General features: G+C 65.2%; 58 protein-coding genes, 1 pseudogene and 1 riboswitch (1 of these 60 only partly in view). Of the genes and pseudogenes, 34 read left to right on the forward strand and 25 right to left on the reverse strand.

The genetic code is table 11. From position 1 onward, the window contains the following. The 11 genes from A985_RS29265 to A985_RS25515 all read left to right on the forward strand — a co-directional run. On the forward strand, positions 1-425 hold a 425-nt coding region (locus tag A985_RS29265; protein ID WP_369751576.1), incomplete at its 5' end, for a PIG-L deacetylase family protein. Beyond that, positions 422-1,126 (forward strand): 4-carboxy-4-hydroxy-2-oxoadipate aldolase/oxaloacetate decarboxylase, encoded by a 705-nt coding sequence (locus tag A985_RS0113815; RefSeq protein WP_017233992.1) that lies wholly within the window; start codon positions 422-424, stop codon positions 1,124-1,126. The genes A985_RS29265 and A985_RS0113815, both read left to right, overlap by 4 nt. Positions 1,127-1,136: 10 nt before the next feature. Continuing rightward, on the forward strand, positions 1,137-2,255 hold the full coding sequence (locus A985_RS0113820) for a 4-oxalomesaconate tautomerase (protein ID WP_017233993.1): 1,119 nt from the start codon (positions 1,137-1,139) through the stop codon (positions 2,253-2,255). Continuing rightward, positions 2,252-3,007 (forward strand): alpha/beta fold hydrolase, encoded by a 756-nt coding sequence (locus tag A985_RS0113825; RefSeq protein WP_017233994.1) that lies wholly within the window; start codon positions 2,252-2,254, stop codon positions 3,005-3,007. Before A985_RS0113820 ends, A985_RS0113825 begins: the two co-directional genes overlap by 4 nt. Beyond that, positions 3,004-3,486, forward strand: a complete 483-nt coding sequence (locus tag A985_RS0113830) for a nuclear transport factor 2 family protein (protein WP_017233995.1) — start codon at positions 3,004-3,006, stop codon at positions 3,484-3,486. The genes A985_RS0113825 and A985_RS0113830 overlap by 4 nt, the downstream gene beginning before the upstream one ends. 195 nt (positions 3,487-3,681) lie before the next feature. Beyond that, positions 3,682-4,761 carry a porin gene (locus A985_RS0113835; RefSeq protein WP_369751577.1) on the forward strand — a complete coding sequence of 360 codons (1,080 nt, stop codon included), beginning with the start codon at positions 3,682-3,684 and terminating at the stop codon, positions 4,759-4,761. A 270-nt stretch (positions 4,762-5,031) separates the two neighbouring features. Continuing rightward, positions 5,032-5,835, forward strand: coding sequence for an HAD-IA family hydrolase (locus tag A985_RS0113840; protein ID WP_017233997.1), 804 nt, complete (start codon positions 5,032-5,034; stop codon positions 5,833-5,835). A 10-nt stretch (positions 5,836-5,845) separates the two neighbouring features. Further along, entirely contained in the window at positions 5,846-6,502 is a 657-nt protein-coding gene (slmA, locus tag A985_RS0113845; protein WP_017233998.1) for a nucleoid occlusion factor SlmA, read from the forward strand. A 311-nt stretch (positions 6,503-6,813) separates the two neighbouring features. Next, complete coding sequence (locus A985_RS0113850; protein WP_017233999.1) at positions 6,814-7,995, forward strand: homoserine O-acetyltransferase; 1,182 nt, start codon at positions 6,814-6,816, stop codon at positions 7,993-7,995. Next, on the forward strand, positions 7,992-8,654 hold the full coding sequence (metW, locus tag A985_RS0113855) for a methionine biosynthesis protein MetW (protein WP_017234000.1): 663 nt from the start codon (positions 7,992-7,994) through the stop codon (positions 8,652-8,654). Before A985_RS0113850 ends, metW begins: the two co-directional genes overlap by 4 nt. A gap of 106 nt (positions 8,655-8,760) precedes the next feature. Further along, positions 8,761-10,056, forward strand: a complete 1,296-nt coding sequence (locus A985_RS25515; protein ID WP_017234001.1) for an AmpG family muropeptide MFS transporter — start codon at positions 8,761-8,763, stop codon at positions 10,054-10,056. Between the two features lie 88 nt (positions 10,057-10,144). Here A985_RS25515 and A985_RS0113865 read toward each other — a convergent pair whose 3' ends face one another. Both A985_RS0113865 and A985_RS0113870 read right to left on the reverse strand, forming a co-directional pair. Then, positions 10,145-10,918, reverse strand: coding sequence for an exodeoxyribonuclease III (locus A985_RS0113865; RefSeq protein ID WP_039830358.1), 774 nt, complete (start codon positions 10,916-10,918; stop codon positions 10,145-10,147). 93 nt (positions 10,919-11,011) lie between these two features. Then, the gene (locus tag A985_RS0113870; protein WP_017234003.1) at positions 11,012-11,956 is read right to left on the reverse strand and encodes a LysR family transcriptional regulator; all 945 of its coding nucleotides are present in this window, start codon (positions 11,954-11,956) and stop codon (positions 11,012-11,014) included. 196 nt (positions 11,957-12,152) lie between these two features. Between A985_RS0113870 and A985_RS0113875 the strand changes: the two genes are divergently transcribed. The 14 genes from A985_RS0113875 (at position 12,153) to A985_RS29830 (ending at position 25,219) form a co-directional block, all read left to right on the forward strand. Further along, positions 12,153-12,596, forward strand: coding sequence for a CidA/LrgA family protein (locus A985_RS0113875; RefSeq protein WP_017234004.1), 444 nt, complete (start codon positions 12,153-12,155; stop codon positions 12,594-12,596). A 70-nt stretch (positions 12,597-12,666) separates the two neighbouring features. Further along, the gene (locus A985_RS0113880; protein ID WP_017234005.1) at positions 12,667-13,350 is read left to right on the forward strand and encodes an LrgB family protein; all 684 of its coding nucleotides are present in this window, start codon (positions 12,667-12,669) and stop codon (positions 13,348-13,350) included. A 108-nt stretch (positions 13,351-13,458) separates the two neighbouring features. Then, a riboswitch (S-adenosyl-L-homocysteine riboswitch) is annotated at positions 13,459-13,584 on the forward strand. Between the two features lie 32 nt (positions 13,585-13,616). Next, positions 13,617-15,032 (forward strand): adenosylhomocysteinase, encoded by a 1,416-nt coding sequence (ahcY, locus tag A985_RS0113885; protein ID WP_017234006.1) that lies wholly within the window; start codon positions 13,617-13,619, stop codon positions 15,030-15,032. Between the two features lie 173 nt (positions 15,033-15,205). After that, positions 15,206-15,565 carry a phage holin family protein gene (locus A985_RS0113890; RefSeq protein WP_017234007.1) on the forward strand — a complete coding sequence of 120 codons (360 nt, stop codon included), beginning with the start codon at positions 15,206-15,208 and terminating at the stop codon, positions 15,563-15,565. A 47-nt stretch (positions 15,566-15,612) separates the two neighbouring features. Continuing rightward, on the forward strand, positions 15,613-16,452 hold the full coding sequence (locus A985_RS0113895) for a TlyA family RNA methyltransferase (protein WP_017234008.1): 840 nt from the start codon (positions 15,613-15,615) through the stop codon (positions 16,450-16,452). 26 nt (positions 16,453-16,478) lie between these two features. After that, complete coding sequence (metF, locus tag A985_RS0113900) at positions 16,479-17,309, forward strand: methylenetetrahydrofolate reductase [NAD(P)H] (protein ID WP_017234009.1); 831 nt, start codon at positions 16,479-16,481, stop codon at positions 17,307-17,309. Between the two features lie 204 nt (positions 17,310-17,513). Then, complete coding sequence (locus A985_RS0113905) at positions 17,514-19,154, forward strand: ABC transporter substrate-binding protein (RefSeq protein ID WP_017234010.1); 1,641 nt, start codon at positions 17,514-17,516, stop codon at positions 19,152-19,154. A 229-nt stretch (positions 19,155-19,383) separates the two neighbouring features. Continuing rightward, complete coding sequence (locus A985_RS0113910) at positions 19,384-20,388, forward strand: ABC transporter permease subunit (protein WP_017234011.1); 1,005 nt, start codon at positions 19,384-19,386, stop codon at positions 20,386-20,388. Positions 20,389-20,400: 12 nt separating this feature from the next. Further along, positions 20,401-21,321, forward strand: coding sequence for an ABC transporter permease subunit (locus A985_RS0113915; RefSeq protein ID WP_017234012.1), 921 nt, complete (start codon positions 20,401-20,403; stop codon positions 21,319-21,321). Beyond that, positions 21,318-22,322 carry an ABC transporter ATP-binding protein gene (locus A985_RS0113920; protein WP_017234013.1) on the forward strand — a complete coding sequence of 335 codons (1,005 nt, stop codon included), beginning with the start codon at positions 21,318-21,320 and terminating at the stop codon, positions 22,320-22,322. The genes A985_RS0113915 and A985_RS0113920 overlap by 4 nt, the downstream gene beginning before the upstream one ends. Beyond that, positions 22,319-23,365, forward strand: a complete 1,047-nt coding sequence (locus A985_RS0113925; protein WP_083902301.1) for a peptide ABC transporter ATP-binding protein — start codon at positions 22,319-22,321, stop codon at positions 23,363-23,365. Before A985_RS0113920 ends, A985_RS0113925 begins: the two co-directional genes overlap by 4 nt. A 32-nt stretch (positions 23,366-23,397) precedes the next feature. Continuing rightward, positions 23,398-24,363, forward strand: a complete 966-nt coding sequence (locus A985_RS0113930; protein WP_017234015.1) for a TraB/GumN family protein — start codon at positions 23,398-23,400, stop codon at positions 24,361-24,363. 146 nt (positions 24,364-24,509) lie between these two features. After that, complete coding sequence (locus A985_RS0113935; protein ID WP_017234016.1) at positions 24,510-24,920, forward strand: hypothetical protein; 411 nt, start codon at positions 24,510-24,512, stop codon at positions 24,918-24,920. Next, positions 24,917-25,219 carry a type II toxin-antitoxin system RelE/ParE family toxin gene (locus A985_RS29830; protein WP_083902303.1) on the forward strand — a complete coding sequence of 101 codons (303 nt, stop codon included), beginning with the start codon at positions 24,917-24,919 and terminating at the stop codon, positions 25,217-25,219. The genes A985_RS0113935 and A985_RS29830 overlap by 4 nt, the downstream gene beginning before the upstream one ends. A gap of 32 nt (positions 25,220-25,251) precedes the next feature. Here the strand turns inward: A985_RS29830 and ureG are convergent, their stop codons facing one another. The 17 genes and pseudogenes from ureG to urtA all read right to left on the reverse strand — a co-directional run bounded on the left by ureG (position 25,252) and on the right by urtA (position 40,724). Next, positions 25,252-25,890, reverse strand: coding sequence for an urease accessory protein UreG (gene ureG / locus A985_RS0113940; protein ID WP_017234017.1), 639 nt, complete (start codon positions 25,888-25,890; stop codon positions 25,252-25,254). Positions 25,891-25,972: 82 nt separating this feature from the next. Next, complete coding sequence (locus A985_RS0113945; protein WP_017234018.1) at positions 25,973-26,698, reverse strand: urease accessory protein UreF; 726 nt, start codon at positions 26,696-26,698, stop codon at positions 25,973-25,975. 103 nt (positions 26,699-26,801) lie between these two features. Beyond that, a pseudogene (ureE, locus tag A985_RS25520) lies at positions 26,802-27,479 on the reverse strand (urease accessory protein UreE); the annotation flags it as partial. Between the two features lie 60 nt (positions 27,480-27,539). After that, positions 27,540-29,240, reverse strand: coding sequence for an urease subunit alpha (ureC, locus tag A985_RS0113955; protein ID WP_017234020.1), 1,701 nt, complete (start codon positions 29,238-29,240; stop codon positions 27,540-27,542). Next, the gene (locus tag A985_RS0113960; RefSeq protein ID WP_017234021.1) at positions 29,237-29,542 is read right to left on the reverse strand and encodes an urease subunit beta; all 306 of its coding nucleotides are present in this window, start codon (positions 29,540-29,542) and stop codon (positions 29,237-29,239) included. Before A985_RS0113960 ends, ureC begins: the two co-directional genes overlap by 4 nt. Positions 29,543-29,587: 45 nt before the next feature. After that, the gene (locus A985_RS0113965; RefSeq protein ID WP_017234022.1) at positions 29,588-30,163 is read right to left on the reverse strand and encodes a HupE/UreJ family protein; all 576 of its coding nucleotides are present in this window, start codon (positions 30,161-30,163) and stop codon (positions 29,588-29,590) included. 233 nt (positions 30,164-30,396) lie between these two features. After that, positions 30,397-30,699, reverse strand: a complete 303-nt coding sequence (locus A985_RS0113970; protein WP_017234023.1) for an urease subunit gamma — start codon at positions 30,697-30,699, stop codon at positions 30,397-30,399. A 164-nt stretch (positions 30,700-30,863) separates the two neighbouring features. Continuing rightward, complete coding sequence (locus A985_RS0113975; RefSeq protein ID WP_017234024.1) at positions 30,864-31,586, reverse strand: amino acid ABC transporter ATP-binding protein; 723 nt, start codon at positions 31,584-31,586, stop codon at positions 30,864-30,866. Beyond that, positions 31,573-32,223: an amino acid ABC transporter permease gene (locus tag A985_RS0113980; RefSeq protein WP_017234025.1), complete on the reverse strand. Its 651-nt coding sequence runs from the start codon at positions 32,221-32,223 to the stop codon at positions 31,573-31,575. The genes A985_RS0113975 and A985_RS0113980 overlap by 14 nt, the downstream gene beginning before the upstream one ends. Then, entirely contained in the window at positions 32,220-32,906 is a 687-nt protein-coding gene (locus A985_RS0113985; protein WP_017234026.1) for an amino acid ABC transporter permease, read from the reverse strand. Before A985_RS0113985 ends, A985_RS0113980 begins: the two co-directional genes overlap by 4 nt. A gap of 40 nt (positions 32,907-32,946) precedes the next feature. After that, positions 32,947-33,717: a transporter substrate-binding domain-containing protein gene (locus A985_RS0113990; protein WP_039830361.1), complete on the reverse strand. Its 771-nt coding sequence runs from the start codon at positions 33,715-33,717 to the stop codon at positions 32,947-32,949. 426 nt (positions 33,718-34,143) lie between these two features. Further along, positions 34,144-34,995 (reverse strand): urease accessory protein UreD, encoded by an 852-nt coding sequence (locus A985_RS0113995; RefSeq protein WP_017234028.1) that lies wholly within the window; start codon positions 34,993-34,995, stop codon positions 34,144-34,146. A 77-nt stretch (positions 34,996-35,072) separates the two neighbouring features. Next, on the reverse strand, positions 35,073-35,774 hold the full coding sequence (gene urtE / locus A985_RS0114000) for an urea ABC transporter ATP-binding subunit UrtE (RefSeq protein WP_017234029.1): 702 nt from the start codon (positions 35,772-35,774) through the stop codon (positions 35,073-35,075). A gap of 2 nt (positions 35,775-35,776) precedes the next feature. After that, positions 35,777-36,562, reverse strand: a complete 786-nt coding sequence (gene urtD, locus A985_RS0114005) for an urea ABC transporter ATP-binding protein UrtD (RefSeq protein ID WP_232424620.1) — start codon at positions 36,560-36,562, stop codon at positions 35,777-35,779. Positions 36,563-36,639: 77 nt separating this feature from the next. Further along, positions 36,640-37,842: an urea ABC transporter permease subunit UrtC gene (urtC, locus tag A985_RS0114010; RefSeq protein ID WP_017234031.1), complete on the reverse strand. Its 1,203-nt coding sequence runs from the start codon at positions 37,840-37,842 to the stop codon at positions 36,640-36,642. Beyond that, the gene (urtB, locus tag A985_RS0114015; RefSeq protein WP_017234032.1) at positions 37,843-39,465 is read right to left on the reverse strand and encodes an urea ABC transporter permease subunit UrtB; all 1,623 of its coding nucleotides are present in this window, start codon (positions 39,463-39,465) and stop codon (positions 37,843-37,845) included. It abuts the gene before it with no gap. A gap of 62 nt (positions 39,466-39,527) precedes the next feature. Next, complete coding sequence (gene urtA, locus A985_RS0114020) at positions 39,528-40,724, reverse strand: urea ABC transporter substrate-binding protein (RefSeq protein ID WP_369751579.1); 1,197 nt, start codon at positions 40,722-40,724, stop codon at positions 39,528-39,530. A gap of 255 nt (positions 40,725-40,979) precedes the next feature. On the opposite strand from urtA, the gene A985_RS0114025 reads away from it, so the two are divergent. The 3 genes from A985_RS0114025 (at position 40,980) to A985_RS0114035 (ending at position 43,560) form a co-directional block, all read left to right on the forward strand. Further along, a complete protein-coding gene (locus A985_RS0114025; RefSeq protein WP_017234034.1) occupies positions 40,980-41,180 on the forward strand; it encodes a hypothetical protein in 201 nt (66 codons plus the stop codon). A gap of 166 nt (positions 41,181-41,346) precedes the next feature. After that, positions 41,347-42,552 (forward strand): MFS transporter, encoded by a 1,206-nt coding sequence (locus tag A985_RS0114030; protein WP_157211469.1) that lies wholly within the window; start codon positions 41,347-41,349, stop codon positions 42,550-42,552. A 21-nt stretch (positions 42,553-42,573) separates the two neighbouring features. Beyond that, positions 42,574-43,560, forward strand: coding sequence for a GlxA family transcriptional regulator (locus A985_RS0114035; RefSeq protein ID WP_017234036.1), 987 nt, complete (start codon positions 42,574-42,576; stop codon positions 43,558-43,560). 22 nt (positions 43,561-43,582) lie between these two features. Here A985_RS0114035 and A985_RS0114040 read toward each other — a convergent pair whose 3' ends face one another. Continuing rightward, positions 43,583-45,031: a PLP-dependent aminotransferase family protein gene (locus A985_RS0114040; protein WP_017234037.1), complete on the reverse strand. Its 1,449-nt coding sequence runs from the start codon at positions 45,029-45,031 to the stop codon at positions 43,583-43,585. Positions 45,032-45,219: 188 nt separating this feature from the next. On the opposite strand from A985_RS0114040, the gene A985_RS0114045 reads away from it, so the two are divergent. Beyond that, the gene (locus A985_RS0114045; protein ID WP_017234038.1) at positions 45,220-46,548 is read left to right on the forward strand and encodes an aspartate aminotransferase family protein; all 1,329 of its coding nucleotides are present in this window, start codon (positions 45,220-45,222) and stop codon (positions 46,546-46,548) included. A gap of 122 nt (positions 46,549-46,670) precedes the next feature. Next, entirely contained in the window at positions 46,671-48,197 is a 1,527-nt protein-coding gene (locus A985_RS0114050) for a CoA-acylating methylmalonate-semialdehyde dehydrogenase (RefSeq protein WP_017234039.1), read from the forward strand. Between the two features lie 153 nt (positions 48,198-48,350). On the opposite strand, the gene pxpA is transcribed toward A985_RS0114050, so the two are convergent. From pxpA to A985_RS0114070, 4 genes are read right to left on the reverse strand one after another with little or no spacing between them, the layout of a single operon-like run. Beyond that, positions 48,351-49,097 (reverse strand): 5-oxoprolinase subunit PxpA, encoded by a 747-nt coding sequence (gene pxpA / locus A985_RS0114055; RefSeq protein ID WP_017234040.1) that lies wholly within the window; start codon positions 49,095-49,097, stop codon positions 48,351-48,353. A 42-nt stretch (positions 49,098-49,139) separates the two neighbouring features. Beyond that, a complete protein-coding gene (locus tag A985_RS0114060) occupies positions 49,140-50,150 on the reverse strand; it encodes a biotin-dependent carboxyltransferase family protein (RefSeq protein ID WP_017234041.1) in 1,011 nt (336 codons plus the stop codon). Continuing rightward, positions 50,147-50,800, reverse strand: a complete 654-nt coding sequence (gene pxpB, locus A985_RS0114065; protein WP_017234042.1) for a 5-oxoprolinase subunit PxpB — start codon at positions 50,798-50,800, stop codon at positions 50,147-50,149. Before pxpB ends, A985_RS0114060 begins: the two co-directional genes overlap by 4 nt. Continuing rightward, positions 50,797-51,381, reverse strand: coding sequence for a 5-formyltetrahydrofolate cyclo-ligase (locus A985_RS0114070; RefSeq protein WP_017234043.1), 585 nt, complete (start codon positions 51,379-51,381; stop codon positions 50,797-50,799). The genes pxpB and A985_RS0114070 overlap by 4 nt, the downstream gene beginning before the upstream one ends. A gap of 111 nt (positions 51,382-51,492) precedes the next feature. Here A985_RS0114070 and A985_RS0114075 point away from each other — a divergent pair, with 111 nt between their 5' ends. From A985_RS0114075 to A985_RS0114090, 4 genes are all read left to right on the forward strand, one after another. After that, positions 51,493-53,499: a lytic transglycosylase domain-containing protein gene (locus A985_RS0114075; RefSeq protein WP_017234044.1), complete on the forward strand. Its 2,007-nt coding sequence runs from the start codon at positions 51,493-51,495 to the stop codon at positions 53,497-53,499. A 51-nt stretch (positions 53,500-53,550) separates the two neighbouring features. Next, on the forward strand, positions 53,551-54,501 hold the full coding sequence (locus tag A985_RS0114080) for a complex I NDUFA9 subunit family protein (protein ID WP_017234045.1): 951 nt from the start codon (positions 53,551-53,553) through the stop codon (positions 54,499-54,501). A gap of 64 nt (positions 54,502-54,565) precedes the next feature. After that, positions 54,566-55,210 carry a glutathione S-transferase family protein gene (locus A985_RS0114085; RefSeq protein WP_017234046.1) on the forward strand — a complete coding sequence of 215 codons (645 nt, stop codon included), beginning with the start codon at positions 54,566-54,568 and terminating at the stop codon, positions 55,208-55,210. Then, complete coding sequence (locus A985_RS0114090) at positions 55,207-56,457, forward strand: multifunctional CCA addition/repair protein (protein ID WP_017234047.1); 1,251 nt, start codon at positions 55,207-55,209, stop codon at positions 56,455-56,457. The genes A985_RS0114085 and A985_RS0114090 overlap by 4 nt, the downstream gene beginning before the upstream one ends. 59 nt (positions 56,458-56,516) lie before the next feature. On the opposite strand, the gene A985_RS0114095 is transcribed toward A985_RS0114090, so the two are convergent. Continuing rightward, positions 56,517-56,662 carry the 3' end of a glutamate/aspartate ABC transporter substrate-binding protein gene (locus A985_RS0114095; RefSeq protein WP_026131969.1) on the reverse strand. Its footprint extends 748 nt past the window's final position, so 146 of the gene's 894 nt are visible here — the last part of the coding sequence; the start codon falls outside the window, past its right edge — the gene reads right to left on this strand; the stop codon is at positions 56,517-56,519.

Below are 56,662 nucleotides of genomic sequence, written 5' to 3' on the forward strand. Positions count from 1 at the left end.
ACATCTATCGCGAGCTGCAACCGTCGTTCGTGCTGAGCCACTCGGAGAAGGATCCGTATAACTTCGATCATCCGCTCGCGATGCACGTCACGCAGGAAGCCCGCGTCATTGCGCAGGCCGAGGGCCACAAGCCGGGCGCAAAGATTATCGGCGCTCCCGCCGTGCTCGCGTTCGAGCCGCATCAGACCGAGCAGTGCGAATGGATCCCGAACACCTTCGTCGACATCACGCCGGTGTGGGACACGAAGCGTGCCGCCATCGAGTGCATGGCGGGGCAGGAGCACTTGTGGGATTACTACACGCGCGTGGCGTTGCAACGCGGCGTGCAGGCCAAGCGCAACATCGGCATCGCCGCCGCGCGCGACATCAAGTACGCAGAGGGGCTCATGCGCCTCACGCCGGTCGTGACGGAGCAACTGTCATGATCCGCGGCGTCGTCGTTCGTCAAATTCCCCGTGTCGACGCCGCCACGCTCGACGTGCTGCGCAGCGCAGGCAGTGCCACGGTGCACGAAGCGCAGAGCCGGCTCGGCCTGATGGCCACCTATCTGCGCCCGATCTACGCCGGCGCTGCGGTGGCCGGCAGTGCGGTCACGGTGCTCGCGCCGCCCTCGGACAACTGGATGCTGCACGTTGCCGTGGAGCAGGCGCAGCCGGGCGACATCGTTGTGGTTGGCGTGACGTCGCCTTGCGACGACGGCTACTTCGGCGACCTGCTCGCCACGTCGATGAAGGCGCGCGGTGTCGCCGGCCTCGTTATCGATGCGGGCTGTCGCGACATCGGCACGCTCACCGACATGCGGTTTCCGGTGTGGTCGAAGGCCATCTCGTCACAGGGCACGGTCAAGGAGACGCTCGGCTCGGTGAACGTGCCGGTCGTGTGCGCCCATCAGATCGTGAACCCGGGCGACGTGATCGTCGCGGACGACGACGGCGTGGTCGTGGTGCCGTTCGCGAACGCCGAGGCCGTGGCCAAGGCGGCGGCCGCACGCGGTGCCGACGAAGCCTACAAGCGCGGTGTGCTCGCGGGCGGCACGCTGGGGCTCGACTATTACAAGATGCGCGAACGCCTTGCCGCGAAGGGCTTGCGCTACGTCGATTCGCTCGACGAGCTGCAAGGCGAATGAGGACCGCGACGTGACGCATTCGCAAACGCGTATCCGGGCGGCCGTCATGCGGGGCGGCACCTCGAAGGGGTTGTACTTCCTCGCCGAGGATTTGCCTGAGCAGGGCGCCGCGCGCGACGCCGTGCTGCTCGCGGCGATGGGCTCGCCCGATGCACGTCAGATCGACGGCATGGGCGGTGCGAATCCGCTCACGAGCAAGGTCGCCATCGTCTCGCGCGCCACGCGGCCCGACGCCGACGTGGACTATCTATTTGCCCAGGTCGTGGTCGATGAAGCGCGTGTCGACTACGGACAGAACTGCGGCAACCTGCTCGCCGGGGTGGGGCCGTTCGCGATCGAGCGGGGGCTCGTGAGCGCACCGGGTGACGTGACGGACGTCGGCATTCACATGCTCAATACGGGGCAGGTGGCGGTGGCCACCGTGCAGACCCCGCGCGGCGTGGTGAAGTACGACGGCGACGTGGCCATCGACGGTGTGCCGGGCACGGCTGCCCCGATTCCGTTGATGTTTCGCGATACGGCAGGTTCCTCCTGCGGTGCGCTGTTCCCGACGGGGCAGCGTCAGGACGTCGTGGACGGCATCACGGTGACATGCATCGACAACGGCATGCCGCTCGTGCTCCTGCGCGCGGCGGACCTGGGCATCACTGGCGCTGAGTCTTGCGAGCAGCTCGACTCGGCGCCAGCGTTTCAGACGATGCGCGACCGGATCGAGGCCATTCGACTGGCCGTCGGCCCGCGCATGCATCTTGGCGACGTGCGTTCGCGCACGGTGCCCAAGATGTGTCTCGTCGCGCCGCCGAAGGCCGGTGGCGCCCTCGCGACACGTTGTTTCATCCCACATCGTTGCCACTCGTCCATCGGCGTGTTGGCGGCAGTGAGCGTGGCGACGGCTGCCGCGCTGCCGGGCACCGTTTGCCACGCGATGGCCGTGGTGCCGGACGACGACGCGCCGCTGCTCGCCATCGAACACCCGACGGGCGAATTCACCGTGCGCCTCGCGCTCGGCGTCGATGCCGACGGCGCGCCGGACGTCGCCGGCGCCGGCCTGCTGCGCACGGCGCGCTGGCTCTTCGACGGCGAGGTGTGCATACCGAATCGTGCTTGGCCGCAGGGAGGAAAACCATGAGTGTCGAACGTTCCCCGTTGCTCCTGCTCCCCGGCTTGCTTTGCGATCACGTGGCCTGGGCGGCCACGGCGGCAGCGCTGCCGCAATACGATTGCCGCGTTCCCACGTGGGGCATGCTCGACACCATCGACGCGATGGCCGATCACGTGTTGGCAAGTACCGCCGCGCCATGCTTCGCCCTCGCAGGGCACTCGATGGGCGGACGCGTGGCGCTGGAGGTGGTGCGCCGCGCACCGCATCGCGTCACGCATCTTGCGCTGCTCGACACGGGTTATCAGGCGCTGCCCGACGGCGAGGCGGCCGAGAAGGAACGTGCCGGACGCGCCGCCTTGCTCGCTCGCGCGCGCGAAGCCGGCATGCGGGCGATGGGGCAGGTATGGGCGACCGGGATGGTGCATCCCGACCAGATCGGCACGCCGCTGTTCGGCGCGATTCTCGACATGATCGAGCGCAGCCACCCCGATCAGTTTGCCGCCCAGATTCATGCATTGCTCGGTCGACCGGATGCAACGTCGCTGCTGGGCGGCGTTCGCTGTCCGACGCTCGTGTTGTGCGCCCGGCAGGACACATGGAGCCCGCTCGCGCGCCACGAAGTGATGGCGGGGCTCATCCCGGGGAGCGTGCTGCACGTCATAGAACACAGTGGCCATATGAGTCCGATGGAGCGCCCGCAGGAAGTGGCGCAGGCCATGCGGACCTGGCTGGCACGGCCCGCGTTGGACATCGCACCCACCGAGGGGCGCGACGCATGACGAACGATGCCGCCGATCAGGACCTGACGCCCGGCGTCGACCCGCAATCGCTCGACGCCCTGCTGGCCAAACAGGCTTGCCACGACCTGGTGATGCGCTTCGTCGCCTGCAACGACCGGCGCGACGCGCAGGGACTCGCCGCGCTGTTTGCCGAGGCGGGGGTGCTCGTGCGCCCCAACGGCGACGCGCTCATTGGCCCCGTCGCCATTGCGGCTGCCTATGCGCAGCGTCCAGTGGATCGGCTCACGCGGCATCTCGTAGGCAACGTGCTGATCGATGTCACGTCGCCGACGCGCGCAATCGGCAGCAGCACGGTGTTGCTCTGGAGCGGCTCGGCACACGATGTGCCGGGGCCATTCGGACGTCCGGCACAGGGCCGGCAGGTCATGGGGGAGTTCGAAGACACGTTCGTGCGGACCGCGCAGGGTTGGCGCATTGCCCGCCGCGAAGCGCGTTTCGCTTTCGTACGCGAGGCGTGAGGAAAAAACAGCATCGCACGTCGCGCCATCCCTGCACTTGAACCCGGCCGAGGGCGCAGTCAGGGCGGTGGTTCCAAGGGCAGTACCCGAGGCGGCCAGCATGCCGTCTTGCAAAAGACTGGGCCGGCGAGGTTGCCAACGGTCCGGAGGTTGAAGTCTGTAGTTGCTGTGTATTTCAAAAACAAGGGGACAGAAGTGAAAGTGAAACATGCATTGGCCGCTGGCCTGCTGCTGGGGGCGGGCCTGGCGCACGCACAAAGCAACGTGACGCTGTACGGGATCGTCGATACCGGCATCGCCTACTACAACAACGCCGCCACGGGCGGTAGCTTCATCGGCGAGCCGACCCTCACGGGCAAGGTGCCGTCGCGCTTCGGCTTCAAGGGCGTGGAAGATCTGGGCGGCGGCCTGAAAGCCGTCTTCACGTTGGAAAGCGGCTTCCAGCCGGGCACCGGCAACCTGAACTACGGCGGACGTCTGTTCGGCCGTCAGGCGAACGTCGGTCTGTCGGGCGATTGGGGCACGGTGCTCCTCGGCCGTCAGAACAACATGACGTTCTACGTGACCGGCAACGCCGACGTGATCGGACCGTCGATCTTCTCGCTGGCCAGCGTCGATCCGTACATCGCCAGCGCACGTAGCGACAGCGCGGTCGGCTACATGGGTAAATTCTCCGGCGTGACGCTCGGCGCGACGTATAGCTTCGGGCGCGATGGCTCGTCCGCCGGCGGTCCGTCGGCCACGAACTGCGCGGGCAACGTCGCCGGCAACTACCAGGCCTGCAAGCAGTTCACGGGCCTGATCGGCTACGACTACCAGAACTTCGGCATTTCGGCATCGTACGACCAGATGCGCGGCAACACGGGCGCCGCGGCCCCGCTGACCAGCTCGCGTTACACCGACTCGCACTCGGTCATCAACGCGTACTACAAATGGTCGACGGGACGCGTGGGCGGTGGCTGGATTCACCGTAACGTGAGCGCCGATGCCGCCTCGCTGCGCTCGGACATCTACTTCATCGGCGTGAGCTATCTGCCGACGATCACGTGGGCGTTCGACGCGCAGGCCATTCGCTACCAGTTGAAGAGCCGTGCCAACGCGACGATGCTCATCGGCCGCGCCTCGTACTCGCTCTCGAAGCGCACGTCGCTGTATGGCCTGGTCGGCTGGGTGGCAAACAGCCAAAACGGCGCGGTGGCGATTGCCGCAGGCGGCTCGGTTGCCACGGGCGGTAATCAGTTCGGCACGATGCTGGGCATTCAGCACACGTTCTGATCGGTGGCGCTGGCGATGACGCGAAAGACGTCATCGAGGCGCCATGACAACGGCCAGATCGCGCAGCATCGCGTGTCGTTCAGGCGTGGGGATCGTCCGGGGGGGCGATCCCCACGTGATGCGGTGCTGCGCCCCGAGGTTTGTCAAAGCGGGATTCACGCGCTAGCATCGTGCCTAGCCATGGCGGCAATGTGTTCTGCGACAGGAAGGGTGGCTGTCGGGGCGCGGCAGCCATCTCCCCGTATCTCCTCGCATGAATCCGCTATCTTCGTGTCTTCTTCTCACGTTCTGAGCCGGCGACGCCGGGCGCCCCGCGCCCGCAGCGAACACGGCACGCGCGGTCCGGTCTGGCTGTTCGATCTGGACAACACGCTGCATCGCGCGTCGCACGCGATCTTTCCGCGCATCAATCGCGCGATGACGGCCTATATCGTCGAGAAGCTGGGGCTGCCGCCCGACGAAGCCAATCGTCTGCGTACCGACTACACGGCGAAGTATGGGGCCGTGCTGCTGGGCCTCATCAAGCATCACGCCATCGATCCACATGAGTTTCTGGCGCGCGTGCACGAGCTGCCGCCGCTGGTCGAGGTGCTGCGCGCCGAGCGCGGGATCGCCCGCCTGCTCGCCGGCCTGCCCGGGCGCAAAATTCTCCTGACCAATGCGCCCGCGCATTACGCCCTGCCGATTGTCGAGGCGCTGGGCATTCGCCGACATTTCGAGCGCTGCGTGAGCATCGAGGACATGGCGGACCGCCGGGCCTGGCGCGCCAAACCGGACGCGATCATGTTGCGTCGTCTGCTGGTGCGCGAGGGCCTCGCGCCGTATCGGACGTGGCTGGTCGAAGACACGCGCTCCCACCTCAAGCACCTCCGGCATTTCGGTATCAAGACGGTCTGGATCACGGGGCATCTGCCGGCCAGAAACAGTCTTGGCGATGCCATGCCGCGCAGTGGGCGCCCACACTACGTGGATATCAAAGTACAATCTCTGCGCGAGTTACGGGCGCGCCTTGCGACCGGGGCCGGTGCGAGACGCGCAGCCCGAGCCGCCCGACCCAAAAATACCTACCGATAACGACCAGACGATGCAGCAGGAAAACTCTTCGAGCGGTGCCGGTTACGGCGCCGCCGATGCGCTTGAGGCCGTGCCCGCGCCAGTGAAGACAACCCGCCCCAAGCCGGGTGAGCGCCGGGTGCAGGTGTTGCAGACCCTCGCCGCCATGCTCGAGACGCCCAAGGGCGAAAAGATCACCACGGCCGCGCTCGCCGCGCGTCTCGACGTTTCCGAAGCGGCGCTCTATCGCCACTTCGCGAGCAAGGCCCAGATGTTCGAGGGTCTGATCGAGTTCATCGAACAGACCATCTTCGGTTTGATCAACCAGATCTCCGCGCAGGATCAGGACGGCGTGACGCAAGCACGCGCCATCGTGCTGATGCTGCTCGGGTTCGCAGAGAAGAACCCCGGCATGACGCGCGTGCTGACCGGCGAAGCGCTGGTCGGCGAACACGAGCGCTTGCAGGAGCGCATGAACCAGTTGCTCGACCGCATCGAGGCCTCGCTGCGCCAGGTGTTGCGTCTGGCGTGTGCACAGGGCACGCTGCCGGAGACGTTCGATGCCAACTCGCGCGCCAACCTGCTCGTGTCTTACGTGCTCGGCCGCTGGCATCGCTTCGCCAAGAGCGGCTTCAAGCGCTCGCCGGTCGAGGGGGCCGAGCCCCAGATCGCCGCGCTCCTGCGCTAAGATCCCGGGTCTGCGCCGACGGCGCGGATTACGTTATACTTTTGCTTCCCGCGCCGAGGCCGACGTACGTTTGACAGGCTTTGACGCGATGATTGGCGCGCCGATTTGGTGACTCGCTTGCGGGCGCGCGAATGACTCTGACAGGGGGCTTCCCGGCAGAGGGCATTCATTAAAAATGCGGCTAAAGAGGTCGTGCGCGCACGCCGCCGTTTTTCCGTCGACCCCTTTTCCCGCACAGAACGCTTCAGGACGCCGTCCGTCGACCCTTGTCGACTGGGGCGCTGGCCCCGGCATGTTTCGGAAAGGGAGTTATGGAATCTTCAATCGGAATCGTCACACCGCAGCGGATGCACTTCGCTGAGCCGCTGGCACTGCAGAACGGCAGCATGCTCGCCGGCTACGACCTGATGGTCGAGACCTACGGTGAATTGAACGCCGATCGCAGCAATGCGGTGCTGGTGTGTCACGCGCTCAATGCGTCGCATCACGTGGCCGGTATCGCCGCTGACAATCCCAAGGACATCGGCTGGTGGGACAACATGGTCGGGCCCGGCAAGCCGCTCGACACGAATCGCTTCTTCGTCATCGGCGTGAACAACCTCGGCTCGTGCTTCGGCTCGACCGGGCCGATGAGTCTCGACCCAGCCACAGGCACACCGTACGGCGCCCGCTTCCCCGTCGTGACCGTCGAAGACTGGGTCAATGCGCAGGCGCGCGTCGCCGATGCGTTCGGCATCCACAAGTTCGCGGCGGTGATGGGCGGCAGTCTCGGCGGCATGCAGGCGTTGGCGTGGAGCATCATGTATCCGGAGCGCATTGGGCATTGTCTGGTGATCGCCTCCACACCGAAGCTCTCGGCGCAGAACATCGCCTTCAACGAAGTGGCGCGCTCGGCCATCCTTTCCGATCCGGACTTCTACGGTGGCAACTATTACGCGCATGGCGTGGTGCCGCGTCGCGGTCTGCGCGTGGCGCGCATGATCGGCCACATCACCTATCTGTCCGACGAGGACATGGCGACCAAGTTCGGCCGCGCGCTGCGCCGTGCCGAGGTGATGGCCGACGGCGTAAAGGGCGACGGCAACGCGCAGGACGAAGGCTATCGCTTCAGCTTCGACGTGGAGTTTGAGGTGGAGTCGTACCTGCGCTATCAGGGCGACAAATTCGCCGAGTACTTCGACGCCAACACCTATCTGCTGATCACGCGCGCGCTCGATTATTTCGACCCGGCCCGCACCGTGGGCGGCGATCTGGCGAAGGCGTTGTCGCACACCACGGCCAAGTACCTGATTGTGTCGTTCGCGACCGATTGGCGTTTCGCGCCCGCGCGCTCGCGCGAGATCGTCAAGGCGCTGCTCGACACGCGCCGTACCGTGAGCTACGCCGAGATCGACGCGCCGCACGGGCACGACGCCTTCCTGCTCACCGATGCGCGCTATCACAACCTGGTGCGCGCCTACTACGAACGTATCGCCCAGGAGGTCGGGGTATGAGTCAGTCCACGGTACCGGTGAACAGCGCCCAGGCGGCGGCGCTCGCGGCGTCGCGGGGCCGTATTGCGGCGTCGCTGGCCGAGCGGCCCGATTTCCGGGTGATCGCGCGATGGATCGAACCGTCGTCGCAGGTGCTCGACCTCGGGTGCAGCGACGGCTCGCTGCTGCGTTTGCTGATCGACGAACTCGACGTGAGCGGTTACGGCGTAGAGATCGACGACGCTGGCGTGCTGGCCTCGGCGCAGCGCGGCATCAACGTCATCCAGCAAAACATGGAAGACGGGCTGAAGCTCTTTGAGGATCAGAGCTTCGATACGGTCATTCTGTCGCAGACCTTGCAGACGCTTCACCGCACGGCGGACATTCTGCGCGAGACCGTGCGGGTCGGCCGCGAAGCGATCGTGTCGTTCCCGAATTTTGGTTATTGGCCGCACCGGCTGTCGGTGTTGCAGGGACGCATGCCGGTGTCGAAGAGCCTGCCGTTCCAGTGGCATAACACGCCGAACGTGCGCGTGCTGACCATCAAGGACTTCGAGGCGTTGGCCCCGGACGTCGGTGTGCAGATTCTCGATCGGGCCGTGCTGCATAACGGGCGACTCGTGTCCGTGGGCGCGAACTGGCGTGGTAGTCTTGCGGTCTATCGCGTCAAGCGTTCCTGAACCGACGGCAGCTAACGGGGCAGCGAAGCGCCGGGCCCCTGGCGGGTGAAGGCAAAGGGGGCCGGGTGCCGTGCACCGCGGGCGGCTGGCCCCAACTGTCCTTTCCATGACCGATTCGCTGCCGCCCGACGACGGGCGCGTCTTCCACCCCACGCGGATGCTCATCTGCGTGATTCTCGGTTTCACCTCCGGCTTGCCGCTGTTCATCCTGCTCAACCTGGTGCAGGCGTGGCTGCGCAGCGAGCACGTGGACCTCAAGGCCATCGGCCTGTTCGCCCTCATCCAGTTTCCGTACACGTGGAAGTTCCTGTGGGCGCCGCTCATGGATCGCTTCGCGCCCAACGTGTTCGGATGGAAGCCGGGACGGCGACGCGGCTGGATGTTCGTCACGCAACTGCTGGTGGCCGGTGTGGTGGCGCTCATGGGAACGTATTCGCCGCAGCGCGACCTGATGACGATTGCCGCGCTCGCGGCCGCGCTGGCGTTCTTCAGCGCCAGTCTGGACATTTCCCTGGATGCCTATCGGCGCGAGTTGCTGTCCGACCGCGAGCAGGGGCTCGGCACGGCGATGCACGTGAATGCCTACAAGGTGGCGGGACTCGTGCCGGGGTCCCTGGCCCTCATCATGGCCGATCATCTGCCGTGGTCGCAGGTGTTCTTCGCGACGGCGGCGTTCATGCTGCCGGGCATCGTGATGACGCTCGTCGTCAAGGAGCCGGCGATTCGCGGTACGCCGCCGAAGACGCTGCGCGAGGCGGTGGTCGAGCCGTTCCACGAGTTCGTCACGCGCGGCGGCTGGGCAAAGGCGCTGTTGGTGCTCGCGTTTATCTTTCTCTACAAGTTGGGCGATTCGATGGCGACGTCGCTGGCCACGTCGTTCTACCTGGATCTGGGATTCACGAAGACGCAGATCGGCGTGGTCGCCAAGGCGACGAGCCTGTGGGCGAGCGTGGCGGGGGGCATCATCGGCGGGGTTTGGCTGATCAAACTTGGCATCAACCGTGGGCTATGGGTGTTCGGCGTGCTGCAACTGGTGTCGGTGCTGGGCTTCGCGTGGCTGGCGAAGGCAGGGCCGGTCGTCACGGGGCTGGGCGCGGTGATCGCCTTCGAAGCGTTCACGGCCGGGTTGGGCACGGCGGCGTTTACCGCCTACATTGCCCGTACCACCGACCCGCGTTACACGGCGACGCAGTTCGCGCTGTTCACGAGTCTGGCGTCGGTGCCACGCACGTTCGCGAACGCGGGCACCGGGTATATCGTCGACGGCGTGGGCTGGGTGACGTTCTTCCTCATCTGCACGGTGCTGGCCGTGCCGGGCATGCTGCTCTTGCCGAAGGTCGCCCCCTGGGGAGCCGACGATGACGACGGCGATGGCGTGCCCGCGGCAAGCGGGTCGCGCTGACGCGAAGGGGCCGGCACCGTTCGTCGCCTTCGCTGTGATGCTATGGCTCGGGCGCGGCACGAGCGTGCCGGCCCCTTGGGCGTCTGGATTACAGCGCGTGATCGTAGTCGACCGTAAGCGGCGCGTGGTCGCTGAACTTGATGTCGCGAAACACGGAGGTCGTCTTGGCTTTGCCGGCGATGCCGGGCGTGGCGATCTGGTAGTCGATGCGCCAGCCGACGTTCTTCGCATAGGCTTGTCCGCGATTGCTCCACCACGTGTATTGATCGGCGCGCGGGTCGAGCGTGCGGAAGACGTCGACATAGCCGTGGTCGTCGAACAACTGGGTGAGCCAGGCGCGCTCTTCTGGCAGGAAGCCTGAGTTCTTCAGGTTGCCCTTCCAGTTCTTGATGTCGATTTCCTTGTGCGCGATGTTCACGTCGCCGCACAGGACGACCTCGCGTCCCGCCGCCTTGAGCGCGAGCAGATGCGGCATGAAGTCGGCCATGAAGCGGAACTTGGCGGTTTGTCGTTCCTCACCACTCGAGCCCGACGGGATGTACACCGAAATGACCGACAGGTTGCCGTAACGCACTTCGACATAGCGGCCCTCGGCATCGAACTCCGCATTGCCCCAGCCGACGACGACGTCGTCCGGCTCGCGTCGCACGTAGACGCCCGCGCCGCTGTAGCCCTTCTTCTGCGCGTAATGGAAGTGGCCCTGGTAGTCGTGGGGCGTGAGGAAGTCCGCTGTCATGTCCGGCAACTGCGCCTTGATTTCCTGCACGCACAGGATGTCGGCGTCCTGATTGCCGAACCACTCGAAAAAGCCCTTCTTGGCGGCCGATCGCACGCCGTTCAGATTCGCGGTAATGATGCGCATGAGTGTCGATGCGCCGCGCTGACGCGGCAAGGGGAAAATGTCAGCGGCAAGGATACCGCAATCGCCAGCCGGTCGCCGGTCGACGGCCAGATGTCACGTCCGCCGGGCGCCGCCGGCGATGGCCGCCTTGGCCTCGCCGTCGCCGCCCGGGCCGAGCAGGTCGCGCGCGAGCGCGAGCCAGCGTCGCGCCGCGTGCGACAGATACGAGTCGCGCCGCCACGCCATCGCCAGATCCCACGGAATCTCGGGGTCGCGCACGTTCGCGATCACGAAGCGTTTCGGGTCGAGCCGCGCGCAGAAGGGCTCGGGCAGCAAGGCGATGCCGACGCCGTTGTCCACCATCGACGCAATGAAGTCCCACTGGCTGGAGCGTCCCGCAATCTTGGGCGTGAAGCCCGCGCGACGACATGCGGTGATGACCAGTTCGGACAAGGCAAATCCCTCGCCGTAAAAGACAAACGGTTCGTCGCGCAACTCGCCCAGACCGATGGAAGCGCGGCCTTCCCAGCGTGAATCGCGCGGTGCAATCAACCGCAACGGGTAATGGCACACGGGCAGCACGTCGAGAATCGTGGGATCGACCGGCAGCAGCACGGCGCCCAATTCGATGTCGCCGGCCAGCAACGCCTGTTCGATGGCACGCGAGCCGGTTTCGAAGAGCTTCATCTCGATATCCGGGTAGTGCTGATGAAACGCGCCGATCACCGGGATGAACAAGTCGCCGCCGAGCGGCGGAATCCCGATCGACAATTCGCCGCGCGCGACCGTCTCGAGATCGGCCACCTCCTGCTGCAGGCGCGCGTAAGCGGCGAGCACATCCTGCCCGCGCTCGAAGACGACGCGTCCCGCATCGGTCAATTGGAGCCTGCGCCCCATGCCGCGCTCCTCGCGCAACATCAGCGGCGTACCCAACTCGTCTTCCAACGCCTTGACCATCTTGCTCACGGTCGGTTGCGTGACAAACAGCGCCTCGGCCGCCGCCGTGAAGCTCTGCTGTCGCACCACTTCCACAAATCCTCGCAACGCGCGCAGTTCCATTTTGGATCTCTCGTTTGCACCGCTTTGGTGCGATCGGCGGGAAAGCCCCGTCCTGTATGGCTTTCTCACGCACCATTAGGGTTAATACTTAAATTATTCCAATTTGGAATCGATTTGATAATTCTAATTCATTATATTTATGTTGCGGTGCTTCCTATACTCCGTCTCATATTGATGCCACACCCGGGAGCCCGCCATGACCAAGATGATTGCCAGCCGTATGTATCGCCGTAGCAAGGGCGTGGTTGACGTGGTTTGGCAGATCGCGCTGCTCACCGGTATCTATCTGGTGGCGGATGCTGCATCGCGGCATTTTCATCTCCCGCTGCCGGGTGGCGTACTGGGGCTGCTCGCCGTGGTGGCACTGCTCATGAGCGGTGTGCTGAAGACGGAGAAGATCAAGCGCGGTGCCGACTGGTTTCTGGCGGAAATGATTCTCTTCTTCGTGCCGATGGTCGCGGCCGTCATGCAATACACCGATCTGCTGCGCCAAGAGGGCCTGCAATTGCTCGCCGTGATCGGCGTCGGCACGGTGCTCGTGATGGTCTCGACGGCGTTGGCGGTCGATCTGGCCTGCCGCGCCGAGCGTCATCTCAAGCGCGCCCTCGTTCGCCGTGCGCACGCGCACGACGCCCGCTGATGCGTGACGTGTGCCAAGTCGCCGCTGTCGCAGCGGCGCCCAATCCTGCTGGCGCTTGCCGGGTCTTGCCATGAATCATACGGCGCTCCTGCTGCTCGTTCTCACGGTCGTCTTCTATTACGTGTCGAAGCGTCTCTATGCGCGTTTCGGCAAGGTGTGGCTCGGCCCGGCCATTCTCGCGCCGGTCCTGCTCATCGCCGTGATGGTCGGCGGCGACATTTCGTACACGACGTACATCTCAGACTCGCGCTGGCTCGTGTGGCTGCTTGGCCCGACGACGATCGCGTTTGCCGTGCCGATCTATGAGCATCGCGACATCATTCGCCGGCATGCCTTTGCACTGATCGTCGGCGTGCTCGTCGCGATGGTCGTGGCCGTGGGAAGCTCCTTCGTGCTTGCCCGCCTGTTCGAGCTGCCCCCCGAAATGGCGCGCAGCCTGCTCGCCCGGTCGATATCGACACCGTTTGCCCTTGCGGTCTCCGACAAGGTCGGCGGCTCGCGCGATCTGGTGGGGCTTTTCGTCATCATCACCGGGTTTATCGGCATGTTGCTCGGCGAGGCGCTGCTGTCGTGGTTGCCGCTGCGCACCCGTATGGCGCGCGGCGCGCCGTTCGGCGCGGGGGCCCACGGCTTCGGCACCGCCAAGGCGCGCCAGATCGGCAGCGAAGAGGGTGTCGTGGCCAGTCTCGTCATGATGATCAACGGCATCGTGATGGTCTTTGCCGCGCCGTTGCTCGCCCATCTGCCCATCTGACGACCGGTCGGCACGGGCGCCGTGCCGCTCGCGCCTCCCCCTCGAAAAATATCCCTTCGGGCGTTGCCCTTGCCCCGACGGCGCGCATCAGTTTTGCTACAATGCCGGGGTCTTGAGGAGCGTTGCGACAGCCACCGTGCTGCCAGGCTCAAGATCCTTCCTATTGGCCCCGCCGGCCGCCGGTTACCTCCGGAGCGCATGGCGTGTGGGCCCCAAGAACGGCGCTCACGTCCCAACTATCTAGTCTTTTAGAGAAAGGAGGCGTGATGAACGCCGTAGTCGATTCAAAATTCTCCGATTTCCATGTTGCCGATATCAAATTGGCCGATTGGGGCCGCAAAGAGCTGACCATCGCCGAGAGCGAGATGCCGGGTCTGGTGGCCACGCGTGCCGAATTCAAGGCCAGCCAGCCGCTCAAGGGCGCGCGCATCGCCGGCTCGCTGCACATGACCATCCAGACGGGCGTGCTCATCGAGACGCTTATCGCCCTCGGCGCCGAAGTGCGCTGGGCCTCGTGCAACATCTTCTCGACGCAGGATCACGCCGCGGCGGCCATCGCCGCTGCCGGGATCCCCGTGTTCGCCTTCAAGGGTGAGTCGCTCGACGAATACTGGGAATACAGCCACCGCATCTTCGAATGGCCGAACGGCGAGTTCGCCAACATGATTCTCGACGACGGCGGCGACGCCACGCTGCTGCTGATTCTGGGCAGCAAGGCCGAGAAGGATCTGTCGGTTGTCGGCAACCCGACCAACGAGGAAGAAGTCGCGCTGTATGCGTCGATCAAGCGCCACATCGCCATCGATCCGCAGTGGTACAGCAAGCGCCTGGCCCAGATCCAGGGCGTGACCGAAGAAACCACCACGGGCGTGCACCGTCTGTATCAGATGGAAAAGGACGGCACGCTGCCGTTCCCGGCCATCAACGTGAACGACTCGGTCACCAAGTCGAAGTTCGACAACCTGTACGGCTGCCGCGAGTCGCTGGTCGACGGTATCAAGCGCGCGACCGACGTGATGATCGCCGGCAAGATCGCCCTCGTGGCGGGCTACGGTGACGTGGGCAAGGGCTGCGCGCAAAGCCTGCGCGGTCTGGGCGCCACGGTGTGGGTCACGGAAATCGATCCGATCTGCGCGCTGCAGGCCGCGATGGAAGGCTACCGCGTGGTGACGATGGAATACGCCGCCGACAAGGCCGACATCTTCGTGACGGCCACGGGCAACTTCCACGTGATCGATCACGACCACATGGCGGCCATGAAGCACCAGGCCATCGTGTGCAACATCGGTCACTTCGATTCGGAAATCAATGTGGCGTCGACCCGCAAGTACGAGTGGGAAAACATCAAGCCGCAGGTCGATCACATCATCTTCCCGGACGGCAAGCGCATCATCCTGCTGGCGGAAGGCCGCCTCGTGAACCTGGGCTGCGCCACGGGCCACCCGTCGTTCGTGATGAGCAACTCGTTCACCAATCAGACGCTCGCGCAGATCGAATTGTTCGTGCATGGCGACAAGTACAAGAACAGCGTGTACGTGCTGCCGAAGCATTTGGACGAGAAGGTCGCGCGCCTGCACCTGGGACGTATCGGCGCCGAACTGACGGTGCTCACCGACGATCAGGCGAACTACATCAGCGTCGACAAGAACGGTCCGTTCAAGCCGGCGCATTACCGTTATTGATCGGTCGCGATCGCTACCGATCAATAACGTGTCTTACCGACCGTCGCCGGTGCGCTGCAAGGCACGGGTGACGGGCAACGGTTTCGCGCGGCGACATCGTGCGCCGCGTTGGTTTTTGTCACTGCCGGTGCCGGGAACGACCTCCCGCACCGGCCTGTCCTTCGGAGCTTGCCATGCGTCTGCTGCTGATTTGGCTCATCAATGCCATTGCACTTCTCGTTTTGCCGCACGTTGTGTCGGGCATTCAGCTCAAGGGCATCGGGACGGCCCTGGTCGTTGCGATCGTGCTCGGCCTGATCAACGCGTTTCTCCGGCCGTTGCTCGTCGTGCTGACGTTGCCGGTCACGGTGCTCACGCTCGGGTTGTTCATCTTCGTGATCAATGCGCTGTTGTTCTGGCTGGCGGCGCATGTCGTCAAGGGCTTTGAAGTCTCGGGCTTCTGGGCGGCGCTCTTCGGCTCGCTGCTGTATAGCCTGATCTCGTGGATTCTGTCGGCGCTGGTGTTCGGCGGCGACCGCGCTACCAACGTGTAACGGTCGACGCGTCGTCGTCGACCTTGTATTGCAGGAAATTCGCTGTCATGTCGCAAGCCCTTCGTGCCGATCAAGCCCTCGTCGCCCGAGGCTTGGCCGCATCGCGCACCGCCGCGCAACGTCTGATCGATGCCGCACGTGTTTATTACGCGGGCACCGAAACGGCCGTGAAGAAAGCCAGCGAGGTTGTGGCGAGCGACGAAGATCTGGAAGTACGTGCCGCCGCCGACGGCCTGCCCGGCGAGGACCGCTACGTGTCGCGAGGCGGGTTGAAGCTGGCGGGCGCGCTGGCGCAAACGCGGCTCGACGTCACCGGCCGCGTCGCGCTCGACGTCGGGTTGTCGACCGGCGGTTTTGCCGACTGCCTCTTGCAGGCGGGGGGGGGGCGGGGGGGCGGGGTCGACGTCGGTCACGGGCAACTGCATCGACGACTGGCGCGCGAGCCGCGGCTCGTGTCGCTCGAAGGGATCAACGCGCGGCATCTGTCGCGTGAGACGCTCGATGCGCGTCTGGCACAGCAGGCGGCGGAGGGCGGCGCACAGGGCGAACCGGCGTCGACGATGGCGGCTGTTCCCGAGGCAGGCTTTGACCTGATCGTCGGGGATGTGTCGTTCATTTCGCTCACACTGGTGTTGCCGGCCGTGGCGCCGCTGCTGGGCGCGACCGGCGATTTGCTGATGCTGGTCAAACCGCAGTTCGAAGTGGGGCGTGAGCACATTGGCCGCGGCGGCCTGGTGCGAGATGCCGCGCAGTATGCGCAAGTGGAGACAAAAATCCGCGCCGCCTGTGAGACGTTGGGACTGACGGTAGCCGCATGGCTCGACAGTCCTATCGCTGGCGGTGACGGCAACCGGGAGTTCTTCGTGCACGCGACGCGCGCGGCATGAACGACTCTCTCGATAATAGAACGATCATGACGCAACCTTCCTTCAGTTTCGAATTCTTCCCGCCCAAGACGGCGGAGGGCGCGGAGAAGCTGCGCGCCACGCGCCAGCAACTCTTCCCGCTCGGCCCCAAGTTTGTCTCGGTGACGTTCGGTGCCGGCGGCTCCACGCAGCAGGGTACGCTCGATACGGTTGTCGAAATCCAACGCGAAGGCGTGGAGGCGGCCCCCCACCTTTCTTGCGTCGGTTCGACCAAGGACAACATCCGCGAGATTCTGCAGACGTATCGCCAACACGGCATCCGCCACATCGTGGCGCTGCGCGGCGATCTGCCGTCGGGAATGGGGGAGATCGGCGAGTTTCGTTACGCGTCGGAGCTGGTCGAGTTCATTCGTGCCGAAACCGGCGAATGGTTCCACATCGAGGTGGCGGCCTACCCGGAGTACCATCCGCAGGCGAAGTCGCCGCGCCTGGACCTCGAGCATTTCGCCCACAAGGTGAAGGCGGGGGCGAATGCGGCCATCACGCAATACTTCTTCAATGCGGATGCCTATTTCCGTTTCGTCGACGATGCATCGCGTCTCGGTGTCGACGTGCCGATCGTGCCGGGGATCATGCCGATCACGAACTATTCGCAAATGATGCGCTTCTCGGAGATGTGCGGTGCTGAAGTGCCGCGATGGATTGCCAAGCGTCTCGAAGGCTTTGGCGACGATCGCGACTCGATCCGCGCCTTCGGGCTCGATGTGGTGACGGCGCTATGCGAACGGCTGCTCGCGCAGGGCGTGCCCGGATTGCACTTCTATACCCTCAACGCGGCGTCGGCCACCAAGGCGATGTGGCAGCGACTCGGTCTGTAACGCGTCGCGAAATCGTTGGCCGAACGGTGGGCGGATGGGAAGTCAATTCTAATCACAATTCAGTGATTTCCTAATCAAAAACACCACAAATAGGCGGTTTGCTAGGGATTTGGCGTGTTGTGGCACGGGGGAAGCTTCAGTAATATCCCCGGTAGGCTCGGCGACAGACCGTTGCCGGGCATCACACCCGATCCCGAGGAGCCTATGAAACAGACTCACACCCTGCGTTTGCTTTTGGCTGCGACGTTGCTTGCCGGTGTGGCCGTGATCCGGCCCGCCGCAGCTGTCGAAATCCCGAACAAGACCCTCGTGTACTGCTCCGAGGGCAGCCCGGTCGGCTTCGATCCGGGCCAGCTCACTACCGGCACCGATTTCGATCCTGCCGACGCCATCTACAATCGCCTGATCGCGTTCAAGCCGGGCGAGACGGGCGTGATGCCCTCACTCGCGGAGTCGTGGGACATCTCGCCGGACAACAAGATCTACACATTCCATCTGCGCAAGGGCGTCAAGTTCCACACCACGGAGTACTTCAAACCCACGCGCGATTTCAATGCCGAGGATGTGAAGTTCACCTTCGATCGCATGGGCGATCGCGACATGCCCTTCCGCAAGGCCTATCCGACGGAGTTTCCGTATTTCGTCGACATGGGTCTGCAGGCTGATATCGACCACATCGAGGTCGTTGATCCGTACACCGTTCGCTTCGTGCTGAAGAAGGTCGACGCCCCGTTCCTTCAGAACCTGGCGATGCCGTTCGCATCGATCCTCTCGAAGGAGTACGCCGACAAGCTGCTCGCGGCGAACAACGCTCGCGATATCGCGCTCAAGCCGGTCGGTACCGGGCCGTTCATCTTCCGCAGCTATACGAAAGATGCCACGCTGCGCTTCGATGGCAACAAGGAATACTGGAACACGAGTCTGCCGCCGAAGGTCAGCAAGCTGATCTTCGCGATCACGACCGACGCCAACGTTCGCATTCAGAAGCTCAAGCGCAACGAATGCCAGATCACGACCTACCCGCGCCCGGCCGATGTCGATGCGATCAAGGCCGAGATCGCGGCGCAGGGCAAGGCGTCGAAGCTCAAGATGCCGGACCAGGTCGGCTTCAACCTCGGCTACGTGGCGTACAACGTGCAGAAGAAGCCGCTCGATCGTGTGGAAGTGCGCCAGGCACTCGACATGGCGATCAACAAGAAGGCGATTCTCCAGTCCGTCTATGGCTCGGCCGGACAGTTGTCGAACGGCGCACCGATGCCGCCGACGCAGTGGTCCTACGACAAGAACATCAAGTCGGCTGGCTACGACCCGGAGAAAGCCCGTGCGCTGCTTGAGAAGGCGGGCGTGAAGAACATGGAAATCACGCTGTGGGCCATGCCGGTGCAACGTCCGTATAACCCGAACGGCAAGCTCATGGCCGAGATGATTCAGGCCGACTGGGCAAAGATCGGCGTGAAGGCCAATATCGTCACGTACGAGTGGGGTGAGTACATCAAGCGCGCCAAGGCGGGTGAGCACGACGCGTTGCTCATTGGCTGGACCGGCGACAACGGCGACCCGGACAATTGGCTCGGCGTGTTGCTCGGCTGCGATTCGGTCAACGGCAACAACTTCTCGAAGTGGTGCTACAAGCCGTTCGACGATCTCATCAAGCAAGCACGCCAGACCACGGACGTCGCCTTGCGCACGAAGCTCTACACGCAGGCACAGGAGATCTTCGCGCAACAACTGCCGTTCTCGCCCATCGCGCACTCCACGCAGTACAAGCCGATGGCCACGAACGTGAAGGGCTTCAAGCTGAGCCCGTTCGGCCGCAACAGCTTCATTGGCGTATCGCTGGAGTAAGGCACCCGGCGGGCGCGTTGATGACCGCATCCGGCTGACGCCGGGTGTCGGTCGCTATCTGTCGCCGTCCGTCGTCATCCCGGTATCACGCAGGCAGACTCGGCCGCCGCGCCCGAGTCCGCCTGCCGCAACAGGACAAAGGATCGTCCATGATTGATTCACGCGGCATAGCGCCATCCGTCCCCGCACAGGGGATGGGCGGTGCGCGAAGCCCCCACGGAAACCTCCTATGCTGAGATTCGTCATGAGACGACTGGGCATGGTGATCCCGACGTTCATCGGCATCACCGTCCTGGCGTTCGCGCTCATTCACCTGATTCCCGGCGATCCGATCGAAGTGCTCGTGGGCGAGCGAAATCTCGACCCGGTCATGCACGCCGAGGCGATGAAGCGCCTGGGTCTCGATCAGCCGCTCACCACGCAATATTTCGTCTATCTGAAGCACGCGGCGCAAGGCGACCTCGGGCGCTCCATCGTCACCAACGAGGGGGTGCTTCACGAGTTCTTCGCCCGCTTTCCCGCGACGCTCGAACTTGCCCTGTGCGCAATGATCTTCGCGCTCGCAGTCGGCTTGCCCGCCGGCGTGGCGGCGTCGCTGCGGCGCGGCAAAATGCTCGACCACACCACGATGGGCGCGGCCCTCACGGGCTACTCCATGCCGATTTTCTGGTGGGGCCTGCTGCTCATCATGTTCTTCTCCGTCTACCTGCAATGGACGCCCGTCTCCGGCCGCATTGGCGTGGAGTACGATGTGCCGCACGTCACCGGCTTCATGCTCATCGACACATTGCTCTCGGGCGACGAAGGGGCGTTCAGTTCCGCGGTGAGTCATCTGATTCTGCCCACCATTGTGCTCGGCACCGTGCCGCTCGCGGTGATTGCCCGCATGACGCGCTCGGCCATGCTCGAAGTGCTTCGCGAGGACTACATCCGTACGGCGCGTGCGAAGGGACTCTCCCCGTGGCGCGTGATCGTCGTGCATGCGTTGCGCAATGCGCTGATTCCGGTCATCACCGTGATTGGTCTGCAAGTCGGCGCGCTGCTCGCCGGTGCGGTGCTGACCGAGAACGTGTTCTCGTGGCCCGGCATCGGCAAATGGCTGATCGATGCCATTCTGCGACGCGACTATCCGGTGGTGCAGGGCGGCATTTTGCTCATCGCAACGGGCGTGATCCTGGTCAACCTGCTGGTCGACGTGCTCTATGGCGTCGTCAACCCGCGCATCCGGCACTGAGGGACGTCAATCATGAGCGATACACCGGCTACGCTGCCGCCCCCCGCCGCCGTGACGGCCACACCTCGTGCGCGGTTGTTCCGGGAGTTCCTGCGCAGCTTCACCGCGAACCGTGGTGCAACGGCCGCGGCCATCGTGCTGTTGTCGATGTTCGTGGCGGCGATCTTCGCGCCATGGATCGCGCCGCACAGCCCCATCGAGCAATATCGCGACTTCGTGAAGATTCCGCCCGCCTGGTTCGACGGCGGCAAGCTTCAGTTCCTGCTCGGGACCGACGAGGCCGGCCGCGACATTCTTTCGCGTCTGATCTATGGCGCACGCCTGTCGTTCTGGATCGGTCTGTCGTCGGTGGTGCTCTCGCTGATTCCGGGCATTCTGCTGGGGCTGCTGGCGGCATTCTTCCCACGCTGGCTCGACACGCCGATCATGCGGTTGATGGACATGATGATGGCGTTGCCGTCGCTGTTGCTGGCCGTGGCCGTGGTCGCCGTGATCGGCCCGGGCCTCGCCAACACGACCATCGCCATCGCGATCGTGACGTTGCCGGCGTATGTGCGTTTGACGCGCGCAGCGGCGATTGGCGAGTTGCAGCGCGAATATGTCATTGCCTCGCGCATGGCCGGGGCGGGCACGCTGCGACTGATGTTCTCGACGGTGTTGCCGAACTGCGCGGCGCCGCTCATCGTGCAGGCCACGCTGAGTTTCTCGGTGGCCATTCTCGATGCGGCGGCGCTCGGCTTTCTTGGCCTGGGCGTGCAACCGCCGCTCGCCGAGTGGGGCTCGATGCTTGCCTCCGCACGCGACTACATGGAAAGTGCCTGGTGGATTGTGACGCTGCCGGGACTTGCGATCGTCATCTCGGTGCTCGCCATCAACCTAGTCGGCGACGGCCTGCGCGACGCACTTGACCCCAAATTGAAGCGAATCGCATGAGCCTGCTCTCCATTCGAAATCTTTCGGTCGACTTCGACGGCGCACGCGCGGTCGAGGCCATTGACCTCGACGTCGGCCAGGGTGAGATTCTTGGCGTGGTCGGCGAATCCGGTTCGGGCAAGAGCGTGACGATGCTCGCGCTCATGGGGCTGGTCGACGCGCCAGGCCGCGTACGTGCCGACGAAGTAAGCTTCGACGGACGCGATCTGCTGCGCGCGTCGGCGCGCGAGCGTCGCGGCATCGTCGGCCGCGACGTGTCGATGATCTTTCAGGACGCGCTTTCCAGCCTGAATCCGAGCTACACCGTTGGCTATCAGATCGCCGAGGTGTTGCGCCGCCACATGGGGCTGCGCGGACGTGCGTTGCACAATCGCGTCGTCGAGTTGCTGGAGCAGGTCGAAATTCCCGATGCCGCGAACCGGGTCGGCGCGTATCCGCATCAGCTCTCCGGCGGAATGAACCAGCGGGTGATGATTGCGATGGCGATTGCCTGTCGCCCGAAGCTGCTCATTGCCGACGAGCCGACCACCGCGCTCGACGTCACCATCCAGGCGCAGATCATGGCCTTGCTGCTGCAATTGCAGAAGGATCACGGCATGGCGCTCGTGCTGATCTCCCATGATCTCGCCGTCGTGGCCGAAGTCGCGCACCGGGTGGCCGTCATGTATGCGGGGCAGGTGATCGAAAACCAGCAGGTGCCGGCGCTGTTCGATGCCCCGCATCATCCCTACACGGAGGCGTTGCTCGCAGCGATTCCCGAGCACAACCGGGGCGTGCGGCGACTGCGTACGTTGCCGGGCATGGTGCCGGGGCGCGACGATCGGCCGACGGGCTGTCTGCTTTCGCCGCGTTGTCCGTATGCCGACGACCATTGCCGCACGGTGCCCCCGGCGTTGCAGCCCTACGTCGGGCCGAACGCTTCGGGCTCGCCCCAGGTGCGATGCTTCAAGCCGCTGCCGCATGCGTTGGCGGAAGAACGCACGACAGGAGGTGCGCAATGAGTGAAACTGTTTTCGCGACACCTCCGGGAGTGCCGCAGGCCCCGGACGCACATGAAGCTGACCGCGGCGGCAGCCGCGTGGTGCTCGCCGCGCACGATTTGACGCGCTTCTACGCCGTCAATCGTGGCTTCATGCGCCCACAGGCCACGGTCAAGGCACTCAACGGCGTGTCGTTCTCGCTGGCCGCCGGTCGTACGCTGGCCGTGGTCGGTGAGTCGGGGTGCGGCAAATCGACGCTGGCGCGGGTGCTGACGTTGATCGAAGCACCGACGTCCGGCAGACTCGTGGTCGACGCGACCGAGACCACGGCGGCGTCGGCGGGGGCGCTGGCGCCGCTGCGCACGCGGATCCAGATGGTGTTCCAGAACCCGTATGCGTCGCTCAACCCTCGCAAGACGGTGGGGCAGGCGCTCGACGAGCCGCTGTCCATCAACACCTCGGCGAGCCGTGCCGAACGCGGCGAGACGATCGCGGCGATGATGCGCACGGTGGGGCTGCGTCCGGAACATGTGGCGCGCTATCCGCACATGTTCTCTGGCGGGCAGCGGCAGCGGGTGGCGATTGCCCGGGCGATGATCCTGTCGCCGGCCATCGTGGTCGCGGACGAGCCGGTTTCGGCCCTGGATGTCTCAATTCAGGCACAGATCCTGAATCTTTTCATGGATTTGCAGGACCGATACGCGACGAGTTACGTATTCGTGTCGCATAATCTCGCCGTGGTCGAGCATGTGGCCGACGACGTCATGGTGATGTATCTCGGCCGCGCGGTCGAACACGGCCCCAAGGCCGCCGTGTTCGGCAAGCCGCTGCATCCGTACACCAAGGCGCTGATGTCGGCGACGCCGGCGATCAAGGCCGCCGAGCGGCGCGTGAAGATGGCGCTGACCGGCGAGTTGCCCTCGCCGCTGCGGCCACCGCCGGGGTGTGCGTTTGCACCGCGCTGTCCGTACGCGATAGACCGTTGCCGCGAAGAAGTGCCGCAACTGCGCAAGCTCGACGGGCGTCTGGTGGCGTGCCATCGGGTTGAAGACATTGAGGGATGACGAGATTGGGTGGACCACCACGCGCGACGCATGTGAGTCGGGGCGCTGCATTGGCCGGCTGGCTGCTCGGTTGCCTGCTGATGACGTTCGCCATCACGCTGGACGCGGCGTCGATCGTAACGCCGCAAGCCGTGGCGCCGCGAACGTTGCCGCTGGTCGTGCCCGAGCCGGGCGAATCGCCGCCCGGCGCCAATCTCCCGTTTTACGAAGCCCGCAAGGGCGACATGACCATCTACGTGATGGGCACCCTGCACGTCGGCAAGCCGGACGACTACCCGTTTCGCAAAGTCGTGGTCGATGCGCTGCGCGTGTCGTCGGTGGTGGCATTCGAGTTGTCGCCCGACGACCTGACGATGTCCCAGGACGACGTGCAGAAGTACGGCATGTGCTCACGCGCCTGTCTGCCGAGGCTTATCCCGGGGGCGCTGTGGCGTAAGCTGCGCGCGCGTCTCAAGGGCAATCCGGCGATGCTGGCCGAGATTCGTCACATGCGTCCGTGGCTGGCGGCGCTGCTCGTCGAGACGCTGGATTCGATGGGGGCCGATCTGCAAACGGAGTACGGCACCGAGAACCAGTTGGAGAACATCTATCGCGGGCGCATCGTCGGTCTCGAATCGCTGGCGGAGCAGATGGATGCCTTCACCGGACTGACGTCGGCTCAGCAAAACGAACTGCTGGCGCAGGAGCTGGTGCTCACACCCAAGACCGCCACGGCGCAGGTAGAGGAGTTGCATCGTCTGTGGCGGGCCGGGGATGCCGAGCTGGTGTTCGACTGGTCTCAGGGCAAGGCGGCGCAAGTGCGCCGCAACGTGGCACTGGCCGACGCGATCGACGAGCGCATTCTGTTCTCGCGCAATCGGCGTTTTCTGGCGCGCATGCTGTTTCTGGCGGACCCGGGCAAGCCGGTCTTCGTCGCCATCGGCACGCTCCATCTCGGCGGCCCGCATGGGGTGCTGCAACTGCTGCGGGAGCATGGATTTTCCGTGGCGCAGCGGTAGTCTGAAACGGACCTGAGACAGGCGGGCGATCCGGCTAGGAATCGCCCGAGAAACAAGCCCACCCGATTGACTCCCCCATCCCTGACGATTAATTTGGTCACACTCGTGTGAGTGGTCCCCCGCCCAAATCCTCGTCAGGAGTCACGATGCCAATTGTCGATCAAAGCGCCGATCTTGCCGTGCGCCAAGCGCCGGCGCATGCCATTCCTTCCACACCTTTTGAGCCGTCCGAGCCGGTTGAGCCCGTTGAGCGCATAGAGCATTACGCGCTCAGCGTTGAAGAAGAGGCGCAGATCCTCTACGAAGCAACGATCCGCGGACTTGCCGACGTGGCCGCCGGCCGCAAGCTGCCCAGCGAAGTCGTAAAGACCGGATGCTCCGTCGACCTCAATGAAGCGTATTTCGAGTTCCCGCATGACCCCAGCGAGATCCACGTCGACGAGTTTGTGGGCATCCTACTGGGGCTGCGGGACGCCGACGCCGGCCGCACGGTACCCGATGAGGTGGTCAGCGCCGAGGCTGAGGCGTGGAGACGGAGCGTTCTGAAACGGCTGTGATTGCAACGATCCAATGGTCAAAGCATGCCCAAAGGGATCGCACCATCGCCAGGATGTCGCTGGAGAATTTCAACCTCCACGTCGCCCTCGATTTTGAGGATTCGCTGAAACGCGCAGTGAAAACACTGCGCTCGTTTCCTGCCATTGGTCGTCCCGGGCGCTTACCCAATACCCGAGAACTTGTTTCTCACAAGCGATACCGAATCATTTACCGTCTAAAGGAGAACAAAGTCACCATTCTCAAATTACACAACGTCAGTCGTCCCTGGCCTCCCAGGGACTACCCATTCCACGACTGACGTATCCCCGGCCGGCGGCTTCGTGCATGACCTCAAGCCAGCATCCCCCGTGCCTCGATAAAACGGATGATCTCCTGAAGGCCTTTGCCTTCCCTCATGTTCCCCATGACGAACGGACGCATGCCGCGCATCTTTTGCGTATCCGACCGCATGATGTCCAGCGATGCCCCGACGTAGGGGGCGAGATCGGTCTTGTTGATGACGAGGAGATCGGACTTGGTGATGCCGGGGCCGCCCTTGCGCGGAATCTTCTCGCCACCGGCCACATCGATCACGTAGATCGTGAGATCCGAGAGTTCGGGACTGAACGTGGCCGCGAGGTTGTCGCCACCCGATTCGATGAAGACCACGTCGGCGTCAGGAAAGCGTTCGAGCATGCGTTCGACGGCCTCGAGGTTGATCGATGCATCCTCCCGGATGGCCGTGTGCGGGCAACCGCCGGTCTCGACGCCAAGGATGCGCTCGGGCGCCAGCGCGCCGGCCACCGTGAGCAGGCGCTGGTCCTCTTTCGTATAGATGTCGTTGGTGATGACGACGAGATCGTAGCGCTCGCGCATGGCTTTGCAGAGCATCTCGGTCAGGGTGGTCTTGCCGGAGCCGACCGGGCCTCCGATGCCGACACGCAGCGGCGGATTCTTCTTGGTACGACGGGCGTTGGCAGAAGTCGTCATGGCGAATGTCGTGAGTGGCGGAAAAAAGGAAAGATGACGAAATGACGAAATGACGAAAATCGTGGACGCGACGTATCGCGTCTCACGAACGGAACAAGCGTGAATACTGTGTTTCGTGACGCGACGCGAGAATGGCGAGCGCCGGGGAAAAGGTATTGATCCGGTCATCCGGCAACGACGCGGCTCGATGCGCGGCATCGACCACACGAGGGCGCAATGCCACGATGACCCGTTGCGCGGCCAATTGTCCGAGCGGCACGGCTTTGAGCGCGCCGGCCACCTGATTCTCGAGCCAACTGAACGCGTAAGCGACGAGCGTGTCCAGCAGCGGAGCGCCATGCGTCAGCGCCGCAAAGGCGAAGGCCGTTGGCAACGCGATCGGACGCAGCGAGGACAGGTGTTCGCGCTGTATCGGATTCCCCCATTCGAGGGAGATCGCCAGTTGCGTGAGCGACCAGCCCATCTGCTCGGTTTCCGCACGCAACTCGGCCGCCTCGCGCGTGGCGAGTAGCCATTCGTTCACACGGGTGAGCGACGCGACATCGCCCGCTTGCCAGTGGCGCCACTGTCTGGCGAGCAGGGCCATCTCGCCGGTCGTGAATACGCCGTCGAGCTGGCTGGCAATCCAGCGCTCGGCGCTCGGGGCATCGTGGATGATGCCATGTTCCACCGCGGCTTCGAGCCCTTGTGAATAGCTGAACGCGCCGATGGGCAGCGCCGGCGATGCGAGATGCAGCAGCGCCGCGAGTGACTGCAACGACGCGGTGGCAACCGGTTCAGCGAGAGGACTGGCCAGACTTGCCGTCATCGGTCGGACTCACAGGGAAAGGCGCATTGCCGGTAGTGGTGCTGTCCGGCGTATGGGAGTGGTCATGCCCGCAATCGGGGCCGTGAACATGGGCATGGCCGTGATGATCGTCGTGAGCGTGCGAGTGCGCGCAATCCGGGCCATGCGCGTGAACCGCCGCGTGATCGTGATGGCACCCCGGGCCGTGAACATGGCCGCGATCATGGTCATGATCGTGCCCGTGCCCGTGCCCGTGCCCGTGATCATGCTCATGCTCGTGCGAATGTCCATGATGCTCATGGAACACGCGCTGGGCGAGCGCCATGTCTTCGGCGAAGCTCGCATCGTGACCATGCTTGTGGCCGCCGCCATAGGCACCCGCTTCGGGTTCGAACGGCATCAAGGCTTCGGCTACGTCGACGTCGAGTCGCAGCAACATGTCGCGCAGCACCGGGTCGTATTCGAGCTTGAGATAACCATCGCCCACTTCGACAGGCGTATGCCGATTGCCGAGATGGTATGCCGCGCGGGTCAGCGCGAGCGGCGTGGCGGCCGTGACGAGCAGCACCGTCTCGGGGGCGGCTTCCACGCGAATGAGACCGCCGTCGTCGGCCACGAGCCCGTCACCGCCGCGCAGCACGGTGCCACGCGGCAGGAACAGGGCGACGTCTTCGCCGGTCTCCAGCGTGGCGCGCAGGCGGCTCTTGCTGCGCGCATCGAACGGCAGCACGAGCGCCGGGGCACGCCGCATGAGCGGCGCAGCCAGGCGTCCGGCCTCGAGGCGTTTCTCGACGCGGCGCAGCGTCGTCGAAGGGGCGGCGTTATCTGCCGGGTGGGGCGATTCGGGGGCTTGCGACATAGCTCAGAAGAGGAAGTAACGTTGCGCCATCGGCAGCACGCTCGCAGGCTCGCAGGTCAGCAACTGCCCGTCGGCGATGACCTGATAGGTCTCGGGGTCGACGCTGATATGCGGCAGCCAGTCGTTGTGGATCATGTTGGCCTTGGTCACCTGCCGGATATTGCGCACCGGCACGATGCGCTTGGCCAGTCCATAGCGGCCGGCCACGTCGCCATCGTACGCCGCCTGCGACACAAACGTGAGCGACGTGCGCGCCAGCGCCCCGGCGCGCGCGCCGAACATTTCGCGATAGTGCACCGGCTGAGGCGTCGGGATGGACGCGTTCGGGTCCCCCATGAGCGCTGACGTAATCATGCCGCCCTTGAGAATCAGCGACGGCTTCACGCCGAAGAACGCCGGTTCCCACAGGACCAGGTCGGCCCATTTGCCGACCTCCACCGAGCCGATCTCATGGGCCATGCCGTGTGTGATCGCCGGGTTGATCGTGTACTTCGCCACGTAGCGCTTGACGCGGAAGTTGTCGGCCTGCGCCGAGTCGGTGCCGAGCGCGCCGCGCTGCACCTTCATCTTGTGCGCCGTCTGCCACGTGCGCATGACGACCTCGCCGACGCGCCCCATGGCCTGAGAGTCCGACGAGATCATCGACAGTGCGCCAAGGTCATGCAGGATGTCTTCGGCGGCAATCGTTTCGCGGCGAATGCGCGATTCGGCGAACGCAATGTCTTCCGCGATGGCCGGATCGAGGTGATGGCAGACCATCAACATGTCGAGATGCTCGTCGAGCGTGTTGATGGTGTACGGCCGCGTCGGGTTGGTGGACGACGGCAGCACGTTCGCCTCGCCGCACACTTTGAGAATATCCGGTGCGTGACCGCCCCCGGCGCCCTCGGTGTGGTACGTGTGGATCGTGCGGCCCTTGATGGCCGCAACGGTGGCTTCGACGAAGCCGCCCTCGTTGAGCGTGTCGGTGTGGATGGCGACCTGCGTATCGGTCGCATCGGCCACCGACAGGCAGGCGTCGATGGCGGCCGGCGTGGAGCCCCAGTCTTCGTGCAGCTTCAGGCCGATCGCGCCGGCCTCGATCTGCTCCATCAGCGGGGCGGGCTGGCTGACGTTGCCCTTGCCGAGAAAGCCGAGGTTGATCGGCCAGCCGTCGGCCGCTTGCAGCATGCGCTCCAGGTGCCACGGCCCCGGCGTGCAGGTGGTGGCGTTCGTGCCGGTCGCCGGCCCGGTGCCGCCGCCGAGCAGCGTGGTCACGCCGGACGAGAGCGCCTCGTCGATCTGTTGCGGGCAAATGAAGTGGATGTGCGAGTCGATGCCGCCTGCCGTGACGATCATGCCTTCGCCGGCGATCACTTCCGTCGCGCCGCCCAGTGGAATGGTCACGCCGGGCTGGATGTCCGGATTGCCCGCCTTGCCGATGCCCCAGATCCGGCCGTCCTTGAGTCCGATGTCGGCTTTGACGATGCCCCAGTGGTCGATGATGACGGCATTGGTGATGACGGTATCCACGACGTCGGCACGCGTGCGCTGCGATTGGCCCATGCCGTCGCGAATCACCTTGCCGCCGCCGAACTTCACTTCTTCGCCGTAGATCGTATAGTCGCGCTCGATCTCGACGATGAGTTCCGTGTCGGCGAGCCGCAGCCGGTCGCCCGTCGTGGGGCCGAACATTTCCGCATAGGCGCGGCGTGAAATCTTCATAGCGCCCCCATCACGCGACCCGCGAAGCCGAAGACGCGGCGGTCCCCCGCCAACGCGACCAGTTCGACCGTGCGTTGCTGCCCCGGCTCGAAGCGCACCGCGGTGCCGGACGCAATGTTCAGGCGAAAGCCGCGCGTCGCTTCGCGGTCGAATTGCAGCGCGTCGTTGACTTCGTAGAAGTGAAAATGCGAGCCGATCTGGATCGGGCGATCGCCGGTGTTGGCAACGCTCACGCTGAGGGTCGGGCGACCCTCGTTCAGCGTGACGTCACCTGCGGCGGGCAACAGTTCTCCGGGAATCATGAGCGTCTCTTGGAGGAATTGAAGGATGCGCGCAACCTTGGCCGTTCAGGCCGCCGCGACGAGCAGCGCCGCGCCGTAGGCGAGCACGCCCGCGCCGAGCACGCGCGGCAACCACGCGGTACGGCGACGCAGCGCAACGCCGGCCACGATGCCCAGACTGTGCAGCACGCCGGTCGCGAGCAGAAAGCCGGCCATGTAATGCATGGCGCTCGCCTCGACCGGCAATTCCGCACCGTGAGCCACCCCATGGAAGATCGCGAACGCGCCGACGACAGCAGCCCCCGCTGCGGCGGGGAGCTTCGCGCGCGTCGCGAGCATGAGTCCCAGCACGAGCAGCGAGACGGCAATCATCGGCTCGACGCCCGGCAGCCCCGCGCCATACGCCATGCCGAGTAACCCGCCTGCAGCAAGCATGGCGACGAAAGCCAACGGGGCGAGCCAGACACGTTTCGACGTGAGCGCACTCCACAAGCCAACCACGATCATGGCGCAAAGGTGATCGGCGCCGGTGAGCGGATGCACGAAACCTGCGACGAAACTGCCCGCCGCGTCATGGCCCGGATGACCGGGGTGCGCGAGCGCCAGACTCGAAGCGGCGAGCAGCGCGAGGCCAGTCGTCACACGCACGACGCGAGGGTACGTGCGACCGGGGGCCGGGGAAGCATCCGCCGCGTACGCGACGGTCACTTCATGGGCATCACGGGCAATAGGGAGGCGAGCCACTGACATGAGACGTCCTTAAGATGGGGTTGTCGACGACAGAGAATCGAATGCGAAGCGAAGGACAAGGGTGACCGAGAACGAACGGCGATGAGGGCCACCTTCCTACGCTCGGCATTCCGCGCGTGCGTCCTTCAGGGAATCGGGTGGTGCACGGTGACGAGCTTGGTGCCGTCCGGAAACGTGGCTTCGACCTGAATGTCCGGAATCATTTCGGGCACGCCTTCCATCACGTCGTCGCGCGAGAGCAGCGTGGTGCCGTAATGCATCAGGTCGGCCACGGTGCGTCCGTCGCGCGCGCCTTCCATGAGGGCGGCGCTGATGAAGGCCACGGCCTCCGGGTAATTCAGTTTCAGCCCGCGCGCACGCCGACGTTCGGCGAGCAAGGCGGCGGTGAAGATGAGCAACTTGTCTTTTTCGCGCGGAGTGAGCTTCATCGTGAACGGGGGGGAACGTCAATGCGAAAGGGTCGTGGGGCGGTCGCCGTTGCCGCACATCATAGGCGCACGTTCTTGTCCGCGCCACTGGGTTTTGCCGCCTGCGTGGCACGCACCAAAACTGTGCGAAACGACGCGGCGGCAGGTGTCGGTCATCGGCGTCGTCATTGGCAGAGAAAGCGCTGCAATTCTGGTGTCGACGGCTGCGTGAAGAGGGTTTCCGGCGCGCCGGACTCCCAGATCTTGCCCTGATGCATGAACACCACGCGGTCCGACACATGACGGGCGAAGCGCATCTCGTGCGTGACGAGAATCAGCGTCATGCCTTCGGCGGCGAGGTTTTCGAGCACCCCCAGCACTTCGGCGACCAACTCGGGATCCAGTGCCGAGGTGATCTCGTCGCACAGCATCACGGCCGGACGCATGGCGAGCGAGCGGGCGATCGCCACACGCTGCTGTTGACCGCCCGAGAGCTGCGATGGATAGCTGTCGAACTTGTCGGCCAGTCCCACCTTATCGAGCATGGCGCGGGCAACGTCGCGCGCTTCGGCGCCCGGCGTCTTCTTCACCACCTTCTGCGCGAGCATCACGTTCTCGCCGGCCGACAGATGCGGAAACAGGTTGTACTGCTGGAACACCATGCCGACTTTCAGACGCAATGCGCGCAGATCGGTGTCGCGCGCTCCGACGTGCACGCCCTCCACGGCGACACTGCCCGCGTCGAACCGCTCCAGGCCGTTGAGCGTGCGCAGCAATGTGCTCTTGCCCGACCCGCTCTTGCCGATGATCGACACGACCTGGCCGCGCTCGACGTCCAGATCGATGCCCTTGAGCACGGGGGTTTCGCCGAAGCGCTTTTGCATGCCCCTGACTTCAATGAGCGACATGGAGTTTCCTTTCGAGATGACGCGCCCACAGCGACAGCGGATAGCAGGCAGCAAAGTAGAGCAGCGCGACGAGGCCGTACACGGTGAACGGCTGGAACGTCGCGTTGGTGAGCATGGTGCCGGTCTTGGTGAGTTCGTCGAAGCCGATGATCGACGCGAGCGCCGTGCTCTTGACGACCTGCACCGAGAAGCCGACCGTGGGCGCGATGGCAATGCGCAGTGCCTGCGGCAAGATCACGTGACGCAGTTGCTCGCCGTATCGCATGGCGAGACTCGACGAGGCTTCCCATTGGCCGTGCGGAATCGCGTCGACGCAACCGCGCCAAATCTCCGTGAGATAGGCGCTCGTGTAGAGCGTGAGGCACACGGCCGCCGCGACCCAGGGCGAGACGTCGAGACCGAGCAGCGGCAAGCCGAAGAACACCAGGAACAACTGCATGAGCAGCGGCGTGCCCTGGAACACTTCGATATACAGCGCCACGGCGCGTGCTGCCCAGGAAACGCGTCCAACGCGCACGACAAGCAACATCAGGGCGACGCCGCCGCCGCAGACGAAGGCGATGGCCGACAGGGCGAGCGTCCAGCGGGCTGCCAGCAGCAGGCCGTGCAACATGTCCCACGTCGAGAACTCGATCATCGGGCACCTGCCTTGACGTTGACCGTGCCGCGAAAGAGGCGCCGTGCGCAGCGCGTCAGCACACGGCGCAGTGCGATCGCGAGCGCGAGGTACACGGCGGTGACGATCAGATAGCTCTCGAACGCCCGGAACGTGCGCGACTGCACGAAGTTGGCGGCGTATGACAGATCGGGCACGGAGATCTGCGAGACGACGGCCGACCCCAGCATCACGATCACGATCTGGCTGGCGAGTGCGGGGAACACCTTGGCAAACGCCTGCGGCAAGATCACATGACGCAGGATCTGGCCGCGCGTCATGGCGAGCGACAGTCCCGCTTCGGACAGACCGCGCGGCACCGCTCGCATGCCGGCGCGAATGATCTCGGTGGCGTACGCGCCCAGGTTCACGCTCATGGCGAGCACGGCGGCGGTCGTCTCGTCGATATGAATGCCAAGACTCGGCAGTCCGAAGAAGATGAAGAAGAGCTGCACAATGAACGGCGTGTTGCGGATCAGCTCGACGTACAGCCCGGTAATGGCTTTGAGCCACACCGCGCCTTCCTCGCGGGCGACGGCGCACAGCGCGCCGAGGCTCACGCCCGCGACCGTGGACACGGCCGTGAGCACAACCGTCAGCGCGGCGCCGCGCACGAAGAGCATCAGGTATTGCCGCAGATCGGCAAAATCGAGAACGTAATGCATGTGAAGCCGGTGAGGAGTCGCGAGGGGCGGGATGTCAAGATCAGAGATTCGTCGGCAGCGGCATGCCGAGCCACTTCTGCGAGACGTTGCTCAGCGCGCCATCTTTCTTCGCCGCGGCGAGAATCTCGTTGACCTTGGCGAGCAGCCGCGGCTCGTTCTTGTTCAGGCCGACGAAGCACGGCGAGTTCTTGATGAGAAACTTCGGCTCCGGCAACTTGGGCGGGTGCTTGGCGAGAATGGCCGCAGCCACGACGTTGCCCGTGGCGACCAATTGCACCTGCCCGGACAGGAACGCCGAGATCGTGCCGTTGTTGTCTTCGAAGCGCTTGATCGTGACGTCGGCCGGGGCGATCTTCGAGAGTTCGAGGTCTTCGACGGCGCCGCGCGTCACACCGACGGTCTTGCCCGACAGGTCGGCGGGCTTGGACACCGCGAGATCCTTGGGCCCGAACACGCCGTTGTAGAACGGCGCATACGCTTGCGAGAAATCGATGACCTTCTCGCGCTCGGCGTTCTTGCCGAGGCTGGAGATCACCAGGTCGGCCTTGTTCGTCGTGAGGTAGGGGATGCGGTTGGCGCTCGTCACCGGCACCAGTTCCAGCTTCACGCCCATGCCCTTGGCGAGCAAGGCGGCAGCGTCGATGTCGTAGCCGACCGGCTTCATGTCGGCGCCGATCGAACCGAACGGCGGGAAGTCTTGCGGCACGGCTACGCGCAGGGTGCCACGCTTGATGATGTCGTCGAGTCCGTCGGCATGCGCGCTGCGTGGCACGGCCACGGCGAAGACGGTGATTGCGCTCACGGCCAGCATCAGCGTGGTGAACGCGCGACGGGTCCGTGCGCGTGCGCCGAGCGTGGCGGCAACGGTGTCGTGAGAGAAGGCACTACGAATGAACGGCAGCATAGAGGCAACCTCGTGGATCGGGGGGGGCGAAGCATTCCGGTAACAGGAGTGTTCCGGCGGCCGGCACATCTGGTCTGACCGGTCGATACAGTGATCTAGCAGGAATCGTGCCCGGCAATGCTTCAGGTCACGGGGCTGATGGGATGGGGCGCACGCACGCGCAACGTGCCGTGCCGACGGCAACGGCGACAGCAATGGCGACGACAACGGGAAGTGGCGAAAACGGGGAGGGAAGCCCAGCATTGGTGCGAATTCGGGCCGGAGAGGATGACGCGGCAGCGCGCGCGTCACCGTTATGGTGCGTGTGGTGTGTGTGACGGGAGGGAAGCCGTCTCACGTCGCCCAGAGTCGCAGCGGCTCGGCGGGCACGCCGTGAACGAGCGGGCGCAGCGTCAGCCAATGCGAGACCAGCAACCGCCGTACCGTCTCCATGTCGTAGCCGAGCACGCGCAGCACGAGCACGTTGCCCGGCAGGCACGTGATCCCCGCGCGCAGCGTGTCGTCGAACGGCAGGCCTTGGGCGAGCGACTCGGCCAGCTCGCGTGTGCAAGCGGCACCGACGGCCCACAGCGTGGCGAAGATGGGGAAACCCGCCAGCGCGGTGGTGCCGGTGCGTTGCGCATCGTCGGCGTCGAGCACGGCCTGTTCCGCCCACAGCAGACGATCCGTCGCATCGCGCAGTTCGAAGCGCGCGCGCCATTGGCCGTGCGTCCACTGCTCGCCGGCCGCCTGACGGCCGAGCAGCGTGGCGTCCCAGCCGATGACGGACGCGTTCTCGCCAAGCTTCACGGTGATGCACTGGCGCGCATCCGCATGCTCGAACACGATGTTCTCGAGCGGCAGCCAGTCGAGCTTCGCGCCGTCGCGTACGGTGAGGCTGATGTCCTGCGTCCCGAATCGGCCTTGCGACTTGTACCACTTGGTCGCCCCTGGCGTGGTCAATACGGCGTGCGCGTTGGGACCGACCTCGACGTCGATGGACAGCGTGTCGCCGCCCGCAATCCCGCCGGGCGGATGTACGACAACGGCATGACAAATGCCGGGGCCTTCCGGATGAAGTGACTTCTGGACGACGAGCGGGCCGTGGTGGCGTCGCGTGGCGAGAACGGTGCGCGCTTCCTGACGGGCGAAGCCGAGCGTCAGCGCGGCGTGCCAGCCGGCGCTGGGCGTGTGCGGAGAATTCATGAAAATCGTTCGGCAATGGATGGCGCGAATCTAGCACGCGCCGACCGTGCGCGACATCGAAACCTGCCGTCTCTGTCTCACACGGCCACCTGATGCCGTACGCCGTCGGCTTCCATGTCCTTGCCGAGGCCGCTCGCCACGATGGCGCCCCGACTCATCACGCGATAGTGATCCGCGAGTTGCAGGGCAAAGTCGTAATACTGCTCGACCAGCAATACCGTCATGCCGCGTTCGTCGACCAGACGCCGCAATGTTGTCCCGATGTCCTTGATGATCGACGGTTGAATGCCTTCGGTCGGCTCGTCGAGGATCAGCAGTTGCGGGTCGCTCATGAGCGCGCGTCCAATGGCAAGTTGCTGTTGTTGCCCGCCGGACAGATCGCCGCCGCGCCGCTGCTTCATATCGCGCAATACGGGGAACAGTTCGTAGATGTGCTCGGGCACGCCGCGCTTGGCCTCGCGCGCGGGACGGCTCGCCGCACCGATCAACAGATTCTCTTCGACGGTGAGACGCGGGAAGATCTCGCGTCCTTGCGGCACGTACGCCAGCCCATGCGCCACGCGCGCATACGGGGGGGCTGACGTCAGGGCAGTGCCGCGCCACGCGATGCTGCCCGACTTCACCGGCACCACGCCCATGAGGCACTTGAGCAGTGTGGTCTTGCCCACGCCGTTGCGCCCGAGCAGCACGGTGAGCTGGCCGTCGGGCACGGTGAACTCCACGTTGCGCAGAATGTGGCTGCCACTGTAGTACTGATTGAGTGCGTGAATTTCCAACATGGTCAGCGTCCCAGATACGATTCGATCACGCGCTCGTCGCGTTGCACGACATCGAGCGTGCCTTCCGCCAGCACCCGCCCTTCGGCCATCACGGTCACGAGTCCCGTCTCGCCGGCGAGCGCGGCGACGAACGCCATGTCGTGCTCGACCACCATCATCGAACAATGCCCGCGCAGCCGGTTGAGCAACTCGGCGAGCTGCGCGGTCTCTTCGTCGGTCATGCCGGCGGCGGGTTCGTCGAGCAGCAGGAGTTGCGGTTGCTGCATGAGCAACATGCCGATCTCCAGGCGCTGCTTCTGGCCGTGCGACAACTGTCCCGCACGCACATGGGCCTGATGCTCCAGGTGCGTGAGCGTGAGCACTTCCTCGATGCGGCGTCGCATGGTCGGCGTGAGCATGTCCCATAGGGCGCGGAACCAGCGTTTGTCGCCCGCACACGCGAGTTCGAGGTTCTCCCACACGCTGTGATGTTCGAACACCGTCGGTTTCTGGAACTTGCGGCCCACGCCCGCCTGCGCGATGGCCGGCTCGTCGAGCCGGGTGAGGTCGAGCGTCTGGCCGAGGAAGGCGCGGCCGGCGTCGGGGCGGGTCTTGCCCGTCACGACGTCCATCATCGTTGTCTTGCCCGCGCCGTTCGGGCCAATGATGCAGCGCAGCTCGTCGGTCTTGATCGCCAGCGACAGGTCGTTGAGGGCGCGAAAGCCGTCGAACGATACGGAGATGTTCTCGAGGTAGAGGATAAGACCGTGCGACGTGTCGATCTCGCCCGGCACCACGAGATGCGACATCCCGGTAGGGTCGCCGCTGACGGTGACGGATGCATCGGGGGCGTCGGCGATTTGCCAACTGATGTCGATGTCGGGTCTCATGCGCGGTCTCCGGTGGCGGGGTGCGGCGCATCGCCTTCGGCGGCGGCCGGCGCGTGTGGCGTGCGCTTGCGGGACAGTTGTGCGACGAGGCCGATCACGCCCTGCGGCAGCAGCAGGGGCACGAGCACGAACATCGCGCCGAGGAAGAACAGCCAGTACTCGGCGAAGTACGCCGTGAAGAAGCTCTTCGCACCGTTGACGAGGAACGCACCGGCAATCGCGCCCACGAGCGAGCCGCGTCCGCCGATGGCGACCCAGATGGCCATCTCGATGGAGTTGACCGGCGCCATCTCGCTCGGGTTGATGATGCCGACCTGCGGCACGTAAAGCGCGCCCGCAATGCCGCACAGCATGGCGGACAACGTCCACACGAACAGCTTGTAGCTCAGCGGCCGGTAGCCGAGGAACATGGCGCGCGATTCGCCGTCGCGAATGGCCGTGACCACACGGCCGAACTTCGAGACGACCAGCGCGCGGCACAGCACGAAGGCACCGATCAGTACGACGAACGTCACGAGGAACAACACCGTGCGCGTGGTTGCCGACGTGATCGAGTAGCCGAGAATGCGCTTGAAGTCGGTGAAGCCGTTGTTGCCGCCGAAGCCGGTTTCGTTGCGATAGAAAAGCAGCATGGCGGCGAACGTGAGCGCCTGCGTGATGATCGACAGGTACACCCCCTTCACGCGTGAGCGGAAGGCCAGATACCCGAAGAGCCACGCGACCACGCCGGGCAGTGCCACGACGAGAAACATCGCCCAGGCGAAATGCTCGGTGCCGGTCCAGTACCAGGGGAGCGACTTCCAGTCGAGAAACACCATGAAGTCGGGCAAGTTGCTGTGATACACGCCGTCGCGCCCGATGCCGCGCATCAGGTACATCCCCATGGCATACCCGCCGAGCGCGAAGAACAGGCCGTGGCCCAGGCTCAGGATGCCGCAATAGCCCCACACCAGATCGAGCGCGAGCGCCGCAATTGCGTAGCACATGATCTTGCCCACGAGCGTCATCGCGTAGGCCGACAGATGCAACGGGTGCGTGGCCGGCAGCACCAGGGCGCAAACCGGCACGAGAATCGTCACCGCCAGCACGAACGCGAACAGCAAGGGCGCGACATGCTTCGGCAGGAGCCGGGCGCGCGGCGGCACGTCCAGCGAGATCGAAGGGGCGATCCCTTCGGGCAGGAAGTTCGACGTCTGCATTCAGGCCTCCGCGCTGCGCCCTTTGAGCGCAAACATGCCCTGCGGGCGTTTCTGGATGAACAGCACGATCAGGATCAGCACGGCGATCTTGGCGAGCACGGCACCCCACACCGGTTCGAGCAGCTTGTTGGCGATGCCCAGGCCGAACGCACCGACGATGGTCCCGGCCAGTTGTCCCACGCCGCCCAGCACCACGGCCATGAACGAGTCGATGATGTAGCTCTGCCCGAGGTCCGGGCCGACGTTGCCGATCTGCGAGAGCGCGCATCCGCCCAGTCCGGCAATGCCCGCGCCAAACGCGAAGGCATAGCTGTCGACGCGTCCCGTCTTCACGCCGACGCAGGCGGCCATCGACCGGTTCTGCGTGACGGCGCGAATGAACAGCCCCAGGCGCGTGAGGTTGAGCACCGACCAGGTGAGCGCCACGACCACCAGCGCGAATATCAGGATCGCGATGCGGTTATACGGCAACATCAGGTTGGGCAGTACGGCGACGCCGCCGCTCATCCACGAGGGATTGATCACTTCCACGTTCTGCGCGCCGAACAGCGTGCGCACGCCCTGGATCATGAGCAGGCTGATACCGAACGTCGTGAGCAGCGTTTCGAGCGGGCGGCCGTACAGATGCTTGATGACGGTGCGCTCCAGCACGAAGCCGAGGAAGGCCGCCACAAGGAAGGCGGCGGGCACGGCGGCGACCAGGTAGGCGTCGAACGCCCCCGGCAGGAAGCGCTGAAAGAGTGTCTGCACCACATACGTGGCGTACGCGCCGACCATCAGGAATTCGCCGTGCGCCATGTTGATGACGCCGATCAGGCCATAGGTGATGGCCAGGCCGAGCGCGGCGAGCAGCAGCACACTGCCGAGCGACAGACCGGCGAAAAGCGTGCCGAAGAACTCGCTGCGGCGCTGGGCTGCGGCCAGTTTCGTCAGGGCGATGTCGGCGGCGCTGCGCACGCTGGCGTCGGGTTCGGCATAGGTGCCGTCCGCTTGCTTCGCGACGATGGGCAGCAGCAGATCGCGCATCTGAGGGTCGCCCGCCGCGGCGATCAGATCGATGGCTTCACGACGCTTCTTCGCGTCGGTGTCGTGCAATGCCGTCTGTGCCCAGAGCTGGTCGAGCCGTTTGCGCAGCGTCGGATCGGTCTCCTTCTGGCGCGCCTGTTCGATGAGCGTCTTGAATGCGGGCGACGGGTTTTGCAGCATCGTGTCGATGGCTTGCGCCCGGGCGTCGTGATCGGGCGAGCGCAAGGCGCCGGCGGCGGCGGCCGTAGCGACCTTGGCGCGCAGCACGTTGTTGAGCGTGATCGATCCCGCGTTGTCGCCCTTGATCGGGGCGCCCGTGATCGGATCGAGGGTCTTCTCGCCGTCCTGGATGGCGAGGCGATCGCCCACGGTCACGACCGTGTCGTCGGCCAGCGCCTTGAGGAGTGCGGCGGCCTGCGGCGAGTCGTCGGACGCAAGATGATCGATGGCCTGCGACTTGGCGTCGAAGTCGTCGCCGGCCAGCGCCGTGAGGTCGGCGCTCGAGACGGCGGCATGGGCCAGGGAGGGAGTGGTCAGCGCGGCGCCCAGCGAGAGCAGGACAAGGGCGGCAGCGGTCCAGCGTCTTATCGTTATCATCAAAACCTCTGCGCGCGCCGGCGGCCATCGATCCGGCGCCGGCGCAGGGAATGGAAGGAGGGTCAGACCTTGTCGGGCTTGCCTTCATTACCCGCGATGTACGGGCTCCACGGCTGCGCACGCACCGTGGTCTTGGTTTTCCACACGACGTTGAACTGCCCGTCCGGGCGAATCTCGCCGATCATCACCGGCTTGTGCAGGTGGTGATTGCCGTCCATGACCATGTCGAAGCCGTCCGGCGACTTGAAGGACTGGCCGATCATCGCGGTGCGTACCTTGTCGACGTCGACGCTGCCCGCTTTCTCGACGGCCTGCTTCCACATATGCATGCCGACGAACGTGGCTTCCATCGGATCGTTCGTGACGCGCTTGTCGCCGCCGGGCAGGCCCTTGGCCTTGACGTAGGCGAACCACTCCTTCTTGAACGCGTCGTTGGTCGGGTTCTTCACCGACATGAAGTAGTTCCATGCCGCGAGGTGCCCGACGAGCGGCTTCGTGTCGATGCCGCGCAGTTCCTCTTCACCGACGGAGAAGGCCACCACCGGCACGTCGGTGGCTTTCAGGCCCTGGTTGCCGAGCTCCTTGTAGAACGGTACGTTCGAGTCGCCGTTGATGGTCGAGATGACCGTGGTCTTGCCGCCCTGGGCGAACTGCTTGATGTTGGCGACGATGGTCTGGTAATCACTGTGGCCGAACGGCGTGTAGACCTCCTGAATGTCCTTGTCGGCGACGCCCTTCGAATGCAGGAAGGCGCGCAGGATCTTGTTGGTCGTGCGCGGATAGACGTAGTCGGTGCCGAGCAGGAAGAAGCGCTTGGCGCCGCCGCCTTCCTTGCTCATCACGTATTCCACGGCCGGGATCGCCTGCTGGTTCGGCGCCGCGCCCGTGTAGAAGACGTTCTTCGACATCTCTTCGCCTTCGTACTGCACCGGGTAATAGAGCAGGCCGTTGAGTTCTTCGAAGACGGGCAGCACCGACTTGCGCGACACCGACGTCCAGCAGCCGAACACGGCGGCGACCTTGTCCTTGGTGAGCAACTGACGCGCCTTTTCCGCGAAGAGCGGCCAGTTCGACGCCGGGTCGACCACCACGGCTTCGAGCGGGCGGCCCATCACGCCACCCTTGGCGTTGATGTCGGCGATCGTCATGAGCGCGACATCCTTGAGCGACGTCTCCGAGATGGCCATCGTGCCCGAGAGCGAGTGCAGGATGCCGACCTTGATGGGCGACTTGCTCTGCGCGAACAAGTTGGGCGCCATGCCCGTCAGCGATGCGGCGCCCGAGAGGGCCGCCATCTGGAGTAGCGTGCGTCGTTTCATGGTACGTCTTCCCCTTTCCTGGTTAGACCGGTCGATCCGGTACCGGAGGAGTAACGCAAGGGCCGTGCCAGCGATGGGCGGGATTGGGCATGCGAGGTAACGGTGCACGGTCGCGCAAGCAAAAGCGTCGAACGTCGCTAAGCGCGCGCAGGCCCGCGAGGGCGGCGTCTGCGCGTCGAATCGTCAGGGTCGATCATGTCGTACGCATGGGACTCTGCGCAGGGGTTCATCGGCGTGTCGTCTTCCGAACGAAGCAGTGTGGTGCGGCTGCGCGCTGAGTTGGTGCGCACCGAGTTGGCGCGATTCGGTGGCATGACCACCAGGAAGGTCGCCGGCCAGGACGACTGCTTGGCGCCCGAGACGCCTGACGACGAGGTGGCATTTTTTGATGCATGATTGGCATTCGTGCCAAACCGGTCGACGGCAAGATGAGGGCTCCCGACGACTCTCCGACTTGTTCGACAACACGCTCATGACCGATGCCATTGCCGGGCGCGCCGCGCGCCCCACGGATTCCGAACCCAGCGGGCGCCCGAAGCGTTCCGGGCGCCCCGATCGTTCGATGGGCCGCCGCTATGCCGCGGTGCTGGCCGCGTGCCAGGCGTTATTCACGGCGGCGATGTCCGTCGACCTGACGTTGACGGGGCTTGTCGGTTACATGCTGGCGTCCGACAAAGGTTATGCGACGCTGCCGTTTTCGCTGATTACCGTGGCGTCCGCCATCACCACGATCTTTGCGTCGATGTTGATCCAGCGTATCGGTCAGCGTCTCGGCTTCGCGCTGGGCGCATTGTTCGGCACGGTCGGCGGGCTGGTGTCGGTCATGGCGATCTACGAGCGTCACTTTGCGATGTTCTGCGCGGGTACGGCGTGTGTGGGGGTGTTTCAGGCGTTCGCGCGCTATTACCGGCTGGCAGCGGCCGACGTCGTGCCGCTCGACGACAAGCCACGCGCGATTTCCATCGTGCTCACCGGCGGCGTGCTGGCGGCGGTGATCGGACCGGCGCTCGCGGCAGGCAGTAAAAACTGGCTCGCGCCGGTGACGTTCGCGGGATCGTATCTCGTCGTGGCGATTCTCTCGGCGATATCGTTGGTGTTGCTCGTCGGATTGCTGCGCGATTTACCGGTGCATGCGGCTGCCAGTGCCACCGGCGACGCGGATGCATTACCGGCCAGGCCGCTCGGCGAGATCATGCGTCAGCCGATTTATGTGGCGGCGCTGGCGAACAACCTGATCGGCTTCATGGTGATGATGTTCGTCATGACGGCGACGCCCATCGCGGCGGTGACGTGTGGGCACAGCATCGACGACGGCGCGCACATCATCGAGTGGCACTTGGTGGGGATGTATGCGCCGTCGTTCTTCTCGGGGCATCTCGTCAAGCGCTGGGGCGTGGTGCCGGTGTTGCTGGCGGGCATTGCGATGAGCGCCCTGTGCGGTGTCGTGGCGCTCGCGTCGACGAGCCTGCCGTACTTCTATGCGGCGTTGGCGTTGCTCGGCGTGGGATGGAACTTCATGTTCGTGGGCGGCACGACGTTGCTCACGATGTCGTATCGTCCGGCGGAGCGTGCGCGCGCGCAGGCCGCCAACGAATTCATCACCTTCGCCGGGACGGCGCTCGCGAGTCTGTTCGCGGGGCAACTGCTCGCTCGCTTCGGCTGGGCCACCATCAACCAGGCGACCTTCCCGTTGCTGGCGCTCGCGGCGCTGGCGACGGTGTGGTATGCCGTCGACGCGAAGCGCCGTGCGGTGCCCGCGACGGCCTGACGCTCCGACATTCTCGCGATCATGAACCCACCTCGTCTCGTTGCCTTTCTCATCGTGCCGCCGTTCGTGTTGCTGGATCTGGCCGGACCGCTCGACGCGTTTCACGCCGTCATTCGCAACTTCGCGGCGTTGGGGCAAGCGACACCGTATCGCACCGTGGTGGTGTCCGAGCATGGTGGGCCGGTGGAGACGGGCTCGGGTATCACGCTGCACACCGAGCCGATGCGCGCGCTCGAAACGATGTCCGTCGACACATTGATCGCGGTGGGCGGCGCGGTGGCGCATCGTCCGGCGGTGCCGGGTGAGGTGGGCGAGTGGTTGCGCGCCTACGCGCCGCGTGTGCGGCGTGTGTGTTCGGTGTGTGTGGGGGCGTTCATTCTGGGGGCGGCGGGGTTGTTGGATGGACGTCGCGCGACGACGCACTGGCTCGACACGGCGATGTTGCAGGCGTGTTATCCGAAGGCGCGGGTCGAGTCGGATCCGATTTATGTGCGTGAGGATCCGGTCTGGACCTCGGCGGGCATTACGGCGGGGATCGACCTGGGGTTGGCGTTGGTCGAGGACGATTTGGGGGCGGATATCGCGTTGCAGGCGGCGCGTCGGCTGGTGGTGTTCCTCAAGCGTGCTGGGGGGCAATCGCAGTTCAGCCCGCCATTGCAGGCGCAGGTCGCGGCGGGAGCGCCGTTCGGCGATTTGCATGCGTGGATGTCCGAACGGCTCGATGGCGATCTGTCGGTGGTGCGGCTGGCCGAGCAGGCGAACATGAGCGCGCGCACGTTTGCGCGGAGTTATCTCGCGCGGACGGGGTCGACGCCGGCCAAGGCGGTCGAGCGCATGCGCTTGGAGGCGGCCCGGTTTGCCTTGCTCGATTCGGATGCGCCGCTCAAGCGCATCGCCGCGCGCGTGGGCTTCGGCGACGAACAAAACCTGCGCCGCGCGTTTCAACGCCAGTACGGCGTGACGCCGGTGGCGTATCGGGAGCGGTTTGGGGTGATGGGCGTGGCGTAGGCATTGCGAATGTGCAATCACGTCAAGCCGCCAACTTCCCCGTCGCTGCCCGATCGAGAAAGCGGAACAGGCGTGCGTCGTCCGAATAGGCGACGTTGAAGCGGAACCAGCGGCAGGGCTCGTTGTGCGCCAGGAAGAACTCGCCCGGTGCCAACATGATGCTCTCAGACAGCGCCGCTTCGGCCAGTTCGCGCGCCGGTTGTGCCGTCTCCGGCAAGCTGCCGCACACAAACATCCCGCCTTCCGGCTGCGCCAGCAGTGTCACCCCGTGCGACTGCAACTGCGTGATGAGACGCGCGCGCGAACGCGTCAGCCGGTCCGACAGTCTTTCGATATGCTTTCGGTGACGTCCCTCGGTGAGAATCGCATGCACGATGCGCTCGTTGATCTCCGAGGACGTGAGGCCCGCCACCATCTTGCTGCGCGCGATCTCATGCGCGAGATCGCGCGAACACGCCAGATAGCCCACACGGACCGACGGCGATATCGTCTTCGAAAAGCTCGACACATAGATCACGCGCGACAGGCCATCCATCGCCGCCAGTGACGGTGTGCCCGCCGGCGCCAGTTCCCGATAGATGTCGTCTTCGACGATCCAGAAACCATGCTGCTCGGCACACTGCAAGATGCGATGCGCCGCCGCCGGGGTGAGCGAGGTGCCCAACGGATTCTGCAACGCTGGATTCACGAACAGCGCGCGCGGACGGTGCGTCTGCGCCGCCTGCTCCAGCGCGGCGAGATCCAGACCGGCCTCAGTGCGTGGAATGCCCACGACGTTGAGGCCCGCCAGACGCAACACCGCCAGCAGATTGCAGTACGCCGGTGCCTCGACCAATACCGTATCGCCCGGCTTGAGCAGCGTGCGCACCACCAGATCGAGCGCCTGCGTCGCGCCATGCGTGAGCACGATGTGCTCGGGCGGCGCGTCGATGGACAACTCGCCGAGGCGCCGCGCCAGCCACTGACGCAACGGCCCATACCCCCGCGGATGTCCGTAGTGCGCGAAATGCGCGCCCGGCCCCTTCGAGAGCGAACGCAGCGCGCCATGCAGCCCGTCTTCGTCGAGCCAGCTGTCAGGCAACCATCCGCAGCCGCTCTTCACCGCGATCGCGTCGTCCGCGAAGATCTCGGAAAGCAGCCACGCATTGGTGACTTCGCTGGCCGTGGTGCTCACCGCCAGCGCCCCGCCGGGGCTGGTCAGCCCCGTGTCTCGCGCGTCGGCCGCCCCCGCGACGAAGAAGCCCGCGCCGCGCCGGGCCACGAGCGTGCCGCGCGCGACGAGCCGGTCATACGCCTCGACCACCGTGAACGTGCTGATGCCGTGCGCCTTGGCCAGTGACCGGATCGACGGCATGCGCATGCCGCCGTGCAGCGTCTGACGCTGTAACGCTCGCTCGACCTCCCGCACGATCTGATCGACGAGTGCTTCCGGTTGGGCGCGGTTCAGGGAAAAGGCAAGCGGTTGGACCATGGTATCGGGGCATCGGCTGTTGCCAATACAGTTTAGGCGATTGACCAATACAGAATATACATTTTGCGAGTGACTGTACATGTCTGTATCGGTTCGTCTCTCGTAGGATCGATCCCATCCACCCGTGGCGCGCCGTCGTGCCGAGCGCGGGACATTCTGATCGAGCCAAGCTCTGGGGAGACCCCGCGATGAACATGAAAGACCTGAATCTCGACATGACGGCGTTCTGGATGCCGTTCACCAACAACCGTCAGTTCAAAAGCTCGCCGCGCCTGTTGGTGAAGGCCGAGGGCATGTATTACACGTCGTCGGACAATCGCAAGATTCTCGACGGCACCGCCGGTCTGTGGTGTGTGAACGCCGGCCACTGTCGCACCGAGATTGTCGAGGCGATCCGCCAGCAGGCCGGTGAGATGGACTTTGCACCGACGTTCCAGATGGGACACCCGAAGGCGTTCGAGGCCGCGAGCAAGATCGCCGCGATCACGCCGCAGGGGCTCGATCGCATTTTCTTCACGAACTCGGGCTCGGAGTCGGTCGACACCGCCCTGAAGATCGCCCTGGCCTACCATCGTGCGCGCGGCGAAGGCCAGCGCACACGGCTCATCGGTCGCGAGCGCGGTTATCACGGTGTGGGCTTCGGCGGGATTTCGGTCGGCGGCATCTCGCCGAACCGCAAGGCCTATTCGGGGCAACTGCTGCCGGCGGTCGACCATCTGCCGCACACGCTCAACATCAAGGAGGCGGCCTTCACGAAGGGGCAGCCGGCCTGGGGCGCCCATCTGGCCGACGAACTCGAACGTTTGGTGACGCTGCACGACGCGTCGACCATCGCCGCCGTGATCGTCGAGCCGCTCGCCGGTTCGACCGGGGTGCTGGTGCCGCCTCACGGCTATCTGCAAAAGCTGCGCGAGATCTGCGACAAGCACGGCATTCTGCTGATTTTCGACGAAGTCATCACCGGACTTGGCCGCCTGGGCAAGCCGTTCGCCGCTCAGTATTTCGGCGTGACGCCGGACATCATGACGATGGCCAAGGGCGTGAACAATGCCGCCGTTCCGATGGGCGCCGTCGCGGTGAAGACGGGCGTGCACGACACCATCGTCGACGCCGGTAACTCGGGCGCGATCGAGTTCTTCCACGGCTATACCTACTCGGGTCATCCGCTGGCCGCGGCCGCGGCGTGCGCCGCGCTCGATCTGTACAAGAGTGAAGGCCTGTTCGAACGCGCCGCAACGCTTGCGCCGCATTTCGAGAAGGTCATTCACGGTCTGCGCGATCTGCCGAACGTCATCGACATCCGGAACCTCGGCATGGTCGGCGGCATCGAGCTGTCCAACCGCGACGGCAAGCCGGGCGCACGCGCGCATGAAATCTTCGTCAAGTGCTTCGAGAAGGGAGCACTGGTGCGTTACACGGGCGACATCCTGGCGTTCTCGCCGCCGCTCATCATCAGCGAAGCGCAGATCGACGAGTTGTTCGGCATCGTGTCGGAAGCCATTCGCGAGACGGCGTAAGCGACATCCACAGCAAGGCTGGGCGGCCGCCGCGCGACGCCCCGCCATCCTTCAGACAGTCAGGGCGAACGCCCGCCTCGGGCGGACGCTCGCCCACCGACAGCGATTTCACGGACATCGACATGAATCAACGAGTGAGCACCGAACGTATCGAGCATTGGATTGGCGGCGCAAGCGTCGCGTCTGGAGAAGCCGATCGCCGCTTCGGCGAAGTGACGAACCCGGCCACCGGCGAAGTTATCCGCCAGGTAGCCCTGGGCGGCGCGACGGATGTCGCGGGCGCCGTGGCGGCCGCACGCGCCGCCTTGCCCGGCTGGCGTGCCACGCCGCCGATGAAGCGCGCCCGCGTGATGATGAAGTACCGCGAGCTGCTCGAAACGCATCGCGAAGCACTTGTGCAACTGATCACGCAGGAACATGGCAAGACGCTCGACGACGCCCGCGGCGAAGTCACGCGCGGTATCGAAGTGGTCGAGTTCGCCATGGGCATTCCGCAGTTGCTCAAGGGCGAGATCGCGCCACAGGTGGGCACGGGCGTGGACACGTATTCGATTCACCAGCCGGTCGGCGTCTGCGCAGGCATCACGCCGTTCAACTTCCCCGCGATGGTGCCGTTGTGGATGTTCCCGATGGCCGTGGCCTGCGGCAACACCTTCGTGCTCAAGCCGTCGGAGAAGGTGCCCTCGGCGGCGCTGTTGCTCGCGCGCCTGGCCAAGGACGCCGGGCTGCCCGACGGTGTTCTCAACGTCGTGAACGGCGACAAGGCGGCGGTCGATGCGCTGCTCACGCATCCGGACGTGAACGCCGTGTCGTTCGTCGGCTCGACGCCGATCGCGCAATACATCTACAGCACGGCGTCGGCGCACGGCAAGCGCGTGCAGGCGCTCGGCGGCGCGAAGAACCATGGCGTGGTGATGCCGGACGCCGACCTCGATTTCACCGTCGATGCGCTGATCGGCGCCGCGTACGGTTCGGCGGGGGAGCGTTGCATGGCCATCTCGGTGGCCGTGGCCGTCGGCGACGTGGCGGATGCGTTGGTGGCACGTCTGGCGCAAGCCGCGACGTCGCTGCCGGTCGGCGACGGTGCCGACCCCGTCGCGCAGATGGGGCCGCTGATTACCCGCGCGCATTGCGACAAGGTGCGCGGCTATGTCGATGCCGGTGTCGGCGAAGGTGCGAAGCTCGTGGTGGACGGCCGTGGCCTCAAGGTCGCGCAGCGCGACGACGGCTTCTTCATCGGCCCGTGCCTGTTCGACAACGTGACGCCGGAGATGTCGATTTATCGCCACGAGATTTTCGGGCCAGTGCTGGCCGTGGTGCGTGTGAAGACGCTGGAAGAAGCGATCGCGCTCATCAACCGTAATCCGTACGCCAACGGCACGGCGGTGTTCACGACGTCGGGCGGTGCCGCGCGGCGCTTCGAAGACGAGATCGAAGTCGGCATGGTCGGCGTGAACGTGCCAATTCCGGTGCCGGTGTCGTACTTCTCGTTCGGCGGATGGCGCAATTCACTGTTCGGCGACCAGCACATCTACGGACCCGAGTCGGTGCGCTTCTACACGCGCTCGAAGGTGGTCACGCGTCGCTGGTCGGAGGGACGCCCGGCGAATGCCGCGTCGTCGCTCGTCATGCCGACGCTCGGCCAATAACGGCGATCAAGCGGCGATCAGCAAAATCGACGCAATTGGCGCTAACGCTGTGCCGCGCAGGTGCCGATGCTTGCCGGCATCGACATGAAAACGCCGTCCGGGGGATCTGAACTACCCTCGGACGGCGTTTTTTGACTTGGGATGGCGGCGAAGTCAGATCAGATGAACTGGCGCGACGTCGATGCCCTCGTCGAGCAGGAAGCCGCGAATGCGCCGTGCGAAATCGAGTGCGTGTTCGCCGTCACCGTGCAGACAGACGGTTTGCGCCCGAATCGGCACGAGCGTGCCGTCGATGGCGCGCACGCGTTGCTCGCGCACCATCATCAGCGTTTGGGCGAGCGCATCTTCCTCGCGCTCGATCAACGCGCCAGGCGTGCCACGTTTGACCAGCGAGCCGTCCGGGTTATAGCCCCGGTCGGCGAAGACTTCATCGACGGCCTGCATGCCGGCAGCCCGCGCCGCCTTCACCAACTCGCCGCCCGCCAGCCCGAAAATCGCCAGGTCGGTGTCGAACGCGCGAATGGCTTCGACGATCGTCTCGGCCAGTGCCGGGTCACGCGCCGCCTGATTGTAGAGCGCGCCGTGCGGCTTGACGTGCGAGAGCCAGCCGCCTTGGGCGCGCACGATCGCGGCGAGGGCGCCGATCTGATACAGCATGCCCGCGCGGATGTCGTCGAGCGGAAGCTGCATTTCCGTGCGGCCGAAATTTTCGCGGTCGGGAAAGCTCGGGTGCGCGCCGATGGCCACGCCGCACGCCAGCGCCCAGCGCACCACCTGCTGCATCGTGCCCGCGTCGCCCGCGTGCCAGCCACACGCCACATTGGCCGAGCTGACCTGGGCGAGGAGTGCTTCGTCGTAGTTGCAACCTTCTCCGAGGTCGACGTTAAGATCGATTTTCATCCGGGATTCTCCTGCGGGGGACGACGATGGGCGGGCGTGGCGTCAGGCCTTGCGCGAGATGGCCGGCCGCCGCGATGTCGTCAGAATGCCGTGATCGTGCCACGCGAGCGCGCGCTCGATCTGGGCCAGATAGCGCCGCTGTTCGTGCAGCGCTTCGCGCGCCTCGGCGCCGCTGCATTCCGAAAAATACAATGTGCTGCCGAGCCGCGCCTGTCCGAGCCGCCACAGATCGGCGCTGATCACGACGCCGATCTTCGGGTAGCCGCCGGTGGTCTGGGCGTCGGCCATCAGAATGATCGGCTGCCCCGACGGCGGCACCTGAATCACCCCCGGCACCACACCGTGCGAGAGCAGATCGTGGCTGCGATTCTTCTTGCGCGCGAGCGGCTCCGGGCCCGACAGCCGGTAGCCCATGCGGTTGCTGTTGGGCGTGACGTGCCAGGGATTCTCCCAGAAGCCCTTGTGCGAGGCGGCCATGAAGTCGTCGTATTCCGGACCGGGCAGCACCCGCACGCGGTGCGCCAGCGGATCGGACAACCACACCGGCGGACGTACCCCCAACGGCGCGGCCTTGCGCGCGGCGGCGCTGGGTTGCCCGATGGCGATGCGGTCGCCGTCGCGCAGGGCACGGCCCTCGAAGCCGCCGAAGCCGGCCGCCAGATCGGTGCTGCGCGAGCCGAGTGTCTCGGGGACATCGACGCCGCCCGCCACGGCCAGATAAGTGCGCATGCCGAAGCGTGCCGGGCGCAACGTCAATGTCTGACCGCGCGCGACGGGGAAGCGCCACCATGACCACACGGGGACGCCGTCGAGATCGGCATGGCAATCGGCACCGGCCAGCGCCACGAGGGTCGCGCTCGCAAAGCGCAGCACGCACGCCCCCATCGTGATTTCCAGCGTGGCGGCGTTGGGGTCGTTGCCCGCAAGACGGTTGGCGACGGCGCACGCCAGCGCATCGACGGCGCCGCCGCTGGCAATGCCGAATTCACGCAGACGGGCGCGGCCCAGATCCTGGACCGTGGTGAGCAGGCCGGCACGCAGGATATCGATCACAGGTCGAGACTCGCGATGGTGAAGCGCACACGGTCGCCCGGCGCCAGCAAGGCGGGCGGTGTCGCGGTGGGGTCGAACAGCGCGCTGGACGTGTGGCCGATGATTTGCCAGCCGCCGGGGGAGGCGAGCGGATAGATGCCGGTCTGGTTGCCGCCAATGCCGACCGACCCCGCCGGTACCGACAGGCGAGGCTCGGCGCGGCGTGGCGTGGCAATCGACTCATCGAGCCCGCCCAGATAGGCGAAGCCCGGCTGGAAACCCAGGAAGTAGACGATGTATTCCGGTGCGGTATGACGTTGCACGACCGTCTTCGGTTGCAGACGTGCGTGCTTCGCCACGTCGGCAAGGTCTGGGCCGTGCTTGCCGCCGTAGTGCACGGGGATCTCGATGTCGCGTCCGACTTCCCCGGCGACGGGCTGCGTCTGCCAGGCGTCACGCAGGCGCTCGCTCAGCACGTCGATATCTGTGGCCAACGGGTCGAACACCAGCGTGAGGTTGTTCATGCCGGGCACGACGTCGCGCACGTGAGGCCAATCCTTCGCGAGGGCCGCCGCGTGCCAGACGCGGCGTTGGGACGCGAGCGTGGGCGAGGTGCCCGCTTCGCACACGAGCGCGCTGTCGCCGAGCGGCAGGATCTTGAGCGTTGTCATGGCGAGGGGGGACTGGATTCGCGAGCGGGGGTGTCGGCGCGCGCGAAGGTGGTCGATTCGGTCACGATGACGTCGAGCGCCAGATCGTGGGCTTCGGCCGTGAGACCGTCGATTTCGAGTGCGTCGTAAGCGATGCCGAGCGTTTGCGGCGCCGGGGACATCGAATGCAGGGTGCGGTGGTAGAACCCCCCGCCGTAACCGAGTCGCAGGCCGTCGCGCGTAAAGCCCACGCAGGGAATCAACAGCAGGTCGGGCACGAGCACGTCGGCCTCGAGCGGGACGGGAATGCGGTAGCGGCCTTCCGTCATGCGGGTATCGGGGGTCCAGCGGTGAAAGACGAGCGGCGCGGCCGGGGCGGTCACGACCGGCAGTGCGGCCAGGCGCAACCCCTTGGGCGACGCCTGCGTGAGCCATGCCGAGATGACTTCGCGGGCGTCGAATTCGCCCTGAATCGGCCAGTAGAAGCCGACACAGCGCGGCGCGCGACGCGTCAGCTCGTCGGCCAGCCGGGCGGCGAGTGCGGCGTCGCGTGCGGCGCGTCCGGCGAGCGTGGTGCGCGTGTCGAGCAAGGCCTTGCGCAAACGTGCCTTTCCGGCGACCGATTCGGTCCCATTTCCGGACGTTTGGGCCGCCGGTTGGGCGGGGTCCCGTGCTATGCTTGGATTCACTTTTTACCCGACGCTCCCCCGAAGATGTCAGATCGTTTGACCCGAGTATATCGCGCCGTTGCGCTGGCCCTGACCGCTGCCACGCTCGTTGCCTGCAGCACGACCCAGGCAACCGGTCGCGCCAAGGCGCATTCGGCGGCAAGCCGTTCAACGGCATCTGCCGACCTGCTCTCGCAGCGCTCGCCCGACGACATCTTCGTGCAACTGCGCGAAGCGGCTCGCGCCAACGACGCGCCGCGCGCCACGGCGCTCGCAGCCATGCTCTCCGGCTACGACGTGCCGTCTTACGTCCAGTACTTCCAGATCAAGCCGCGCATGTTCGACCGCTCGGGCAAGGCGCTCATCGATGCGCCGGACGATGATATCCGCGCCTTCTTGCGCACGTATGACGGTCAGGCGATCGCCGACCGTCTGCGCAACGACTGGTTGCTGGTGCTGGGCAAGCGTCACGACTGGCAGACGTTCGATGCCGAATATCCGAAGTTCGTGCTCGACGATGACACGCAGGTCAAATGCTACGCGCTGATGTCGCGTGCCGCGCGTGGCGAAAATGTCACGCAGGCCGCTACCGACCTGCTGACCACGCCGAAATACTACGGCGAGGGTTGCGTCGACATGATCAATACGCTGGCCGCAAGCGGCCAGTTGCCGCGCAAGGAGGTCTGGCACCAGATTCGCCTGGCTTACGAGGAAAACTACACCTCGCTCGGCAAGCAGATCGCCGATGCGCTGGGCGCCACGCGCCCGGACGACAGCCTGCTCGACATGGCCGCCACGCGTCCGGCGCAGATTCTCGCGCGTGGGGTGGACGGCTCGGAAGCGTCGCGCCAGCTCACGCTGCTCGCCGTCGTGCGCATGGCCCGCAGCGACGCCATGCTGGCGGCGAGCAGTTTCTCCAGCGTCGCGGGCAGTCTGTCGCCGGACGAGCGCGCCATCGGCTGGGGCAGCATCGGCATGCGCGGGGCGTTGTCGCAGAATCCGATGGCGATCACCTGGTACCGTCAGGCCGGAAACGCCAAGCTCTCGGTGACGGCGCAGGAGTGGAAGATTCGTGCGGCGCTGCGCGCGGGCGACTGGAATCTCGTGCGCACCGGCATTGAAGCGATGCCGGCGGCGTTGCGCGACGACGGTGTCTGGACTTACTGGTACGGCCGTGCGCTGCGCGAAGCCGGGAAGGGCGATGCCGCGCGCGCGCAATTCCAGAAGATCGCCATGCAGCCCAACTTCTACGGACAACTGGCGAACGAGGAACTGGGCAACAAGACGTCGCTGCCACCGCGCACGACCGTCACCCAGGCCGAGGTCGATGCGAACCAGGCGAACGCCGGATTCCGGCGCGCCGCGAAGTTCTACGATCTCGGTTTGCGTTTCGAAGGCAATCGCGAGTGGAATTGGGAACTGCGCAACATGACCGACCGCCAGTTGCTCGCCGCCGCACAGTACGCCAACCAGATCGAACTGTTCGACCGCACGGTCAACACGGCCGATCGCACGAAGGTCGAGCACGACTTCACGTTGCGCTACCTGATGCCGTTCCGCGACAAGGTGGAGCCGCTGGCCGCGGCCGTCGATCTTGACGAAGCGTGGGCCTACGGTCTGATCCGGCAGGAGTCGCGCTTCATCATCAATGCCCGCTCGTCGGTCGGGGCAGGCGGTCTGATGCAGATCATGCCGGCCACCGCGAAGATGGTCGCGCGGCAGATCGGCATGGACTACCAGCCGGGCATGATGCACGACATCGACACGAATATCCGTCTGGGCACGAGCTATCTGGCGGATATCTACAACAAGTTCGACGGCTCGGCGGTGCTGGCGTCGGCCGGTTACAACGCCGGCCCGGGACGTCCGCGCACGTGGCGCTCCACGCTGGATCGTCCGGTCGAGGGGGCCATCTTCGCCGAGACGATCCCGTTCAACGAGACGCGCACCTATGTCGAGAACGTGTTGTCGAACACCACGTACTACTCGGCCCTGATCACGGGTCGTCCGCAATCGCTCAAGGAGCGGCTCGGCATCATTCTGCCCCAGTGACCCGGCAGCGGTCGGAGCCGCGAACCCACCGTCATGTCGCGGAGGTGACGCATGCGCCATAACGTTTGTGTCGTGGGTGGCACCGGCTTCGTCGGCAGCCATCTGGTGGCCCGGCTGGTGTCGATGGGATACGCCGTGCGCCTGCCAACGCGGCGCGTCGACGCCGCCAAGGCGCTCGGCGTGCTGCCGGGTGTGGAACTCGTCGAATGCGACGTGCACGATCCGCGCGCGCTGGAGCGCGTGATCGCGGGCAGCGACGCGGTCATCAATCTCGTGGGCATTCTGCACAGCGACCGTGGCACGCCCTATGGCCGCGCGTTCGCGCGCGCGCACGTCGAGCTGCCGCGCAAGATCGCACAAGCGTGCAGCGACCGGGGCATCGCGCGGCTCATCCACATGAGCGCCCTGGGCGCCGATTCGAATGGCCCGAGCATGTACCAGCGCTCGAAGGGCGACGGCGAAGTCGCAATTCGAGCGACGGGCATTCCCGTCACGATCTTTCGTCCGTCGGTGGTATTCGGTCCGGGCGACCACTTTCTGAATACCTTCGCGGCGCTGCAGCGGCGTTTGCCCGTTGTGCCGCTCGCGTGCGCCACGGCGCGCTTTCAGCCCATTTACGTGATGGATGTGGCGCAGGCCTTCGCGAGTGCGATCGACAACGACGCGACGCTTGGCAAGACGTACGAACTGGGCGGACCGGAGGTCTACACGCTTGAAGCGCTCGTTCGCTTTGCGGGCGCCGCGTGCGGCTGCGAGCGGCCGATCCTGCGATTGCCCGAGGGCGCCGCGCGCCTGCAGGCCGCCTTTTTCGAGCGGCTACCGGGCGAGCCGATCATCACGCGCGACAACCTCGATTCGATGCGTGTCGATAACGTCATGAGCGGCCCGCTGGCGCCCGAACTCGGGCTTGTGCCGAATGGGCTCGAGATTGCCGTCGATTATCTCGACGGCGATAGCGAGGAGCGTCGTCTGTCTGACTACCGGCGTTACGCGGGGCGCTGACACCTCACTCTTTTCAATCCGGCGCGTCACTCCCCGATGCGTCATGCGTGCAAGGAACGTCTTCATGCAACTGATCATTGCCAACAAGAGGTACTCGTCGTGGTCGATGCGTCCGTGGGTCGTGCTCAAGCACTTCGGCATCGCCTTCGAAGAATGCAACGTCTGGCTCGCGCAGCCCGACTCGCGTGAACAGATTCTGCGTTATTCGCCCACCGGTAAAGTCCCGTGCCTGATCGACAACGGCATTACCGTCTGGGACTCGTTGGCCATCTGCGAGTACCTGGCAGAGAGCTATCCGCATCTGCCGCTATGGCCGAAGTCGCGTGAAGCGCGAGCCCATGCGCGCAGCGTTTGTGCCGAAATGCACAGCGGATTCACCGCCCTGCGCACGCATATGTGGATGAACGTCGGCGTGCATTGGCCGGGGGCAGCCGCGACGGATGAAGTGCTTGCCGATGTCCGTCGTATCGAAGCGATCTGGGAGGATTGCCTCGCGCGCTACGACGGCCCGTTCCTGTTTGGCGACTTCACCATTGCCGATGCGTTCTACGCCCCTGTGGTGATGCGTTTCGCAACGTTCGAGCCGGCGTTGTCGGCGCGCGCGCAGGCGTATGTCGATCGCATTCGCGAATTGGCGGCCGTGCAGGCGTGGGTGGCTGCGGGACGCGGCGAGACGCAGCGTGTGGCTTACTACGAAGCGCGTCCATGAAGATTTACGCGGTTGGCGGCGCGATTCGCGACGCCATGCTGGGTTTGCCGGTCAAGGATCGGGACTACGTGGTGGTGGGTGCGACGCCCGAGGAGATGGTGCGGCAGGGCTTCAAACCGGTGGGCCGCGACTTCCCGGTGTTTCTGCATCCCAAGACGCAGGCCGAGTACGCGCTCGCCCGCACCGAGCGCAAGACGGCGCGCGGCTATCACGGATTTTCGTTCTACTTCGCCCCCGAAGTCACTCTCGAAGAAGACCTCGTGCGACGCGATTTCACCATCAATGCGATGGCGCGCGAGGTCATGCCCGACGGCAGTCTGTCGGATCAACTGGTCGATCCCTATGGCGGCCGGCGCGATCTGGAAGCGAGGCTGTTTCGCCATGTCGGCGAGGCCTTCGCGGAAGATCCCGTGCGGATTCTTCGGTGCGCCCGTTTTGCCGCGCGCTTCACGGATTTTTCGGTGGCCGACGAGACGCTCATGCTCATGCGCGAGATGACGGCCAACGGCGAGGTCGATGCGCTGGTGGCCGAGCGGGTCTGGCAGGAAATTTCACGCGGGCTGATGGAGCATCGGCCGTCGCGCATGTTCGATGTCTTGCGCGCGTGTGGCGCGATCGATCGCGTTCTGCCCGAGGTGGCCCGGCTATGGGGGGTGCCGCAGCGCGCCGACTTCCATCCCGAAGTGGACACCGGCGTGCATGTGATGATGGTGCTCGACTACGCCGCGACGCAGGGCTATTCGCTGCCGGTACGCTTCGCCGCCCTCACGCACGATCTCGGCAAAGGCACCACGCCTGACGACGTGTTGCCGCGTCACATCGGACATGAGGGGCGCAGTGTCGACTTGCTCAAGCCGTTGTGCGCGCGTTTGCGCGTGCCGGTCGATTGCCGTGAGCTGGCGCAGGTCGTGGCACGCGAGCATGGCAACATCCACGCAAGTCCGAAGTTTGGCGCGGCGGCGCTCGTGCGTCTGCTTGAGCGGTGCGACGCCCTGCGCAAGCCCGACCGGTTCGTGGAGATACTTCAGGCCTGCGAAGCCGATGCGCGTGGGCGCGGCGGGGATTTCGCCACGGCACCCTATCCGCAACGCGATCGGTTGATGGCGGCGCTTGGCGCGGCGCGCAGTATCGATGCCGGCGCGGTAGCGCGACGGTATGCCGACAATCCTGTGAAGATTCGCGACGCCGTGCAGGCCGCAAGAATCGATGCGGTCGAGGCGGCGGGGCTCGGGGGCGAGGGGAACTGAGTCGCTGGGGGCATGCGAGACGTTCGCGTCTGCGCATGCCCGCGACCTACGAAGGTCGCTTACTCGAACGCCTTGTCGTTCGGATTCGCGTAGAGCTGCTTGAGCTGTTCGCTCATCGCGAAGTTGAAGTTGATCTGCTTCGGCGGCACCGGCGATTCGAACCACTTCTTGTACATCGCGTTGATCTCGCCGCTCTTCATCACGC

The sequence above is a fragment of the Pandoraea sp. B-6 genome (assembly GCF_000282835.1).
Taxonomy (GTDB): Bacteria; Pseudomonadota; Gammaproteobacteria; order Burkholderiales; family Burkholderiaceae; genus Pandoraea; species Pandoraea cepalis.

Coding starts and splice junctions, on each gene's coding strand:
- A985_RS0113815 (WP_017233992.1), top strand. CDS start 422: ATGATCCGCGGCGTCGTCGTTCGTCAAATTCCCCGTGTCGACGCCGCC.
- A985_RS0113825 (WP_017233994.1), top strand. CDS start 2,252: ATGAGTGTCGAACGTTCCCCGTTGCTCCTGCTCCCCGGCTTGCTTTGC.
- A985_RS0113830 (WP_017233995.1), top strand. CDS start 3,004: ATGACGAACGATGCCGCCGATCAGGACCTGACGCCCGGCGTCGACCCG.
- slmA (WP_017233998.1), top strand. CDS start 5,846: ATGCAGCAGGAAAACTCTTCGAGCGGTGCCGGTTACGGCGCCGCCGAT.
- A985_RS0113850 (WP_017233999.1), top strand. CDS start 6,814: ATGGAATCTTCAATCGGAATCGTCACACCGCAGCGGATGCACTTCGCT.
- metW (WP_017234000.1), top strand. CDS start 7,992: ATGAGTCAGTCCACGGTACCGGTGAACAGCGCCCAGGCGGCGGCGCTC.
- A985_RS25515 (WP_017234001.1), top strand. CDS start 8,761: ATGACCGATTCGCTGCCGCCCGACGACGGGCGCGTCTTCCACCCCACG.
- A985_RS0113865 (WP_039830358.1), bottom strand. CDS start 10,918: ATGCGCATCATTACCGCGAATCTGAACGGCGTGCGATCGGCCGCCAAG.
- A985_RS0113870 (WP_017234003.1), bottom strand. CDS start 11,956: ATGGAACTGCGCGCGTTGCGAGGATTTGTGGAAGTGGTGCGACAGCAG.
- A985_RS0113875 (WP_017234004.1), top strand. CDS start 12,153: ATGACCAAGATGATTGCCAGCCGTATGTATCGCCGTAGCAAGGGCGTG.
- A985_RS0113880 (WP_017234005.1), top strand. CDS start 12,667: ATGAATCATACGGCGCTCCTGCTGCTCGTTCTCACGGTCGTCTTCTAT.
- ahcY (WP_017234006.1), top strand. CDS start 13,617: ATGAACGCCGTAGTCGATTCAAAATTCTCCGATTTCCATGTTGCCGAT.
- A985_RS0113890 (WP_017234007.1), top strand. CDS start 15,206: ATGCGTCTGCTGCTGATTTGGCTCATCAATGCCATTGCACTTCTCGTT.
- A985_RS0113895 (WP_017234008.1), top strand. CDS start 15,613: ATGTCGCAAGCCCTTCGTGCCGATCAAGCCCTCGTCGCCCGAGGCTTG.
- metF (WP_017234009.1), top strand. CDS start 16,479: ATGACGCAACCTTCCTTCAGTTTCGAATTCTTCCCGCCCAAGACGGCG.
- A985_RS0113905 (WP_017234010.1), top strand. CDS start 17,514: ATGAAACAGACTCACACCCTGCGTTTGCTTTTGGCTGCGACGTTGCTT.
- A985_RS0113910 (WP_017234011.1), top strand. CDS start 19,384: ATGCTGAGATTCGTCATGAGACGACTGGGCATGGTGATCCCGACGTTC.
- A985_RS0113915 (WP_017234012.1), top strand. CDS start 20,401: ATGAGCGATACACCGGCTACGCTGCCGCCCCCCGCCGCCGTGACGGCC.
- A985_RS0113920 (WP_017234013.1), top strand. CDS start 21,318: ATGAGCCTGCTCTCCATTCGAAATCTTTCGGTCGACTTCGACGGCGCA.
- A985_RS0113925 (WP_083902301.1), top strand. CDS start 22,319: ATGAGTGAAACTGTTTTCGCGACACCTCCGGGAGTGCCGCAGGCCCCG.
- A985_RS0113935 (WP_017234016.1), top strand. CDS start 24,510: ATGCCAATTGTCGATCAAAGCGCCGATCTTGCCGTGCGCCAAGCGCCG.
- ureG (WP_017234017.1), bottom strand. CDS start 25,890: ATGACGACTTCTGCCAACGCCCGTCGTACCAAGAAGAATCCGCCGCTG.
- A985_RS0113945 (WP_017234018.1), bottom strand. CDS start 26,698: ATGACGGCAAGTCTGGCCAGTCCTCTCGCTGAACCGGTTGCCACCGCG.
- ureC (WP_017234020.1), bottom strand. CDS start 29,240: ATGAAGATTTCACGCCGCGCCTATGCGGAAATGTTCGGCCCCACGACG.
- A985_RS0113960 (WP_017234021.1), bottom strand. CDS start 29,542: ATGATTCCCGGAGAACTGTTGCCCGCCGCAGGTGACGTCACGCTGAAC.
- A985_RS0113970 (WP_017234023.1), bottom strand. CDS start 30,699: ATGAAGCTCACTCCGCGCGAAAAAGACAAGTTGCTCATCTTCACCGCC.
- A985_RS0113975 (WP_017234024.1), bottom strand. CDS start 31,586: ATGTCGCTCATTGAAGTCAGGGGCATGCAAAAGCGCTTCGGCGAAACC.
- A985_RS0113980 (WP_017234025.1), bottom strand. CDS start 32,223: ATGATCGAGTTCTCGACGTGGGACATGTTGCACGGCCTGCTGCTGGCA.
- A985_RS0113985 (WP_017234026.1), bottom strand. CDS start 32,906: ATGCATTACGTTCTCGATTTTGCCGATCTGCGGCAATACCTGATGCTC.
- A985_RS0113990 (WP_039830361.1), bottom strand. CDS start 33,717: ATGCTGGCCGTGAGCGCAATCACCGTCTTCGCCGTGGCCGTGCCACGC.
- A985_RS0113995 (WP_017234028.1), bottom strand. CDS start 34,995: ATGAATTCTCCGCACACGCCCAGCGCCGGCTGGCACGCCGCGCTGACG.
- urtE (WP_017234029.1), bottom strand. CDS start 35,774: ATGTTGGAAATTCACGCACTCAATCAGTACTACAGTGGCAGCCACATT.
- urtD (WP_232424620.1), bottom strand. CDS start 36,562: ATGTCGCATCTCGTGGTGCCGGGCGAGATCGACACGTCGCACGGTCTT.
- urtC (WP_017234031.1), bottom strand. CDS start 37,842: ATGCAGACGTCGAACTTCCTGCCCGAAGGGATCGCCCCTTCGATCTCG.
- urtB (WP_017234032.1), bottom strand. CDS start 39,465: ATGATAACGATAAGACGCTGGACCGCTGCCGCCCTTGTCCTGCTCTCG.
- urtA (WP_369751579.1), bottom strand. CDS start 40,724: ATGGCGCCCAACTTGTTCGCGCAGAGCAAGTCGCCCATCAAGGTCGGC.
- A985_RS0114025 (WP_017234034.1), top strand. CDS start 40,980: ATGTCGTACGCATGGGACTCTGCGCAGGGGTTCATCGGCGTGTCGTCT.
- A985_RS0114030 (WP_157211469.1), top strand. CDS start 41,347: ATGGGCCGCCGCTATGCCGCGGTGCTGGCCGCGTGCCAGGCGTTATTC.
- A985_RS0114035 (WP_017234036.1), top strand. CDS start 42,574: ATGAACCCACCTCGTCTCGTTGCCTTTCTCATCGTGCCGCCGTTCGTG.
- A985_RS0114040 (WP_017234037.1), bottom strand. CDS start 45,031: ATGGTCCAACCGCTTGCCTTTTCCCTGAACCGCGCCCAACCGGAAGCA.
- A985_RS0114045 (WP_017234038.1), top strand. CDS start 45,220: ATGAACATGAAAGACCTGAATCTCGACATGACGGCGTTCTGGATGCCG.
- A985_RS0114050 (WP_017234039.1), top strand. CDS start 46,671: ATGAATCAACGAGTGAGCACCGAACGTATCGAGCATTGGATTGGCGGC.
- pxpA (WP_017234040.1), bottom strand. CDS start 49,097: ATGAAAATCGATCTTAACGTCGACCTCGGAGAAGGTTGCAACTACGAC.
- pxpB (WP_017234042.1), bottom strand. CDS start 50,800: ATGACAACGCTCAAGATCCTGCCGCTCGGCGACAGCGCGCTCGTGTGC.
- A985_RS0114075 (WP_017234044.1), top strand. CDS start 51,493: ATGTCAGATCGTTTGACCCGAGTATATCGCGCCGTTGCGCTGGCCCTG.
- A985_RS0114080 (WP_017234045.1), top strand. CDS start 53,551: ATGCGCCATAACGTTTGTGTCGTGGGTGGCACCGGCTTCGTCGGCAGC.
- A985_RS0114085 (WP_017234046.1), top strand. CDS start 54,566: ATGCAACTGATCATTGCCAACAAGAGGTACTCGTCGTGGTCGATGCGT.
- A985_RS0114090 (WP_017234047.1), top strand. CDS start 55,207: ATGAAGATTTACGCGGTTGGCGGCGCGATTCGCGACGCCATGCTGGGT.